We start from the raw sequence: 56,796 nt of genomic DNA on the forward strand, positions 1-56,796 counted from the left end.
CGCTCGCCCGCCGCCTTCCCGCCGGCACACCGACAGGCACGGCGCGGCCCCCGGTCGTGCTGGTCACGGACGCGGGCATGGACGTGAAGCGGTGGCCCGCCGGGCGCTGGCGGGAACTCGCCGCGCTGCTGGCCCGGCGCGGCCACCCCCTGCTCACGCCCGGCGCGCGGCCCGCACGCGGCGCGGTGGACGCGGCACCCGGCCCGGAGGTCGCCGTGCTGCCGCGGTGCGGCCTGCGGGGGCTCGCCGCGTGCTTCGCCGCCGTCGCGCGCCGGGGCGGCGTGGTCGTGGGCGGCGACACCGGGCCGCTGCGGCTGGCCGCGGCCGCCGGAGCGGCCACCGTCGGGCTGTTCGGGCCCACCTGGGCCGGCCGGTATGGCATCGGCCCTGGGGACCGAGGAGGCTTCCGGGACGCAGCGAGCTCCGCCGACCTGCAGGGGCTGCCGGGCTGCCCGCACCGCAGGCCCGCGGCCATCACCGAGCAGCCGTGCTGGTGGACGGCCTGCTGCCCGCTGTCCCCGGCGGGCCCCGCCTGCATGGCCGACATCCCCGTGGCGTCCGTCGTGCGCGCCGTGACCCGCCTGTGCGCCGGTTCCCCCGCGCGCCACCCGGCGGGCGACGGCTGACTCGCGGCGTGGCAGGCTGCGTACGGGAGAGAAGGCAGCCATGCCGCCGAGGAGGAGACAGATGGAATTGGACGGCGCGGCGCGGCCCACTGCCCGTCCGGGGCCCGTCACGCGGTCACGCGTCCGCAGGGTGTCCGGATCGGCCGTACGCGACCGGCGTGACGACCTCGCCACGGAGGAGCCGCTGGAGATCCGGCTCCTGGCCGGAGGCGAGAGCCGTACGGTGGCGATCACGATGCGGACGCCGGGCGCGGACTTCGAGCTCGCGGCGGGGTTCCTGCACGGTGAAGGGATCGCCGGCCCCGGCGACATCGCCGCGATCGGCTACTGCACGGACGAGGACCTGGACCCAGAGGCGCGCTACAACACGGTGACCGTGCGGCTCACCGCCTCCCGGCTCCCCGACCTCGGCGCCGCGGCGCGGAACTTCGTGACGTCGAGCGCGTGCGGCGTCTGCGGCACGGCGAGCCTCGACGCCCTGCGCGACCGCTGCGCCGTGCCGGCCGCGCGCACGCCGGTCGCCGTGTCCGCCACGACCGTGTACGGCCTGCCCGACCGGCTGCGGGAGGCCCAGGGGGTGTTCGGCAGGACGGGCGGGCTGCACGCCGCCGGGCTGTTCACACCCGACGGCACACCGCTGGCCGTGCGGGAGGACGTGGGACGGCACAACGCCGTCGACAAGCTGGTCGGCTGGGCGCTGCTCGGCGGCCGGACCCCCCTCGACCGGCACGTCCTGCTGGTCAGCGGCCGGGTCGGCTACGAGATCATGCAGAAGGCCGCGAGCGCCGGGATCCAGGTCGTGTGCGCCGTGTCCGCGCCCTCCTCGCTCGCCGTCGACCTGGCGCGCGAGTTCGGCGTCACGCTCGTGGGGTTCCTGCGGGAGGAGCGCTTCAACATCTACGCCTGCCCGGAGCGGATTGAGGTCGGGCGGATCGAGGTCGAGCAGGCCGAGACCGCCTGACCCCGCTCCCGCGCCACCGGCGGCAGGGTCCCGACCGGCCGGACCGGCGGGACCCTCCCGAGGTGGTCGCCGGAGCCGCGAGCAGGCTCGCGGCGCCGGCGGGCGTCGTCAGCCGGTGTTCTGCAGGCCGGCCGCGACGCCGTTCACGCTGAGCAGCAGCAGCGTGGACAGGCGCTCACGCTCCTCCTCCGACAGGTCGCCCGGCGCCCGCAGCGCCGACAGCGCCCGCAGCTGCAGGTGGCTGAGCGCGTCCACGTAGGGGTCGCGGAGCTGCACGGCCCGCGACAGCACGCGCCGGTTCTCCAGCAGGCGGGCGTGGCCGGTCACCTCCAGCACGAGCCGCCTCGTCAGGTCGTACTCCTCCAGGACCTGCTCGGCGAAGTCGCTCCGACCGCCCAGGGCCAGGTAGCGGGACGCGATCGAGCGGTCGGTCTTGGCCAGTGACATCTCCGCGTTGTCCAGCATCGCGGCGAACAGCGGCCACTCCTGGTAGGCCGAGCGCAGCTCGGCCATTCCGCCGTCGGTGACCACGGCGGCCAGGCCGCTGCCCAGGCCGTACCAGCCGGGGAGGTTGACCCGCGTCTGGGCCCACGAGAACACCCACGGGATGGCCCGCAGGTCGTCCAGCGAGCGGGGCGCGCCGAGGCCGCGCCGCGCGGGCCGGGAGCCGAGCCGCAGGGATCCGAGCTCCTCCAGCGGGCTGACCAGCGCGAACCACTCGGGGAAGCCGGACGCCTCGGTCAGCGACCGGTAGGCGCTCTCGGAAGCGGCGGCCACGGTGTCGGCCAGCCGGCGGAACTTCGCCGCCGCGGCGGCCGTGCTCGCCTCCACCGCGGAGGTGGACGCGAGCATCACGGCGTTGGTGACCTGCTCGATGTGCCGCTTGGCGATCGCCGAGTGGCCGTAGCGCGCGAAGATGACCTCGCCCTGCTCGGTGACCTTGAACCGGCCGGCCACCGATCCCGGGGCCTGGGCGAGCACGGCCCGGTTGGCCGGGCCGCCGCCACGGCCGAGCGCGCCGCCCCGGCCGTGGAAGAGCGTGAGCGTGACGTCGTTGGCCGCGGCCCAGGCGGTCAGCGCCGCCTGCGCGTCGTACAGGCGCAGGGTGGCCGCCGCCGGGCCGAGTTCCTTGGCCGAGTCGGAGTAGCCGAGCATGACCTCCATGCGCCGCCCGTTGTCGGCGAGCCGCCGGCGCACGGGCTCCAGCTTGACCATGCCCTCCAGCACGGCGCTGGAGTTGTCCAGGTCCTCGCCCGACTCGAACAGGGGGACCACGTCGAGCACCGGGGCGCGGTCGCCTAAGGCGTGCCTGGCCAGCTCGTAGACGGCCGCGATGTCGTCGGCGGAGCGGGTGAACGAGACGACGTAGCGGGAGCAGGCGGTCACGCCGAAGCGCTCCTGGATCCACCCGATCACCCGGATCGTGGCCAGGACCTCCTCGGTGCGCTCCGACACCGTGCCGGAGGCGATCTCCTTGAGCGCCGCCGCGTGCACCGCCGAGTGCTGGCGCACCTCCAGCTCCGCCAGGTGGAAGCCGAACGTCTCGACCTGCCAGATCAGGTGCTGCAGCTCGCCGTACGCCTGCCGTACGGCGCCGGCCCCGCGCAGGGAGTCCTGCATGAGCCGCAGGTCGGCCAGCAGCTCGGCGGGCGCGCGATAGGCGAGGTCGAGGTCGCGGCGCCGGGTCGCGGCGATCCTGGCCGCCACGAACATCAGCCACTGGCGGTGCGGCTCCCGCGGCGACCGGGTGGCCATCTCCGACACCAGGTCGGGGTGGTCGTCCTCGGCCTGCGCGAGCGCGGCCCGCAGCTCGGCGGACGGCGGCGTGAAGACACTGGCGAGGGTGAGCGACCTGCCGATCCGGGTGGCCGCGTTCTCCAGTGCGATCAGCACGTGCTCGGCCTGGATCTGGATGGCCTCCCTGGTCACCTTGGCGGTGACGTTAGGGTTGCCGTCGCGGTCGCCGCCGATCCAGCTTCCGTAGCGGATGTACGCCTTGGCCAGCGGCTCCCGCGTCCCGGTGCCGGACCCGAGCGCCGCGTCGAGCGAGCGGTAGATCAGCGGCACGGTGCGGAACAGCGTCTCGTCGAACGCCGCCATCGCCGTACGGACCTCGTCCAGCGGGTCGAGCTTGGTGTGGCGGAGCTGGGCGCTCCTCCACAGGATGTCGATCTCCTCAAGCAGCCGCCGGTGGGCCTCCTCCCGCTCGGCCGCGCCCCGTCCGGGGGCGTTGTAGGCGTCGAGCTGGGCGCTGATCCGCTGGATGGCGGTGACGATCGCCCGCCGCCGCGCCTCCGTGGGGTGGGCGGTCAGCACGGGCCGGAACTCCAGCCCGTCGATCAGGTCCTGGAGCCGGTCGTCCCCCCGCAGCCGCTGCACGGCCTCCGCGAGGGACTCGCGCAGCGGCACGTCGTCCTGGTCGCGCTGCCGCAGGGTGCGGATGCGGTAGTGCTCCTCGGCGAGGTTCGCGAGATGGAAGTAGCAGGTGAAGGCGCGGGCGATCTGCACGGCGCGGTCCACGGGCCATTCGGCCACCAGGGCCGCGACCTCGTCCGCCGTCGTCTCCTGACGGCGGGCCGCGATCACCGCCTTTCTGAGCCGTTCTACGTCGGCGAGGAGGTCGGGGCCGCCGTGCTCGGCGATCACCTGACCCAGTAGTCCACCCAATAGGCGCACGTCAGCGCGGAGTTCGTCCGGCATCTCCGCTACGGCGTTGTGTCGTTCGGCAGGAGCGATGGCGGCCATGTTTGGAAGGCTAGCGAATCCCGCTCGGTGGCTTGAGGGCGGTCTCACCAATTGGACTAGACCACTCGAACGCGCAGGTCAGACCGGGCGCGCGTCCGGGGTGCGGAGCGCCTCGGCCGGGGCGTGCGGGAGCGCCCTGAACCGGCGGGTGAGGTGCTGGGCGAGCCGCCCGTGCGCCACCACGATCGCGGCGAACGCCACGACCAGCATCGTGATCGGTGTCAGCTGATCGTCGTCGGCCAGGACGATGATCTTGGCGTCGCCGAGCCCCGTCCTCGCGGCCATCAGTCCCGTGAGCGCCGCGGTCACCCAGCGACCGGCATGCATGATCGCCGGACGTGCGGCCGCGGTCACCGCGGCAGGCAGGGCCAGCACGACGAAAGCGACGAGGATCGCGACCGTGCCCGCCAGGGACATGCCGGTCAGTCCGCCGACGGCCAGCGCGATGCCCCGCATCAGGAGGCGCGCCAGCCCCCCGATCACCAGCCCGCTCAGTGCCGCCGCGGCCACCGGCGCCCAGATCACACGGCCCAGCGGCCTGCCATCGCGCATTACTTCCTCCTTAGAACGGTCCAAACGGTTATAGAGGCGGGCCATATCGCCCGCAATACCGCAAGGACTTCGCGATCGCTCCGTTACACGAGGCGCGGCAGAACAACGCGGCGGAACAACGCGCGGAACAACACGGTCAGGTGGGACGGGAGACGGCGGCGAGGAGTTCGGGGAGGCGGGCGAAGCCGATGCCGGAGGCGATCCTGCGGCCCGCCCAGGCGGCCGCCACGCCGTACGGCACGGCGAGCACGGCCCACCAGGTCAGGCCGAACAGGACCGGCAGCACCACCGGCAGCGTGAGCACGCCGGTGACGAGCATCGTGGCGAAGGAGGCCGCGAACGCCTGCCCGCCCTGCCCAGGAGCGGCGCCGCTGAAGGCGTTCAGGCGAGCGGGATAGGTGTACGGCGCGGTCACGCTGGTGATCGCGCCGACGCCCATGGCGACTCCGAGCACGCCCCAGGCGATCGGGGCCGCGGCGAGGGCCCAGACCGCGTCGCCCGCCACCAGGGCGGCGAACAGCGACACCAGGGCCAGCAGGGGCACGCCGATGACCGCCATGGCCAGGTGCCGCCCGGCCAGGTCGGTGCGCACGTCGCGCGGGGTGGAGAACGCCACGGCGTTCATCCACAGCGACCCGCCGTCGATCCCGAAGGAGTTGCCCGCCTGCAGCCCGATCATGACGGCCGCCAGGCAGGCGGGTCCCAGCACCGATCCCAGCCCGGCCCCGCCGTCCTGTCCGTGCAGGGAAAGCGTGACGATCACGGTGACGAACAGCGCGACGATCCAGTTCACCCGGCCCCGCGGCTCGCGCCCGGCGTACTTCAGCTCCTTGGCGACGACGGCGCCGAGCATGCCGTCAGGCAGGAACCTGCCGATCGAAACCCGTCCGGACCGCCGGACGGAGCCGCCGCTCCCGGTGGAAGCGTCGGGCCGCACCAGCGCGTGCCGCAGCGCGACGATCCACAGCCACGCCAGTACGACGACCGCCATCGCGACGACGATCAGTTCGGCGACGCCGATGAGGCCGCCGTCGGCGATCGCGTGCGCGGCCAGCCCCGGCGGCGTCCACCGCAGGACGTCCCCCGCCGACGCCAGGATCCGCGTGGGGTCGCCCGACAGGCCGCGGTTGACCAGCAGGTTGGGCAACTGGACGAGCAGCACCACGAAGATGGCGGCGACCGCGAGCAGGTCACGCCCCCGGCGAGTGCGCAGCACGCCGGACAGCGCGGTGGTCACCAGGCGGGAGGCCGTGAGGCAGAAGGCGAACTGGAGGACCACCGCGGGCACCCCGAGCAGCACTCCGCCCGGCCCGTGGGAGAGCGCGACCACGCCGCCGAACAGCGCGGCCAGCGAGGCGACCGGCCACGCCCCGGTCGCCGACGCCGCCAGCATGCCGGTCGCGAGCTGCCGGGTGGTCAGCGGGAACACGGCCAGCCGGGCCGGGTCGAGCGTCTCGTCCAGCCCGAACGCCGTCAGCGGCACGACGATCCACCCGACGGCGAACACCGCGAACGCCACCGTCACCAGGTCGAGGGCGACGCCGGACGGCGCGAGCCGGATGAGGGACAGCAGCGCGAACCCCGCGACGGCGGCGAGAAGGGCGGCGGCCAGCGAGAAGACGAAACCCGCCTGCTTGCCGGCGTCGCCGCGCAGGCCCCCGCGCACCAGGCTGAGCTTCAGCCGGACGAACAGCCAGGTCATGCCGGCGACCCGAGCCACGACAGGCCCTCCTCCCCGTTGCCGCGCGCGCCGACGAGGTCGAGGAACGCCTCGTTGAGCGTGCGGCCCCGCCGAACGTCGTCGAGCGGGCCCTGCGCGACGACGAGGCCCCGGTTCATCACCGACACCCAGTCGCACAGCCGCTCGACCAGGTCCATCACATGGCTGGAGAAGACGACGGTGGAGCCCGAGGCGGTGTATCTGCGCAGCACCTCGATCAGCGTGTTGGCGGACACGGGGTCGACGCCCTCGAACGGCTCGTCGAGGAACAGCACGCCCGGGTTGTGCAGCAGCGCCGCAGCGAGGCCGATCTTCTTGCGCATGCCGGTGGAGTAGTCGACCACCAGCTTGTCCCGCGCCTCGACCAGGTCCATGACCCTGAGCAGCTCGTCGGCGCGCCTGCCGACCTCGTCGATGGGGATGCCGCGCAGCTGGCCGCCGTACATCAGCAGTTCGCGGCCGGACAGCCGTTCGAACAGCCGCAGGCCCTCGGGCAGCACGCCGATGCGCGCCTTGACGCTGACGGGGTCGGCCCACACGTCGTGGCCGTCGATCTCGATCCGCCCGCCGTCCGGCCGCAGCAGCCCGGTGATCATGCTCAGCGTGGTCGTCTTGCCCGCGCCGTTGGGACCGACCAGCCCGGTGAAGCTGCCCCTCGGCACGACCAGGTCGACCCCGCCGACCGCCACCTGGTGCCCGAAGCGCTTGTACAACCCCTGTGTGCGTACGGCATCCGTCATGGAGCCCCCACTCGTATAAAGCCGTCGTAAAGCCGAACGAACGGCATGCGAGCCGCGTTCCTCCGGGGAGTTCCCGCCCGGCCAAATGCGATCCCGGTGAGCGCGACCCGGAGCGACCGCGCGACGCCGGTCTGGTTACCCTGTCGGCCATGGATTCGACGCGACCCGGAGCGGCGTTCGGGACCCGAGGGCCGCTGAGCATACGAGGAACGGTGAGCGGGCGATGAGCGCCGAACACGCCCCCGAGATCGATATCCACACCACCGCCGGCAAGATCGCCGATCTGGAGCGCCGCCGGCGCGAGGCGGCCCACGCCGGCTCCCAGCGGTCGGTGGAGAAGCAGCACGCCAAGGGCAAGATGACGGCCCGCGAGCGGCTGGCGGCCTTCCTCGACGAGGGCTCCTTCGTCGAGTTCGACGAGCTGGCCAGGCACCGGGCCACCGCCTTCGGCCTCGACCGCGAGCGCCCGTACGGCGACGGGGTCGTCACCGGGTACGGCACGGTGGACGGGCGGCCGGTCGCGGTGTTCGCGCAGGACTTCACCGTGTTCGGCGGCTCACTCGGCGAGGTCTTCGGCGAGAAGATCGTCAAGGTCATGGACCACGCGCTCAAGACCGGCTGCCCGGTGATCGGCATCAACGACTCGGGTGGGGCGCGCATCCAGGAGGGCGTGGTCTCCCTCGGCCTGTACGCCGAGATCTTCAAGCGCAACGTGCACGCCTCCGGCGTGGTCCCGCAGATCTCGCTGATCATGGGGCCGTGCGCGGGCGGCGCCGTGTATTCCCCCGCGCTGACCGACTTCGTCCTGATGGTGCAGGAGAAGTCGCACATGTTCATCACCGGGCCGGACGTCATCAAGACCGTCACCGGCGAGGAGGTGACGTTCGAGGAGCTGGGCGGTGCGCACACGCACAACTCGCGCTCCGGCGTCGCCCACTACGAGGCCTCCGACGAGCAGGACTGCCTCGACTTCGCCAGGGCGCTGCTGTCGTATCTGCCGTCCAACAACATGGACGATCCGCCCGCCTTCGACGTCGAGGCGGACCTGGAGACGTCCGACGAGGACCGCGAGCTCGACACGCTCATCCCCGACTCGGCCAACCAGCCGTACGACATGCACACGGTCATCGAGCACGTCCTCGACGACGGCGAGTTCCTGGAGGTCCACGCGGGTTTCGCGCCGAACATCGTCGTCGGCTTCGGCCGGGTCGAGGGGCGTTCGGTGGGCGTCGTCGCCAACCAGCCGATGAGCTTCGCCGGCACGCTCGACATCGACGCCTCCGAGAAGGCCGCCCGGTTCGTGCGCACCTGCGACGCCTTCAACATCCCGGTGCTCACCTTCGTCGACGTGCCGGGCTTCCTTCCGGGCACCGGCCAGGAGTGGAACGGCATCATCCGGCGCGGCGCCAAGCTGCTCTACGCCTACGCCGAGGCGACCGTCCCGCTGGTCACCGTCATCACCCGCAAGGCGTACGGCGGGGCGTACGACGTCATGGGGTCCAAGCACCTCGGCGCGGACGTCAACCTGGCCTGGCCCACCGCCCAGATCGCCGTGATGGGAGCCCAGGGGGCGGTCAACATCCTCTATCGGCGCGAACTGGCCGCCGCCGACGAGCCGGACGCCGCGCGGGCCCGTTTCATCAGCGAGTATGAGGACACGCTGGCCAATCCGTATCTCGCCGCCGAGCGCGGCTATGTGGACGCGGTCATCCGGCCCTCGGACACCCGGGTCCAGGTCGTCCGCGCGCTGCGCGCCCTCCGTAACAAGCGGGCCTCGCTGCCCCCGAAAAAGCACGGGAACATTCCACTGTGAGCAGCCGAGAGCCGTTTCTCAGCATTGTCCGGGGGGACGCCACCCCTGAGGAGACCGCCGCGCTCGTCGCCGCGCTGGCGGCACGGGCGGCGGCGGGCGCCGCCCGGCCGGCGGCACCGCGATCAAGCCCGGGAAACTGGAGAAATCCGGCACATCGGCTGCGGGTGGGTCTCCCGCACGGCCCGGGAGCCTGGCGTGGGGCCTTCTTCCCCGGCGGGTGAGACGTCTTTCGACGCCATCGGCGACGACTACGGACCGATTACATCGCCGGAACAGGGTGTCAACTGGCTCAAGAGTTGGGACTATCTAGAAAGCGGGGGAATATAGTCAGCCGATCAACTAGTGACGAGTCCTGGAGGACACCATGGCCATCCCGGACTTCAGCGCACATGGCATTGCCGCAAAGTATGCCGTTCTCGTGGACGTCGGTTACCTTTACGCGGCCGCCGGTGAAGTTCTCTTAGCCGCCAAGGAGCGTAAGGAGTACCGCGTCGCTGCGGACGAGCTGATCCAGGCGCTCCAGAAGCACGCGCTCGAGCGCATCCCGGGTGAGCTGCTGCGCGTCTACTGGTACGACGCCGCCCGTGACCGCGTGCCCACGGTGGACCAGCGTGTGATCGCCCAGCTGCCCTGGGTCAAGGTCAGGCTGGGCAACCTGAACGCCCGTGGTCAGCAGAAGGGGGTGGACGCCCAGATCCGCAGCGACCTCGAGGCCCTCGCCCGCCATCACGCCGTGAGCGACACCGTGCTGATCGCCGGGGACGAGGACATGGTGCCCGCTGTGGAGGCCGCGCAGGCGTACGGTGTACGCATCCACCTGTGGGGGGTCGAGCCGCCGTTCGGGACCAACCAGGCCGAGCGGCTCGTCTGGGAGTCGGACACTGTCGAGATATTGAGCGCCGACTTCCTGCGTCCGTTCTTCACCCGCGCGCCGGTGCCCGTGCCCGTGCCGCCCACGCCGTCGCCCGCGCAGGTCTTCGCGGGCCGCACGGTCAAGCCGATGCCGCCGAAGTCGCCCGTCGGCCAGGTCGCCAAGCTGGGCCCGGGCCGGCCCCGCGTGGAGGAGGTCGGCGAGCACGTGGCGCAGAAGTGGATACTGACCCGCGGCCGGGACAACATCCGCGATCTGCTGCCGGGCCCGTTGCTGCCCACGGTGATCGACACCGAGCTGCTGATCGAGGCCGAAAAGGAGCTCGGCCACTCCCTGCGGCCCTACCCGGAGGCGCGCGTGTGGCTGCGCGACGGTTTCTGGGCCCGGGTCTACCGCGAGTTCGACCTCGGGGTCGGCATCTCCAGCAAGTGACGTCAGGCCTTCCGGTCCGGCGTCCGGCCTCGCGCGGGAGCACTCCCGGCACAGGACGCGCTCCCGTGCCCGGTCTCGCGCGAGCCCCCTCCGCGGTGTCGCGGCGCTCTGACGGCCGCGTCCGATTTCCGCCAGCCCGCACCGGTGGCCAGCGCATAACGTCGTGTGCGTGACCACACGACAGCTCGACTTCGACGCGTGCTACCTCGCCGTCTCCGCGCGGGACTCCCGCTTCGACGGGCGTTTCTACACGGCTGTCACCACCACCGGCATCTACTGCCGCCCGATCTGTCCCGCCCGCACCCCCGCACGGGGCAACGTCCGCTTCTACCGCCACGCCGCCGCGGCCGAGGCCGCCGGCTTCCGGCCCTGCCGCCGCTGCCGTCCGGAGCTCAGCCCCGGCGACCCCGGGTGGGACGTCCGCGCCGACCTGGTCGGACGCGCGCTACGGCTGATCGACGACGGGGTGGCCGACGAGTCCGGCGTCGCCGGGCTGGCCCGCCGCCTCCACGTGACCGAGCGGCACCTGCACCGCCTGTTCGCCGCCGAGCTCGGCACCGGGCCGCTCGCCGTCGCCCGCACCCGGCGGCTGCTGCTCGCCAAGCAACTGCTCACCGAGACCACCCTGCCGATCACCGATGTCGCGTTCGCCGCCGGGTTCGGCAGCGTACGCCAGTTCAACGCGGCCATGAAGGAGTCGTACGGCTTCGCGCCGGGAGAGCTGCGCAGGACCAACGGGCCGATGCACGAGAAGGGAAGCCCGGTCGCCCTCACGACCGGGCTGACCCTGCGGCTCGGTCACCGGGAGCCCTACGACGCGCAGTCGGTGCTGCGGTTCCTCGCCGCCCGGGCGATTCCCTCGGTGGAGGCGGTCTGCCGGTCGGGGGACGACGTGACGGCCTACACACGGGCCGTGCCGGGCGGCTCGATCACGCTGCGGCCCGCGACCGGTCACATCCGGCTCACGGTGCGGACCACAGAGACGCACCTGCTCTCCCGGCTGGTGGCCCGCTGCCGCCGCCTGCTCGACCTCGACGCCGACCCCGGCGCGGTGCGGGAGATCCTCGGTGCGACGTCGCTCGGGCCGCTGGTCGCGGCCCGTCCCGGGCTGCGCGTGCCGGGAGCGTACGACGGGTTCGAACTGGCGGTCCGGGCGGTCGTCGGGCAGCAGATCTCGGTGGCCGGGGCCCGCACCCTGCTCGGCCGCATCGCCGCCCGGGCCGGGCTGCCCGCCGTCCCCGACGGCTCCGTCGACGGGAACCTCGACGGAGCGGCCGGTCAGGTGCCGTCGCTGTTTCCCACGGCCGACCGGCTCGCCGCCGCGGACCTGGACGGCCTCGGGCTCACCACCCGCAGGGTCGCCACGATCAGGGCGCTGGCCGAGGCGGTGGCATCCGGCACGATCGACCTCGACGGCGCGGACGACCCGGCCGACACCACGGCCAGGCTGCTGGAGATCCCCGGCATCGGCCCGTGGACGGCCGGCTACATCGCGCTGCGCGCGCTGCGCGACCCGGACGCGTGGCCCGAGGGCGACCTCGTGCTGCGCAGGACGATGGAACGGCTCGGCATCGCCGCGGGCGAGGCCGAGCGATGGCGGCCCTGGCGGGCGTACGCCGCGCTCCACCTGTGGAGCCACACCTCCAGCGATCAAGACACCACACCACGAGGACGCAACAAATGATCATCATGCAGACCGTGCCCACCCCGGTTGGCCCCCTCGCTCTGCTCGCCCGCGACGGCGTGCTCGTCGCGGCCGGTTTCACCGCCGACCCCCTGGAGATGTTCGCCAGGCTCTCGCCGTCCCTGCGGACGCTTCCCCTGCGGGAGGGCGATCTCGGCGACGCGGCCGAGGCCGTGCGGGAGTACCTCGACGGGAAGGTCGGCGCGCTCGACCGGATCCCCGTCGAGCAGCCGGGCACCCCCACGAGGCAGCGCCTGTACGAGGCGCTGCGTGCCGTGCCCGCCGGGACCACCGTGTCGTACGGGCAGCTGGCGGAGAAGGCGGGACTGCCCAGGACGGCCGCGCGGGCCGCGGGGTCGGCCTGCGCGCAGAACCTGATCGCGCCGTTCGTGCCGTGCCACCGCGTGGTGCCCTCGACCGGCGGTTACGGCAGTTACTACTACGGCACGCCGGTCAAGGAATGGCTGGTCGCCCACGAGTCCCGCGCCTGACCTGCTCGCCGGGGCCGACGTCCGGGGCGGGTCCGGGGCGGGTCACTGCTTGACGATGCTCTGGACCTCGCCGACGGGCACGTCCCTGGTCGCCGAGACCTGGATCGGGTCGTACGCGAACGGGACGGCCTCGCCGCCCTGGTTGCCGTTGCCGGCGACGGTCCAGACGCTCGTCACGGTGAGCGTGTAGACCTTGCCCGGCAGGTCGACGGAGGAGTGCCGGTAGACGACGCCGCACTCCGGTTCCTTCGTCCCGTCCTCGTCGGCGCCCTTCACGTACGGCTTGCCGGTGGTGCCGCATCCCGCGGTGAACACGGTGGCGCGCTTGTCGTCCTTGGTGCCGGCATCGATCTCCAAGTGGTCCGGCGTCGCCGTGACGGTGGCGGACATGACGCCCGGCAGGGTGGCGGTGACGGACCGGGGGGCGGCCTCGGCTCCGTCCAGCCACACCCACGTCCCCAGATTGACGTAGCTCTTGGCGTCCGGGCTCAGCTTGATCTTCGGCTCCGGGACGGTCAGCGCGGCCCGGGCGATCTGCATGAGCTGCTCCAGCGTGATGCCTCCGGCGGGGACGGTCCCTTCCGGCACCCAGACGAGCGGCTCGAGTCCGGCGGCACACGAGGGTCCGTCCGGGTTGCCGGCGTCGTAGGCGACGCCCCACCACTGGCCCTTGTCGCCGATCTTGTCCCCGAACCTGTCGAGATCGACGTCGTAGTCCAGCCCCGCCTCCACCGCCTGCTTCTTCTGCTGCGCCTGGAGGTTGCGCATGTCGTCGGCCGACGAGTTCGGCTCGTACCAGCAGGGGCGGGGCATCCGGTAGCCGTCGCTCTTGCCGCCGAGCCCGTTGCCGGACAGCCCGATCTTGGAGTTTGTCAGCTTGACGCCGGCCGTGTTGCCCTTCTGGAACGCCTCGCCGTGCGCGCCGACGTCCGGGTCGGCGGCGGCGGGTGGCGCGCACAGCGCGAGCAGAACCCCCGCCAGCAGGGACGTCACAGCAATGGCCCTCATCGCAGGCACTCCTTCGCGCGCTCGTCCGGATAGTCCGCATGGCGGTAGAGCCGGATCCGCCAGACGCCGTCGTCGCCCTGCCCCAGGCCGGCGGTCTGCAGGAAGACCGCCCGCGGGCGCTTGAGCCAGGCGGGCTGACGGGCCAGCGGGGTGCCTTCCCGATCGGTCAGCCGCACGCCGGTCAGGTCGACGCAGCCGTCGGCCTCCGCCCCGCGCCCCATGACGGAAGGCACCCGCAGGGCGTAGAGCCTGGCCACGCCCCGGGCCGACTGCCCGTCCTTGAGGAACCCCTGCACCCAGGTGACGGACTCCATGTAGGCGGACGACTCGGCGTCGATCCCCTTCACGTACGAGCGGTCCCGGCCGGAGGTGCCGACGGCCCGCCACTGCGCCGTGAAGTCACCGGCGAACGCCTTGATCACGGCCGACCGCTTCGGGTCGGGTTCGAGCGGCCACTCGATCTCGATCGTCAGTCCCGGCGCCGCCGTGACCGTCTCGGTGCCCGGCTGCGGGCCCGGCGTCTCCGAGGCCGTCACCGCGGCCGGCTCCATGCCGCCGCCCGGAGTGAAGCCGCGGTCGGCGTCCGGCGCGGCGCACGCCGAGACGAGCAGTGCGCAGGCCGCCAGGAGCGGTGTGCAGGCCCAGCGCAGCGTGCGGGCCGAGGCGGGCGGTGCCGCCGGGGCGAGTCCTGGACGCATCACCGGGATCCTCCGCAGTACGCGATCTCCCGCCGCTGTCACCCCCGCCGCTGCCAACCTAGGAACGGCCGTCGGGGGTGAGCCAGCGCTATGCGTGGATCGGCATGATTCGGAGGTGGACGTCCCTGGCATTGGGCTCCGATCAGGCGAGACGTGAGGTTCTGAGGTCCGCCGGGTTTCCGGGGTCCGGATTCGTGAGGGCCGAGCTCCTGAGGCCGGGGTTCCCGAGGCCAGGGTTCCTGACGGCAGGATTCCTGAGGTCCGGGGAGACGGTCCTGCGCCAGTCGGGCAGCAGCTCGTCGATGAGCGCCTCCGTCTCCGGCGCCATCCCCCCGCCGTACGGGTGGGAGGTGGCGCGGCGCAGCAGGCCGTCGACGACCGCCCGCAGCCGGACGGGCTCCCCGGTGGCGTGCGCCGCCCGGAGCAGGTCGCGCCACAGCCCCTCGTCGTCGGCCGCGAGCAGCAGCCCGGCCCGGGCCGCCGCCACCGCGCCGTGCGGGTCGTGGCGGGCCAGCCGGATCTCGCACAGCGCGTGCGCGGCGTCCGCCACCCAGGCCGTCACGTCGTACTCCAGGGGGTCGGCCGCCAGCCAGGCGTACCGGTCGGGCGGCCTGCCGTTCAGCATCGGGCCGCGCACCAGCGCCAGCGCGCGCTCCAGCAGGTCGGCCTCCATGTCGCCGGACCTGCCGCCGGATCTGCCGCCGGATTTGCCGCCCGTGGGACCGGCGGTGTCGGCCCATTCGCCGGCCTGCCGCACGAGGTCCTGGAACAGCCGCCAGTCGGTACGGATCTCCGGCCCGAGCCGCAGGCGCCCGGACCGGTCGAGGAACAGGTGGGGGCGTCCCTCGGAGTCGCGCCCGAGCCACTCGGCGACCCTCGCGATCGTGGCGTCGCGCACCGCGAGTTGCACGCCGCGCGGCCACAGCACGCCGGTCAGCACGGCCGGGTGCACGCCGTCCGGATGGGTGGCCAGGTAGACGACGAGCTCGTGGGCGAGCGCCGCCCGGCCCTCTTCGAGCGGATTCACCGGGCTGATCTCGATCGGGCCCAGAATGCGCACCTCGATGGAGGGCGGCTCCTCGCTCAGCCGTTCCACCACGGGGGTGAGCGGCTCGCCCTCCTGCTGCCGGGCCGTGCGGAACAGGCCGATCACGGCGTCGTAGTGCCGACGCGGCAGCAGGTGGGCCTCGATGTCCAGGCCGAGGGCGTCCACCCGGGCCCGGCCGTCGTCGGTGACCTCCCACGTCCAGGTGGCGTGCGGCACCTCGCCCGCGATCACGAAGCCGCTCGCCGTACGCGTGCCCTTCCCGAGCAGTGCCAGGCGACGCGCCTCGTCCTCGTCGGGGCGGATGGCCGACAGGAGGTAGTGCGGGGTGTACGCGGGGTCGGCCACGCGGCTGTGGACCCGGCCGGTCAGCACGTCGCCGTCGTGGCGGGCGCGCTCCTCGAACTCCGGCAGCACCTCGGCCAGGCTGCCCGCCGTGCTGATCCGCTCGGGCGCGAGCAGGGTCAGTTCCTCGCCGAAGCCGACGAGCGTGATGCGCATCCGGTCGGACCACCGGTTGGTGGCCAGTTCGACGGCGAGCGCCGACAGCGCGGCGACGGTGTGCGCCCCGGTGATCGCGATCACGCCGTGGGCGGCCTCCAGGTCGACCAGGACCCGGCCGCCCTGCCCGGTGCCGATCGAGACCAGCCCGGGGTAGGGCGCGGGCACCCCGGCCAGCACGTGCTCGTCGATGCGGCGTCCCTCGTGGGCCGGAAGGCGCCACACCTGCCCGTCGTCGCAGGTCTCCCACGGCTCCGGCGCGTCCTGTTCGGCCGGGTGGATCCACAGGTCGAGGCCCCGGTTGGACAGGTGGACGGCGTAGATCGTCGGCGGGCGCCGGTCGGCGTCGGCCAGCAGGCGGCCGAGCAGGCGCAGGCCGATGTCGAGCATGCGGCTGCCGGGGGCGTCGGCGCCGAGGCGGATGGCGACCTCGGCCTCGGCGGCGTCGCCGCGCGGCCGGGCGATGCGCCGTCCGAAGGCCCGGCGCCACAGCTGCTCCCGCCGCCTGCGGCCGAGCAGGGCCAGCAGCCCGGCCGCCGCCAGCGACGAGGCCGCCAGGTAGTCGGCGAGGACCGGCCCGCCCTGCCGCTCGTCGGCGGTTTGGTGGCCCGCCTCGGCGGGCGCGATCGCGGGCTGGACGGTGGTGGTGATGACCGGGCGCGGGGAGGGCGTCGCGCGCGCGGTGGCGGGCGTGTCCTTCACCTCGCCCGTACGGCCTCCCGGCTTCGACGGGGTGTCCTGCGGCATCGCGGGCGGCGGCAGCACGATCCCCGGCTTGCCCGGCTCGGGCGTCACCCTGCCCCGCTCGTGGCCGGTGTCGCCGGACCGCCCGGCCTCGCCCGGCCTCTGGTCGCCGTTACCGTCGGGCCGTGTGGTGTCCCCCTCGGTTCCCGTCGTGCCTTCGGCGCCGGACCCGGTGCCGGACCCGGTGCCGGACCCGGTGCCGGACCCGGTGTGCGAACCGGCGGTGGGGCGCGGGTCGGGCGTCGTGCGCCGGTCTTCTGTGGTGTGCCGGTCGGTGTGGACGTCGCCGCCGGTCGCGTCTCCCCCGGCGTACCGGGTGTCGCCGTCGAGTTCGGCGGGCGCGTGGCGGTGCTCCTTCAGAGTCTCCGGCCGGTCCTCGTCCACCGGCACGATGTGGACGTTCCTGGCGTCGTCCGGCATGTCGAGCACCCAGCCGGGACGGATGAGGTCGGCCATGTGCAGCCGGCTGCCGTCAGGCTGCTCCTTGTGCTGGTTGAGCCGGTAGATCTCCGGATAGCGGCGCCCGTCGCCCAGGCACTTCTCCGCGATCTCCCACAGGCTCTCGTGGTGGCGCCCGTGCGGAGGCTGCACCACGTAGACCTTCTTGACCTCCCTGGCGTGCAGGGCCGGTCGCTCCGCCTCGGCCTGCGGCACCGGCGCCGACAGCGCCGCGACCTGGGGCCTGATCGCGGCGGGGGCGCCCGCACGGGCGATGGGCACCGCCACGGCGGCCGCGGTGAACAGCAGCAGCACGGCGGAGACCAGGCGGTTCGCGAGCGCCTGGGTGCCGCCCGACAGCGGCACCCGGGCCGGCATGCCGACCCGCCGCAGCGCCGCGTAGACCTCGACGACCACGCACAGGAACAGCTGCAGCCAGGCCAGCCACACCAGGAGGATCAGGATCGCGGTGATCGTCTCGGGTCCGACCTGGCTCGTGAACAGGTCCGCGTTCAGCAGGTCACCGGTGATCGGCGGACCGGCCAGCCGGAGCAGCGCGTACGGCACGCCGCCCACCAGGCCCACCAGCGCGACCAGCGCCCCGAGGCCCGCGAGGACGTCTCCGGCCGTACGCCGGGACCGCAGCCGCACGGGCCGGTGCCGGTCGTCGTGCCAGTGCTCGGGCGCCCGCTGCGGCCCCAGCACCGACGGCATTCCCTCGGGGCGCGGTCGCGGTCCCCGCCGGCTCTCGCGGTCGAACTCCTCCCGCCGGCCGCCCGGCGGCCGGGTCCCCGTCACGCCTCCCCCGCATCGGGAGCGGCCGTGGCCTCGGCCTCCATGTCGGAGCCGGCGAAGCCCAGCGCGGACAGGAAGAAGGCGTCCCAGTGAACCGACACCGCCACCGTCACGTCCGCCTGGCCGCCGCCCACGGTGCACTCGGTCATGCGCACGCCGTCGGCCCCCTGAGCCGCCGTGATCTTCTCGGCCTCGCCGCACACCGCGCCCTCGTCGGCGAGCAGCCGCACCTGGCCGGTGGCCCGCAGGGTCTCGACGTCGATCTGGTCGGCGGCGGCGCGGGCGGCCTGCTCGGCGATGTCGGCGGCCTTGAGGCGGGCGTTCATGGCGGCCCCGCCGTCCACCAGCAGTCCGGCCAGCAGGAACACCACCCCGGAGAAGAGGACCACGAACACCGACATGGAGCCCCGCTCCCGCACCCGCCCGTCTCCGGCGGGGGACGGCGCCCTCATGAGGGCGCGCGGCGCGGTCGACGGTCCCAGAGCGAGGCCCGGAGCGGGGCCTGGAGCGGGGCCTGGGGCGGGGCGTGGAGCGAGGCCTGGAGGGATGCCTGGGGCGATGCGCGGAGCGGTCCGGCGGTGGCGGACGCGCGAACCACGCCATCCGCGACACGGACGCGGCGGGGTCACTGCACCCTCCGATACCGTTCGAGCGGCACGACCGAGGTGCCCGACATCTGCTTGGCGGCGCCGAACCCGAGGAAGTCGAGGTTCAGCTCGCAGGTCACGGTCACCCGGACGGAGCCGTCCATCGTCCAATCGCTGCCGGACATGTCCACCTGGGGCGAGCAGTCTCCGGAGAGCGCGGCCTCGGCGGCCTCCTTCGCGGCCGACTCGGCCTCCGACTCGGTCCGCTGCACGGAGGCGGCACGGGCGGCGTCCCGCGCGGCCCCGTTGACCTCGCCCTGGGCCTCCACGATCCGGCCCGCGCCGACGAGGAACAGCAGGAAGAGCAGGAACAGCGGGGCCAGCATCACCGTCTCGGCCGTCATCGAGCCGCGCTCCGGCCGGGTCATTCGCAGCCGTCCGAGCCGTCGTCGGGGCGGAAGCACTCGATGGGCCCGCCGAAGCGTGACGTGATCGTGAAGGTCATCGCGGGCAGCAGCGGGACCACCTGGACGGCGCTGCCGGTCACCTCGACGCCGCGCTGGTCGCCCTGCTCCCACGCCTGCGCCTGGGCGTTCTTCAGCAACTGCGGCCCGATCGCCTGCACGATCTGCCGCGCCTTGCCCTCGGCCGACTCCTGCCAGCCGTCGGAGCCGCCCGCACGGGCGATCCGCGCGCCCTCCCGCGCAGCGGCGTCGGCGACCTGGCGGCCGTGGAACCAGAGCGTGACCTGGACGATCAGCAGCACGACGGCGAGCACGATCGGCATGAGCATGGCGAGCTCGATCACCGTGGCGCCCCGCTCGCCACGCCCGCCCCGCCCGCGTCGCTCGATCCACCGAGCCCGCTCGCGGCGCTCGACCCGCCCACTTTGCTCGCCGCGCTCGACCTGCCCGCCTTGCTCGCCGCGCTCGACCTGCCCAATTCGCTGGCCGCGCCCGACCTGCCTGCCACGCTCTCGGCGCGTGGCGGCCGGTGCGCGAGGGCCGGTCACGCCCTGCACGGTCACTCCCCGCTTCCCCCGCCGGCGCCGCCGCCCGCGCCGCCCCCGCTGAAGCTGTTCTGGATGTCCGACTGCTTCTGCTCGACCAACTGCTTGATCAGCGTGGCCAGGCCGAGCGCGACTCCGGCGATGATGGCGGTGATGATCACCCATTCGACCGCGGAGGCTCCCCTGGACGGGGCGTTCCTCGCGCGGTCCAGCCGTACGTGGAGCACGGCGATCAAATAGTGGAACCAGAGCATCAGGCCCCCAACATCTTCATGGCTGCGGGAAAACTGAGAAAGATGACGAAGCCCGCGCACAGCAGGAGCTGGGCGACGAGCATCGACTGGGACCGCTCACCCGCCTTGCCCTCGACCTCCGCGAGTTCGCGGCGGCGGAGGGTGGCGGCACGGGCCGTGAGGGAGGCGCGGACCTTGGCGCCGTCGTCGGCCACGAGCCCGAGCGCGGCCGACAGGTCCCGCAGCTCGTCCACGTTGATCTCGTCGCCGAGCTGGCCGAGGGCCTGCCAGGGGGTGATGCCGACGATCCGGGCGTTGGCGAGCGCCTCGCGGATGCGTTCCATCGCCCAGTTGGAGCCGGGAGCGGGACCCGCGCCGTTCGCCGTCGCGGCAGCGGACGCGGCGCCGTTCAGGGCACCGCTCGCCGCGCCGTTCACGGGGCTGTTCGCGGTGCCGTGAACAGCCCCGTGAACAGTGCCGCCCAGTGTGCCGTTCAGCGCCCCGGGCGTGGTGGCGGGGCTGCCCACCGCCACCGCCATCATCAGCGCCTCGGGCACGCCCCTGCCGCCCGCGAGGTTCATCGACACGAGGTCGAGGAAGGCGCCCACGGCGTGCCGGAAGTCCCTGCGCCGTACGGCGGCGTCCCGCCGGATCTGCGCGTCGGGCAGCAGGAAGAAGATCACGCAGACGACGAGCGCCGACCAGAGCGGCACCTGCACCGAGACGCCCCAACCCATCAGCGCGAGCCAGCCGACGAGGAGCGGGAACGCCAGCAGGCCCGAGACCCCGAGCAGCAGCTTGGTCGCGAGGAACCCCTCGAACGACTTGCCGAGCAGCGCGAGATCGGCCTTGACCGACCGCGCCTCCCACCCCCGCGCCGCGTAGAACCGGGCCAGCCGCAGGCCGAGCATGCGGCGAAACTCGCTGACCTCCTCCTCGGGCGCGATCAGCGGCGCCCGCGCCACGCCCTTGCCGTCGCGGGCCTGGTCGAGCGCGGCGAGCCGGGCGGTCAGGCCGGGCCGGGGCGGGAACAGCGCCCGCACCAGCAGGAAGAGCCCGAGACCGAGCACGGCTCCGCAGAGCACCGTCGCGATCACCTGATCACCTCCGCCGGCGGCTGCGCCTGCGCGGCCACCGCGGACCGCGGGCGGTGGTAGGGGGCGAGGATCCTGGCCGGCTTGTCGAAGCGGGCGAGCCGCCGCATCCAGGCGAACCCCGCGCCGAACAGGCCCGCCACCACGACGAGCACGGCCTGGCCCAGCACGGAGTTGTACTCCTCCACGTAGGAGCGGTTGAAGACGACCAGCGCGGCGGCGAAGGCGAGCGCGGTGCCGACCACGATCTGCACGCTCTTGCGTGTGGACCTGCGCTCGGCCTCCACGCGCCGGCGCATGTCCAGCTCCTCGCGCGCCGAGACCGCCAGGGCCGACAGCACGTCGCGCAGGCCCGGCCCGCGCAGCCGCGAGTTGAGGATCAGCGCCGCCACGACGAGGTCGGCCGAGGGGTCGTCCAGCTCGTCGGCGAACATCCGCAACGCGTCGGCGAGCGGCATCCGCGTGTGGAGCCGGTCGACCAGGGCCCGCAGGTGCGGCTGCAGCATGGGGGCCGCGGCCCGGATCGAGGAGGGGATGGCCTGTTCGAGGCCGGCCGCGCCCGCGATCGTGTCGCGCAGCGACTCCGTCCACGCCGCCAGGCCCTCCAGACGCCGCATGGCGGCCCGCTCCTCCGCCGCGCCGCCGGTGAAGCCCCGCCAGGCGAGGACCAGCAGCACGGCTCCCGCCGCGATGACCGGCCAGCCGGTCACCACGAGCACCACGACACCCGTCACCGCCGCGATCGCCGACCGCGTGGACAGGGTGCGCAGCAGACGCATCCGCTCGGCCCGGCCGTCGGGCGTGGCCGGTCGGGGGCGCAGGCCGTACACGGCCAGGGCGAGCAGGAAGAGCCCGCCGCCCGCCGCGGCCCCGGCCAGCAGCACCAGGGGGTCGAGGACGCCGGGGGGCAGCGCCGGCAGCAGGCCGCTCATCGCCACGCTCCCCGCGCCGGGTCGTACCCGTGGGCGGCCAGCTCGTCCGCGCAGGAGATCGGGGCGTGCGGCACCAGGTAGTCGCCCGCCATGGCGAACACCTCCGAGGACAGCACGCGCCCGTCGCAGCCGGTGACCTCCCGCACGCTGGACACGTAGCGCCGCAGGGTGCCTCCCCGGTGGTAGTCGTTGCGCTTCTCGATGAACACCACGAAGTCGATGGCCCCGGCGATGAGCATGTGGGTGGCCTCGATCGGCAGCCGCTCCACGGCCTGCAGCGCGTAGGTCGCGATGCGGTTGAACACCTCCATGCTGGAGTTGGCGTGGATCGTCGACAGCGACCCGTCGTTGCCCTGGGTCATCGCGTTGAGCATCGTGACGATCTCGTCGCCCAGCACCTCGCCGACGATCACCCGCGAGGGGTTCATCCGCAGCGACCGCCGCACCAGCTCGGCCATCGTGATCTCGCCCTGCCCCTCGGCGTTGGGCAGGCGGTGCTCGAAGGCCACCGCGTTGGGGTGCAGCTCGGGGAACTGGTCCAGCCCGAGCTCCAGCGCCCGCTCCACCGTGATCAACCGCTCGTGCGGCGGGATCTCGTTGGCCAGCGCCCGCAGCAGCGTGGTCTTCCCCGCGTTCGTCGATCCCGCGATCATGATGTTCTTCCGCGCGGCCACGGCGGCGGTGAGGAAGCGGCCCAGCTCGGGGGTGAGCGTGCCGTTCCCTACGAGGTCGCTGAGGAACACCTTGCCGAGGCGGGCCCGGCGGATCGACAGCGCCGGCCGCACGGTGACGTCCATGACGGCCGACAGCCGGGAGCCGTCCGGCAGGCGCAGGTCGAGTTGCGGGTTGGCGGTGTCGAACGGCCGCGACGACAGGCCGGAGTACGCCGCCAGGATCTGGATCAGCTCGATGAGCTCCTCGTCGGAGTCCGCGACGGGGTCGTGCATGAGCTCCTGGCCGTCGGCGTAGCCGACGAAGACCCGGTCGCAGCCGTTGATGTCGATGTTCTCGACCTCGGGGTCGTCGAGCAGCGGCTGGAGGCGGCCGACGCCGAACAGCGCGGCGTGGATGCCCGCCGCCAGCGCCTCCTCCTCCTCGGCCGTGGGCGGCGTGCGGCCGACGCCGATCTCACTGCGCGCGTGCTCCTCCAGCACCTGCGCGATCAGCGCCCGGGCGAACTGCCGCTCGTCCTCCCCCGACATCGGCGGCACGCCGCTCGCCTGGTCGATCCGCCGCTGGTGCGCCAGCCGGTCGCCGACCTCCTGCCGGAACCGCTTCACCAGGCCGTGGTCGATCGGCCGCCGCTGGGAGTTCACGACCGCACCTCCGGCTGCCGCTTCGCCCGCCCGGCGGCGGGCGGCGCGGCCGTCTCGCCGCCCGCGGCCAGCTGTGCGGCCAGGCGGGTGGCCAGCTCCCTGGCCGTACGGATGAGGAGGCTGCGGTCGAGCCGCCCGCCCCACTGGCCGCGCAGCAGTTCCGCGCCCTTCGGGTCGTACGCGAGACCGCCGACGAAGGCGACGTCCCAGCCGGAGACGATGCGCCGGATCTCCTCAAGCGACGACCGGTACGACCGGGGGTCGGCGATGACCACGACCCCGACCTTCCGCCCGATCAGCGACAGCCGTTCGCGCAGGTGGGCGACGTGGTCGAGGCTGGCCCTGGTGAACAGCACCACCTGGTCGGCCTCGGCCACCAGGTCGCCGATCTGGGGGTGCAGCCCGAGCCTGCCGCAGTCGGCGAGCACGTCGGCCTGCGGCAGGGCGGCGAACGCCCGGCCGAGCGGGCCCCACAGCCAGGTGAGGCCGGCCGCCTGCTCGCCGTTGGTCAGGCCGCCCAGCACGTCGAGGCCGCCGACGAGCCGCTGCGTGTGCTCGTAGATCAGCTCGGCGTGAAGCCCGCGCCGCGCGACCGCGCCGAGGCTGAGCAGGCCGCGCCCCGGGTTCAGCACGCTCCCGTCGTCGCCCGGCAGGCGGTAGGCGAGGTCGCCGCCGGAGGGATCGCACTCGGCCAGCAGCACCGGCCGGGGCCACACGGCGCCGAGGGCGGTCGCCGCGGTGGTCACGCCGGGCGCCCCCTTGTCGGCGGCGAGCACGATCAGCGCCACGTCACTTGACCCCCGGGAGCGTGACGAGGGCGATCTCCCCGCTGGAGGCGTACTGGGCGATGGCAGGCGCGATCGACGTGTCGACGACGACCGTGACCAGCCCGCCCCCGGACCGTCCCGAGGACGCGCTCTCGACGCGGGCGGCGGTCGCCAGCACCTTCTGCTGGGCGGTGCCCGACCCCCGGCCGGCCGCCGGCACGTAGATCACCTGGACGATGTCGCTCCATTTGAGGTCGGCAGGCATCTGACCGGCCTTGAGCGACAGGCCCACCTTGGCCTTGCCCGGCCCGACCTGGTCGGTCGTCTTGGCGGTCATCGGCTCGGTGAGCAGCGTGCCCGGCAGCAGCGTCACCCGGGCGTACGTCGTCGCCACCTGCTCCCTGAACCGCCAGGGGACGTAGTCGACGCCGGTGTCGGCGATCTGCACCTCCCGCATCGCGGACAGCGGGATGAGCTGCCCGGCCCCCACCTGCTGGGTGATCTGCACGGCCGAGACGCGGTCGCCGCTGCGCATGACCAGCAGCGTGGTGGCCAGCGCGCCGCCCAGGATGAGGAGGACGGCGAGCGCGGCGAGCGCGGGCTTGCGCTCCCTCGGCGGAACGGGCAGCTTGCGTGCCGCCGGCCCGGACAGGCCCGGCCGCGCGGGCGCCCGGCCGTCCTGCGACGTCTTCTCGCTGATCCTCATGGGTGGGGGACTCCCAGGGATGAGAGCGCCCTTCTGTTTTCGGGCCGCTCGAATGTGTTTATGGTCTTGCCGTTTGTTGCGAATTCACTCCATTATGGCCAGCTTGCGCCGCCATAAGTGGCCTGATGCGGCGACCCATGCTTATCCGTTAGGAATACGCCTGTCAACGGGAGTGGATCTATCGTCATATCGACACAAGGCTTTACTGGCGTGATATTTCGTGATAGTACGTTTGCACTTCTTTACCGGTTGTCACACCATTCACACTGTTCGCACTCCACGGGCGGCAGGCATATGCGGGAGGCATGTCACGACGGCGTCGTACGAAGGGCGCGATGACAGGCACCTTTACCTATTCGGGGAAACGCCCGGATGCGCGCGGACGGCACGGCTACCGTGTTCCCGCAGGCCGCCGGGCCCGCGCACCCGGAGATCTTCACGGGGACGCCCCGGGATGAAACGCTTTCCGCGAGGCCGCCGCACAACCGCCTTCTGGGAGTTCGCGCATGCGGATAACGCTCACCGTGGTCAGCGAGGACGGTCGCCGCGACGTGCTGGTCGAGGGCGACGAGAGCACGACGGTCGCCGGCCTCGCGACAGCGCTCGGCGGCGCCGCCGCCCGACCGGCCAACGTCGTACGGCTCCCGCACGCCCGCGCGCCCTACGACCTGGACCGGGGTGACCGGCAGACCCGGCCGTCCGGCGAGGTGAAGCTGTGGGTCGACGGCCGGCCCGTCGACCCGGACGCGCCCGTGTTCGGCCTGCTCAGGGATGGCGACCTGGTGGCCGTGGACGGCCACGCCGCCGCGGCGACGGTGACCGAGGAGCCCGGCGGGCCGGCGGAGCTGCGGGTCGTGGGCGGTCCGGGAGCGGGGACCGTCCACCGGATCGGGCTCGGCGCCCACACGATCGGCGCCGACCCCGCCTGCGCGATCTCCGTACCCGACCCGGGGATGCCGCCGGTCGCCCTGGTGGTGCGGCTGGCCCCGGGAACGGCCACCGTGGAGCCCGCCGTCTCCGGGGGCGACCCGGTGGCCCGGCTTGAGGGCGAGCCGCTCACGGAGGCGGTGGCGTGGCCTCCCGGGGGCATGCTCGCCTGCGGCGGCTCGGTGTTCGCCCTGGGGCCGGTCCTGCCGCCGGACGCCCACCTCGACGCGCTGCCGGACGGCGGGCTCGCCTACAACCGGCCGCCCCGCCTCCAGCGGCCCGAGCGGCAGCGGCGCTTCACCGTGCCCGCCGAGCCGAAACGGGGCGAGGGGATGCGGCTGCAGTTGCTGGCCGCGCTGCTGCCCGCCGTGCTCGGCGTGGTCATGGCCGCCGTCACCCACACGTGGTACTACCTGCTGATCGCGTTCATGACGCCGCTGATCATGATCGGCCAGTGGGTGAGCGACCGCAGGCACGGCAGGAAGAAGCATCGCCGGGCGGTGAAGGCCTACCGCGAGCGGATGGCCGCCTTCGAGGAGGAGGTGGCCCGCGCGGTGCGGCAGGACGAGGAGGCCAGGCGCGGCGGCGCGCCCGACCCGGCCGAGGTGCTGCTCACCGCGACCGGGCCGCGCCGCCGCCTCTGGGAGCGCCGCGTGCACGACCGCGACGCGCTGCGGCTGCGCGTGGGGCTGTCCGACCTGCCCGCCGACCTGGAGTTCGAGCCCGAGAGCGGTACGCCCCAGGACGGGCCCCGCCGTGAGCCGCCCACCTGCCACGACGTCCCCGTCGCGCTGGTCATGCGCCGTCTCGGCGTGGCCGGGCTCACCGGTCCCAGAGACGTGGCGCTCGGCTGCGCGCGCTGGCTCGTCGGCCAGGCCGCCGCCCTGCACAGCCCGCGTGACCTGGCCGTCGTGGTGCTGTCGGCCAACGCCGACGGCGCCGGGCAGTGGGGCTGGGTGCGCTGGCTGCCGCACTGCGCGCCCGACGCCGCCGCCCGCGGCGGCGCCCTGTCGTCCGACTGCGCCGCGCTCGTCGGCGCCGACCCCGAGGCCGCCGCCCGCCGGGTCGCCGAACTCGCCGCCCTGGTGACCGAACGGCTCGACGCCGAGAACGGCTCCGGGCCCTACCCGGGGGTGCCGCGCGGCGCCCGCCTGTCCGGCGGCCCGGCCGGCTGGGAGGACCTGGGGGGCGCGAGCGGCAAAAGGCCCCCCGAGCCGGCCTTCGCGACCTACGACGAGCGGCCGTTCGACGTGCTCGTCGTGCTCGACGGCGCGCAGGTGCTGCGCGGCCTGCCCGGCATGCCGCAGGTGCTGCGGCAGGGCCCGCGCGCGGGGGTCTACACGATCGCCATCGACGACGACGAGCGACTGCTGCCCGAGGAGTGCGCCACCGTCGTGTCCTGCGACCGCGAGGGCGGGGTGCGCCTCCACGGCGGCGGGCTCGACCCGATCACCGGCATCCGCGCCGACCGGGTCTCGCCGTTATGGGCCGAACGCCTGGCCCGCGCGCTGGCCCCGCTGCGCGACGTGAGCCGCGACGATCCCTCGGCCGCCCTGCCCGACGCGGTCCGCCTGCTCGACCTGCTGGAGGTGTCCCTCGACCCCGCCGCGCTCGCCGAGCGGCAGGGCCGTACGACCCGGGCCCTGATCGGCGTCGGACCGGAGGGCCCGTTCGAGGTCGATCTGAGCAGGGACGGGCCGCACGCCCTGGTCGCGGGCACGACCGGCGCGGGCAAGTCGGAGCTGCTTCAGACGCTGATCTGCTCGCTGGCGGTGGCCAACCGGCCCGACGAGATGACGTTCGTGCTCATCGACTACAAGGGCGGCGCGGCCTTCAAGGAGTGCGTACGGCTCCCGCACACGGTCGGCATGGTGAGCGACCTCGACGGCCACCTGACCCAGCGGGCCCTGTCGTCGCTGGCCGCCGAGATCCGGCGCAGGGAACGCCTGCTGCTGGACGCGGGGGCCAAGGACATCGAGGACTACCAGCGGGCGCGGGGCGCCACCTGGGTGCTCGGCGCGGGCGGCGTCCGGCGGGCGCGCGGCGGCGGCATCTTCGCCGCCCCGGTGCCGGAGACCGCCGGAAGCAAGAGGGACCTGCCGCCGCTGCCCCGGCTCGTGCTGATCATCGACGAGTTCGCCGCCCTGGTCGCGGAGCTGCCCGACTTCGTCGAGGGACTGGTCGACATCGCGCGCAGGGGCCGCTCGCTCGGCATCCACCTGATCCTCGCCACCCAGCGGCCCGGCGGCGTGGTGACCGCCGACATCCAGGCCAACACCTCGCTCAGGATCGCGCTGCGGGTGACCGACGCCGGCGAGTCCACCGACGTCATCGACGTGCCGGACGCCGCCCACATCTCGCGGACGACGCCCGGACGCTGCTATGTGCGGGCCGGCTCCGGGGCGCCCGTGGCCGTGCAGACAGCCAGGATCGGCGGCCGCACCCCTCATCCGCGGTCCGCGGTAGCGGCCGACGCGGGGGACGATCTCCGGGTGCTCGACCTGCCCTGGCAGGCGCTCGGCCACCCGCTGCCCCTCCCGCCCGCCCAGGCGGCGAGCGGCACCGACCTGGCCCTGCTCGTGGACGCGCTGCGCGAGGCCGGGAGCGAGATGCCCCGGCAGCCGAGCCCGTGGCTGCCCCCGCTGCCCGGCCAGGTCGTCCTCGACGCCGGGGCCGCGGGCACCTCCGGCGGCCTGCTCGCGGGCCCCGCGCCGTACCGGCCGGGGGCCGAGGAGGTGCCGCCGCTGCCGTTCGGCGTGACGGACCTGCCGTGGGAGCAGGGCCGGCGTCCGCTCGCGCTGGACATGCGGCACGGCGGCCACCTACTGATCGCGGGCGGCGCGCGCAGCGGACGGTCCAGCGCGCTGCGGACGATCGCGGGCTCGATCGCGGCCGGCGCCTCCCCCGAGGACGTGCACGTCCACGCCGTCGACTGCGGGTCGGGCGCGCTGCTGCCGCTGGTCGCGCTGCCGCACTGCGGGGCGGTCGTCACCCGCGACCAGCTCGACCGGGTGGAGCGTCTGCTGACCCGGCTGCGCGCGGAGGTCGGGCGCCGCCAGCACCTGCTGGCCGAGGCCGGGTACGCCTCGCTGGCCGAGGCACGCACCGCCGCCAGGTCCCGGGCCGCCCGCGACCGGGCGGGCGTGGGCGCGCTGCCCTGGCTGGTGCTGCTCGTGGACCGCTGGGAGGGGTACGTCGCCGCGTTCGAGAACTACGACTACGGACGGCTGGTCGACGCCCTGCTGCAACTGCTGCGGGAGGGTCCGGCCGTGGGGCTGCGGGCCGTCGTCACCTCCGACCGGTCGGGCCTGCTCGGGCAGATCTCCACCGTCTTCGAGGACCGGCTCGTGCTGCGGCTCGCCGATCCCGCCGACTACGGGCTCGCCGGGCTGCCGATGCGCGACCTGCCGAGCGTCATGCCCCCGGGCCGGGCCCTGGCCGTCGGCGAGCACGGCCTGGCGGAGAGCCAGATCGCGCTGCTGTGCGACGACCCCTCCGGCCCGGCGCAGGTGGCCGTCCTGCAGGAGCTCGCCCGTACGGCGGCGGCGCGGTTCGGCGGCACGGACACTCCCGGAACGTGGGCCTGGCCGTCGGAGCCGCCGCTGCGGGTGGACGCGCTGCCGATGCGGATCACGGCGAGCCAGGCGCTCGGCCTGGCGCCGTCGCACGAGCCGCCGTCGGCCTTGTGGGCGCTGCTCGGCGCGGGCGGCGACGCCCTCGTCCCGATGGGCGTGGACCTGCAGGGCCAGGGGCCGGCCGCCGTCATCGCCGGGCCGCCGCGCTCGGGACGGTCGTCCGCGCTGGTCACGGCGGCGCGCTCGCTGCTCGACCGGGGAACGCCCGTGCTCGTCGTGACCCCGCGCCGCAGCCCGCTGCGCGACCTCGCCGGGGCGCCGGGGGTGCTGGCCGTGCTCGACGGCAACGCCAGAAGCGTGACCGGAGGCGGCGCGGACGACTTCGGCGGCCTGCCGGGCGCGCTCGACCCGCTCGCTCTGGTCGTCGGGCACGAGCGCTACGTGGTGGCCGTGGACGACGCGGAGCTCATCTCCCCCGACTCCGCGCTCGGCCTGGCCCTGGACGAGATCCTGCGCACCGGGCGGGACGGCGAGCACGGCCTGCTCGTCGCGGGGGCCACCGGCGACCTGGCGACCGCCTACCGGGGATTCGCGGCCGAGGCCCGCAAGGGCAGGACCGGCCTGCTGCTCAACGTGCAGAGCCCCGCCGACGGGGACCTGTTCGCCGTACGGCTGCCGCGCGGCGCGGTGGGCGGGCCTCCCGGGCGGGGCCTGCTGGTCGTCTCGGGCGCGGTGACGCCGGTTCAGGCCGCGGTGCCGGATTGAGCGCAGGGGCTTGTTGGGAGCGCTCCCACCCTGTCAGCCTGCTCCGCATGACCGTGCGCATCAGGCCCTACCGGGACGCCGACAGGGACGCCCTCTACGACATCTGCGTCCGCACCGCCGACGCGGGCGAGGACTCCCGCCACCTCTACCCCGACCTCGATCTGATGCCCAGCATCTTCGCCGCGCCGTACGTCCGGCTGGAGCCGGACCTGGCCTTCGTCGCCGACGACGGCGAACGGGCGGTCGGCTACATCGTCGGCACCGCCGACACCCCGGCCTTCGTCACGGCGTACCGCGACGAGTGGCTGCCGGCGCTGGCCGGCCGCTATCCCGCGCCGCGGCGCCCTCCGGCCTCGCCCACGGAGGAGATGATCGCCCTGATGCACAACCCCGAGCGGATGGTGCTCCCCGAGCTGGCCGCCTACCCCGCCCACCTGCACATCGACCTGCTCCCCGGCCACCAGCGCGCCGGGCACGGCCGCGCCCTGATGACGGCCTTCCTGCACGCCCTCGCGGCGAAGGGCGTGCCCGCCGTGCACCTGAGCATGCTCACCGTCAACACCCGCGCCCGCGCCTTCTACGACCGGCTGGGCTTCCACGAGATCCCGGTGCCCGACCCCGGCCCCGTCACGTATCTCGGCCGCTCGACCGAGCCGCCGGTGGAGCCGCCGATCGCATGAGAAGGCCGCCGGACGCCATGGCACTCATGGCGGTCCGGCGGCCGGCGGTCTGCGGGCGGTCAGCGGGTGGCGGACTCGATGTTGCCGCGGTAGGTCGTGATGACGCGAGAGGCCTCGTTGAGTTCTTCCGCCATGCGCTGGAAGGCCGCCCGGTAGCTTTGCCAGGCGTCGTGGAAGCGCTGCGCGCCGGGGCCGGTCCAGGCGGTGCCGACCTTGGCCGCCTCGCGGTCGAGGTTGGCCATAGTGGTGCGAACCTGGTCCGCCTGCTGGCTGAACTGCGCGGCCATGCTCTGCATCTCCGCGGGGTCGCCGCCGAGCAAGCTGTTACTCATCCAGTCACTCCTTCATCGACAAAGGGGCCGCCCTCACCGTAAATCCTTTGTCAATCGTGTGAACCCCTTATGCCGAGCGGCTATATCGAGAGCAGGGAGAATCTGGCTTTTCCGCCACTCCATTCCCCTTTTTCCTAGCGCCCGGAAAGGCGGGCTAGCGGCCGTCCGTGGCCAGGCGCACCGCGAGCGCGGCGAAGACGGTGCCGGAGATCCGGTGGAGCCACCTCTGGACGGCAGGGCGCCCGCGGACGAGGTCGCCCAGGCGGCCGGCCAGCAACCCGGCAGAAGCGTCGACCGACAGGCCCACGACGATGAACAGCGCGCCGAGGAAGAAGAACTGCGCGGTCACGCTGCCCCGGGCCGGGTCGACGAACTGCGGGAAGAACGCCAGGTAGAAGGCGATCACCTTGGGGTTGGCGAGGTTCGTCAGCACGGCCTTGCCGTACACGCGTCCCAGCGGCGCCCGGGGCTCCTGTCCTGGGACGTCCTGGTCGCGGCGGGCGGCGAGGAACGACGTGACGGCCAGGTAGACCAGGTACGCGGCACCGGCGACGCGGATGACGTCAAAGACCGTGGGAAAGGCGTTCAGCAGCGCCCCCAGGCCCAGCGCCGCCAGCGTCGTGTGCACGGCCAATCCCGTGGACATGCCGACCGCCGCGAGCACCCCCGCCCGGGGCCCCGATGCCAGTCCGGTGGCGGCGATGAACAGCATGTCGGGGCCGGGCACGAGGGAGACGACGAGGGCTGCCAGGCAGAACGTGACGACGATATGGGGATCAACCATCATGGCGTCACCATAGTGCTCGGCTGCGTGAGCCCCCGGATCCGCCATAACCGGCGGCAAGCCATGTGGGCGGGGCCGTCGCCACCGAACCATCGCTGCACGGCTGCCCGAAGCGCTTCGATCTCCGTGGGATGTAACCTTACGAGTTACAAGGAGAGGGACGGGCGGATGAGTGCGAACAGCAGGCTGACGGTCGCGGTGCACGTCCTGACGTGGATGGTGCTCGACCGCCGGGAAGGGCACGAGGTGGCCACCTCCGAACGCATCGCGGGCAGCGTCAACACGAACCCTGTCGTGATCCGGCGATGCCTGGGCGACCTGCGTAAGGCGGGCCTCGTGGAGGCCAGACGGGGCACCGGAGCGGGCTGGGTCGTCACGCGCGACCCCGAGTCGATCACCTTGCTGGACGTGTACGAGGCCCTGGACGAGGGCGGCCTCTTCGGCATGCACAACGCGCAGCCGAACCAGTCGTGTCCGGTCGGCTCCGGAATCCAGCCGACGTTGCGGCAGGTGTACGACGGCCTGGAGGACGCCATGAGGAAGCAATTGGCGGGCACCACCATCGCCGACGTGCTGCGGGACGTACTGGCGCGACAGAGGGAGTAGGCAGCGGGCACCGAGCCCGCCCGGGGGGTGAGGGCGGATGGAGGAGCCCGGCCGGCTCGCGCCAGGAGCGGGAGACCGGCTCAGACCTGGTTCATGCCGCCGTCGGCGTAAAGCTCGGCGCCGTTGGTGAAGCTGCTCTGGTCCGAGGCCAGGAAGAGCACCGCGCTCGCGATCTCCTCCGGCCGCCCCATGCGGCCCAGCGGCACCTGGCTCGTCAGGGCGTCCTTGAGCTGTCCGGCCCGCTCCTCGTCCGGAGCCAGACCGGTGATTCCAGGGGTGTCGATCGGCCCGGGGACGATGACGTTGACCCGAATGCCACGCCCCTTGAGCTCGTTGGCCCACGTGCGGGCGAAGGACCGGATGGCGGCCTTGGTCGCGCTGTACACACCGAACGCCTCGGCTCCGGTGGTCGCGGCCGTGGACCCCGGCAAGATCACCGAAGCGCCCTCGTCGAGCAGCGGCAGCGCCTTCTGGACGGTGAAGAACAGCCCGCGGACGTTGACGGCGAAGGTCCGATCGAAGTGCTCCTCCGTGACCTCCTCCAACCGGGCGAACTCGCCCCCGCCCGCGTTGGCGAACAGCACGTCGATCCGCTGGCCGTGCCGGGCGACGGCCGCGTAGAGGCGGTCGAGGTCGGCGAGGTCGGCCACGTCCCCCTGAATCCCGATCACGTTCGAGCCGATCTCCTCGACGGCGCTGTCGAGTTCCGGCTTCCGGCGGCCGGTGATGTACACCTGTGCGCCCTCGGCCGCGAAGCGCTTGGCGGTGGCGAGGCCGATGCCCGTGGTGCCGCCGGTGACGATCGCGACCTTGCCCGAGAGCTGATCCATGTCGATCTCCCATCGATTCCGAACGCTGTAACTATTTGTGTTACAATGATAGCTGTAACCGTATAAGTTACAACTGCCTTCGTCAACGCGGGACCGCCGGGACACTGTGGAGATCACGGGGATGCCGCAGGATCAATATGCTGGCCTCCACGCCGTTTGACGCGGAGAGGTGACGTGCAGACCCGAAAGGACCTCTACCAGGCATACCGGCTGATGCAGCAGCGCCTGGGCCAGGCCCTGCTGCAGGGCGAGCCGGACGTCGCGGAGTCGCCGATGCGGCGGCACACCATCGCCACGTTCTGCGGGATCCTGCTGTCGGTGCTCCTGCTCGCCGTCTTCGGCATCTGGGGTGTGATCAAGCCGGGCGGCGCGACCAAGCTCACCGAGCCCGGCCAGCTCCTCGTCGAGCAGGACACCGGCGCGACCTACGTCTACAGCCAGCAGGAGCGCGTGCTGCTCCCCACGGCGAACTACGTCTCCGCCCGGCTGCTGCTCGACACCGCCGACGTGACGGTGCGCGACGTCTCCGCCGCCTCGCTGGCCGAACTGCCGCGCGGGCCGCTCGTGGGCATCCCCGGCGCGCCCGACTCGCTGCCGCCCAAGGACAAACTGGTCCGCGGACCGTGGTCGGTGTGCGTGGTGGACGGCCCGGACGCCACCGGTGCGCCCCGGCCGTACGTCACGCTGGTGGGCGGCCTGGACGTCGGCGGCAGGCCACTCGGCGGCGGCGCCATGGTCGTGGACGACGGCCGGCAGAAGTGGGTCGTCTGGGGCGACCGGCGGATGCGGGCGAGCTCCAGTGCGGTGAACGCCCTGAACGCCCAGCCCAGGAAGGTGCCCGCGACCTGGCTCAACGCCCTCCCCGAAGGCCCCGACTTCAGCGGCCCGAAGGTGCCGAATCTGGGCAGGAAGGTCCGGGGGCCCGACGGCGCGGTCACGGCGGCGGTCGGGCAGGTCTTCACGGTGCCCGGCATCGGGGGCGCCCCCGCCCGCTGGTACGTCCTGCTGTCCGACGGCCTCGCGCCGATCTCTCTCACCCAGGCCACGCTCCTGCTGTCCGACCCGGCCATCAAGGCGGCGTACGGCAGGCGTCCGCGCCAGCCGATCCAGATCGACGCGGCCACGGCCAACGCCTCGCTCTCCAAGCAGCCGAGCGTGCTGGGCGGCGGGATGCCCGAGACGATGCCCACGGTGGTCTCCCCCGCCTCCACCTCGCCGCTGTGCGCGGTCTACGCCGGCACCCGCGGCGGCTCGACCCGGGCGACCCTGACCGTCGGCGGCTCGATCACGATCCCCACGCCCAGGACTCCGGGCAGCCAGGAGACCTTCGACCAGGTGCTGCTCCCGCCGGGGTCGGCGGCGGTCGCGGGCCTGCTGCCCGGCGAGGGACAGCTGGGGTCGATCACGAACTACTTCCTGGTGACGGACCAGGGCCGCAGGTTCGCCGTCGCCTCGGCCGCCCTGCTGCCGAAGCTCGGCTACGACGCCTCCGACGCCACACCGGTGCCCGCGCACCTGCTGCATCTCATTCCGGAGGGCCCGGCACTCGACCCGGCCGCCGCCCGCGTGCCGGTGCCGCTCGGCAAGTAGGTCAGCCGCCGAAGCTGCGGAAGTCGTCCAGGTTCTGCTGGTAGAACGCGATGTCCTCGGCCAGCCGGTCGCGCAGGAAGCAGTCGGGCTCCGCCTCGCGGGCGGCCAGCCCCGCCTCGGTCCAGAACGCCTCGGCGGGCACCTCGTCCTCGCCGGGCGGGATGAACTTGAGCGCCTCCCCGAGCGCGTCCCTGGCCGTCTCCCAGCCGCTCACCACCCGCTGGAAGAGCCCCTCGTCCCCCGGCTCCTCGGCGTATTCGAGGTCGTCGGCGAGCGCGCGGCGCGCGTACGCGGCGCCGGCGAGCCGCCACTGACCGGGGTCGATCAGCTCGGACAGGCCGACGCCGAACCGCTCCCCCTCGTCCCTGGCCTCCACCTCGCTCGCGTACGGCACGAGCACCTCGACCCCGCCGGACCGGACCGTCCACGCCTCGGGCCCCTCGACCGGCGGCTCCTCGTGTGCGGCCTCGTGCGCGGTCAGCGCGAGATACAGCCGGGCCTCCGCGAGCGTCCGCGCGTACGGGATCGGCACTGCCTGCTCCATGCCTGCAACCTTATGCTCCGGCCAGCTCCCGGTAGGTGTCGCGTACGACGAGCAGCCGGTCGAGGTGGAACCGCCCCGGCTCGGCGGCGCGCACGGCGCGTCCCCGCTCCGACCAGAACGCGTCCTCGGGCACCTCGTCCTGCCCGGGCGGGACGAATTTCATTACTTCTTCGACCGCGGCCCGCGCGATGGACAGCGCCTGTCTGCGGTCTCCCTCGGGGACGTTGCCCGCCGTCAGGTCGGCCACCCACAGCCACTCGCCGGGGTCCAGCAGCTCGGACGGCTCCGCGCCGCCGAACGTCGGGAAGCCGGTGGGCGTCACCTCCCGTTCCGGAAGTCCGAACAGGTACTCCCGCTCGGCGCCGCACGCCGCGCACCGCCCGTCGTAAGAGGTGACCAGCTCCCCTTCGACGCTCGCCAGACCGCTGTCCCAGCCGGTGTCCACCGAGCCGCAGGCGCAGGGGTGCAGGTCGAGATAGAGCTGCGCCTCGTCCCTGCTCCTGGCGATCGAATAGGGCATCACGCGTTCCTCACCTGTCGCTGTCCTGCGTCCTCCGGCCGGGGGACGGTTTCGTCATCGTCGTCGGGCGGCTCCCAGCCCGAGATGTTGCTGAGCCTGCGCATCCGTTCCCACCGGTCGGGGACCGGCGCCTGGGGCGGCACGGTGACCCACGGCGGCGGAGGCGCCGCCTGGCCCCGTGCGCCGAGGTCGCGGGCGACCGCCTCGATCTCGTGCCGCAGCCGCGCCCGCTCCTCGGTCGAGGTCGCCGCCAGCCACTTGCGGGACAGGTAGGCGTGCTCGTTGCGCCGGGCGGTGGCACAGGCGTCGTAGCCGGGATCGACGGCGTTCAGGAACCGGCGCACCACCCCCTGCTCCAGCGCGGCCCGCTTCTGCAGGGTGTCGCTGATCTCGTGCAGCAGCACCCGGGCCACCACGTCGGGGGCCAGCCTCGGCGACAGCCGGATCACGTTCGGGTCCGTGCCCGCGCCGAGGTCCGTACGGGCCGGGCGGCCGCCGCCGGGGTTCTCGGGCAGCACGACGAAGCGTTCCGTGCCGGACCTGGCGGTCTCGACGGTGACGACCGTGCCGTCCGGCGTCGCGGTCACGGCGCGGACGCCCCGGCCGAAGTCCGCTGGGCGCAGGTCGGCGACGGCCGGGGGAACCTCGGCGTTCGACAGGTCGGGCAGGTGCGGGGCCCGGCCGTCGGCCACGAACGCGGTCTTCGGGATGGACTCGGCCGTCACGGAGCCCGGCGGAGAGGTGATGAGGGGGTTGCCGCCCCAGGTGCCGTCCGCGGCCGTCTCGGGCACCGGCCATCCCGGGTCGGCCGGCGCGGGCCGGGCGACGCCGAGGGCGTCGAGCCGTTCGCCGATCCGGTCGGCGAACCCAGCGGGCCGCCCGCCGTACAGGTCGCGCAGGTCGAGGCCGTGCCGATCGGCCAGCTCCACCAGGCCGGGCGGCACCGCGCCGAGCGCCTCGGCGAAGGGGTCGCCGGACAGTTCGCCCACGGGCGTGGCGTGAAAGCGCTCGACGGTGCCGTCGGGCCGCCGGAGATCGAGGTGGACGTCGGCGCCGAGGTCGCGGGCGAGCAGCCTGGCCTCCTCCACCAGAGCCGTCGAACCCGTGGGGCCTGCGTCGGCGACGATCCCCACGGGAAGCGTCCCGGTCCGCCCTCTGAGCACCTCGGCCATCGCCTTGGTGAGCGTGGCGGGCGCCGCCGGGTCGTACGACGGATGTCTCGCGGCCATCTCACGCACGCGGTCGTGGGAGAAGAAGACGCCGGGCGCCGCGGCGCGCTGCCGGTTGAAGTCCCACAGCGGCCGGGCGGCGCCGGCGTCGCGGCGCGCCAGCATCTCCTCCAGCGCGTGCTGGAACATGATCAGGTGCGCGGTGCCGGTCGCGCCGCGCGGGACGTCCACGGTCCGCAGCACCGTCTCCGCGCCGTCGCGCGCCGCCTGGCGCACCTCGAACCGGAGGTCGAAGTCGACCCGGAACCGCACCTTGGCCCCGGTGCCCTTCGCGAAGACGCTGGTCTCGTCGCGGTTGCCGCCGCTGCCCGAGCTCGACTGCGCGGTCTGGTCCCCGGCGCCGAGGTCGCTGCCGACACCCGCCGCGCTCCCCCCGCTGTACGTGCGGCCGGCCGGCGTCATCTGCCCCCGGTCGGTGGCCGTGCCGGCCGTGTTCTGCTCGCGGTCCACCTGCCCCAGCTCGGTGTCCTGCAGGCCCAGCGCCACCGGGTCGGGCTCGGACAGGTCGGCGTGGATCCGCACGTCCACCATCTGGCCCGGCCGGCCCGGCATGGGCAGCCGGACGAGCCGGTGTCCGTCGGGGCCGGTCATCCGCTCCAGCCGGGTCGTGAGGCCGTTCCCGGTGAGCGCCTTGGCCAGTGCGGCGTAGTTCTCCATGGCGGCGGCCCCGCCGAGCAGGTCCTTCTTGGAGAGCCGGTCGAACACGGCGCGCAGCAGCCCGTCGGCCCTGAGCCGCTCGGTCACGAAGACCTCGGGCGGCGCGACCCGCCGCACGTCGGGCCGGGCGGGCCGCCTCGCGGCGACCGTGCCCTCCTTCGCCACCATGCCGTCCGGCAGCACCCGGGCCATCGTGCCGTCCAGCGTGACGGCGCTGGTCCGGGGGACGCGGGTGGTCTTGGCCACGGCGCCGCGCAGGCGGCCCGATGCGCGTTCGACCTCGATCGTGATGGTCACCGGATGCTCGACGAGCTGCCCGCCGCGGAACGCCGCCGCACGCTGGATGCGGGTCCGCTGGGTGCCGGTGGAGGCCGTGCCGGTGTGCGAGCGGTCGGTGGCGGACGTGCGACCGCCGCTGCCGGCGGCCGGGCCCGCCCCGGCGTTCGCGTTGCCGCCGAACGTCTTGCCCGACGACTCGGTGCGGTCCTCCTGCGTGTACGTGTAGTCCTGGAGGATCTGGCCGAAGTTGTGGACGTTTCCGCCGTAGCTCGCTTCGTCGCCGTGGAGCACCGCCCTGATCCTGACCGTGACGTCCTCGGTGAGGTGGGGGCCGATCTTGAGCGAGTACGTCTTGACGAAGCCCGCCTCCCCGCTCATGTCGTCGATCTTGCCCCACCAGCGTTTGCCCGCGAAGTCGCCGAACAGGCTGCGCAGCAGGACCGGGTCACGCTTGAGCGCGCCGGGCGCCACCCTGCCGATCTGGTCGAGCACCTGGTCCAACACGTGGGTCGGCGTGCCGTCCGGGGCCTTGAGATCGGTCTTCTTCACGGTGCTCTCGCCGAGGGAGTCCCGATAGAGGTCGGGGACGTCCACGGGGCTGGCGAGGTCGGGCAGCCTGTCGTGCATCCGCTTGAGCCGGTTCCCCTCGGCGGCCAGGCGCATCGGGAAGTCCTTGGCGAGCCGTTCGGCGAGCATGGCGCGGGGGTGCTTCTGCTCCAGGTCGGACCGGGGGTGGCCGTCCCTTCGCGCCAGCGCTCGGTCCGCCAGATATCTGCGGACCAGCGGCACGGCCGTACGCGGGTCGAGCTGGAGGTTGTCGTCGAGCAGCCGCGTGACCGCGTCGGCCACCTGGTCGAGGGGCAGCTTGAGCTCGCCCCTGCCGTAGAGGTCGAGCGCGTCGCGCTCGGGGAGGGAGTAGACGACCGTCCTGTCCCGCAGCGGCTCCGCGTCGGCCCGCCGGTTGCCCGCCTCGTCCCCGGAAACCGTGATGTCCGTCTTCATCGCGAACACGTAGTGCTTGCCGGTGTCGATGGCCAGCCGTTCCCTGCCCCAGATCGCCGTGTCGGAGATCGAGGACGACCTGCTCCCCGCCGCGGACGCGCCGGCCCCCTCTCTGCCGCCGAACGCGCGGGGCAGGGCCTCGCTCACGCCGGTCGAGGCGTCCACGGACCGTCCGCCGCGCGTCTCCGTCCGCGCGGTGTATGCGCCCATCGTGAAGTTGATGTCGCCGATCACCAGGTCGGCCGCGGTCACGAACGCCGACTCACCCGGCCGGGCCGTGATCCACGCCGACGCCCGGTGCGTACGCAGGCCGCGCGGGCGCACGGCCAAGGCGGTGCTGTACGTCGTGGCGGGCGTGGCGGGGTCGGCGAGCAGCCACTCCGGGTGGGAGATGAGATTGCGCGTGTTGAACGCCTCGGCGAGGTGATGGAACGACACCGAACCCGGCCGCATCGCCTTCGGCAGCACCGATTGGAGTGCGTCGACCACGCCGGTGCCGTCCACGTGCAGCAGGGTGGCCAGGCTCAGCGCCTCCGGGGACGTCGGGTGGCTGGGCGACACCCCGGCCCGGTCCTCGGGCAGGAGGTCGGAGGGCAACAGCACCCGCATCCACACGTCGTCGCTCTGGGCCAGCGGCGTGACCGTCCCGTTCTCGATCAGGTCCACGGTGAGTGTGTGCGGAACCTCGAAGACCGCCGCCGGAGAGGTGCCCTCGATCAGCGTGACCAAGTTGCCCGTGTCGTTGAGGGTCATTCCGGCCGTACGGCCCTTGTTCCGGTGGAAGCCCCCCTCGCCGCCGGTCGAGCCGGCCTCGCCCGGCTTCGTCTCCAGGCCGAGGGAGGGGCCGACGTCCAAGGACCGGCCGCCCGACCTGCTGACCGTGCGGCCGGAGGTCTCCGACGAGATGTCGAGGTCGGCCGCGATGTCGGCGGCGCTGGTGCCCAGGAACTCCTCCTGGCCCGACTGGTTCAACCGGATTCGCATCGTGAGGTGCCGGCTGGCCCGGCCGATGCCCTGGCTCACCAGGTCGAGGAATATGCCGTCCTGCATGGCCTGGTCGTAGCCGGTCTGCAGGCGGGCCGGGGAGAACTGCTCGGCCACCTCGATCATGTTGGCGATCTGGCTCGCCCGGGTCAGCGGGTCGCGGGACAGCCGGCCGTTCTCGTCCGGCAGCAGGCCGAGGTCACGCAGCCGCCTCACGACGTCCGCCCGCACCTCGTCGAAGTTCCGGACGCTTTCGGGGCGCTCGCTCGTCTGGACGAGCCCCGGCCCGGCCCCGGTCTCGCGCGACCAGCCGGGCAGCCTGGGCAGGCGGCCCTTCGGCGTGCCGGGCTTCGGGTCGTCCCTGAGCCTGCCGTCCTTGAGTACGGCCGACCGGTCGACGGGCAGGCCATAGCGGTACGCCTGCGGCTCGGGCATGCGGAACAGGCCCGTGCTCCGGCCGCTCACGGGGGGAAGCGGGGAGTCGTCGGTGTTCAGCTGCACGGTCACCGTGTGCACGAGCTCCAGCGCGTACGCCTGGGTGTGGCCCGCCCAGCGCTGCACGCTCGGCCGGATGGCGGTCCCGCCCGCGCTCATCGACCGCGACCACGACCAGGAGCGGCCGAACCCCCCGGTCAGCCGCGGGATGGCGGTCTTGTAACCGCCGAGGCGGACGCGGCCGAGCAGACTCGGGCTGCCGATCGGAACCTGGACCCCCGTGGTGCCCTTGATCTCGACCGACCGGCCGGCCGAGCGCGAGCCCGACGCGCCCGAGAACCCCACGCGCAGCCGTTCCAGGCGGTGCTTGATGCTCGGGGTGCCGACCGGCCTCGCCGTCTTCATCACGACCCGGCTCTTGATCCGCACATAGCCGACCACCCGCCCGTTCACGGTGATCGGACGGTGCAGCCCCTCGGGATCGTTGATCGCCTCGCCGAGCCGGGCGGGCAGTTCCTTCGTCATGATCGTCAAGATCTGGTCGCGGGTCATACCGCCGATCTGGGAGCGGCCGGTCCGCTCGGCGGTGCGCTCGGCGAGGTCCTGCAGCCCGGTCAGCCCGGTGACCCCGTGCTCGGGGAACGGCGTGCGCTGCCGCTGTTTCTCGTCGAGCCGGGTGACCTCGGCCGGCCCCCGCTGCGCGTGCGTGTGCGGCAGATACACCTGCAGGCTCTGGGCGTCGCCGGCGGTGCCGCTGTCCACGCGCGCCCGCTCGGTGCCGTTCGCGGTGCGCAGCTCCGCCTCCACGGAGGCGAGCCCGTCGAGCACCAGCGCCTCGCCCGCGTTGTCCTGCACCGCGCCGGCCAGCGCGAAGTCCGACGCGTTGCCGTTGAACGACTCGCTTCCGCCGAAGGCGACGCCGCCCTTGAACACGCCGAACTTCATCAGCATCCCGACCCAGTGCACGTACTGCAGCGGCTTGCTCACGGCGTTCAGGTCGAAGTTCGGCGCCAGGCGCACCGAGCGGTTGGCGGTGGCGGAGGCCGAGCGGCCGCCCTGCGGCAACTGGCCGACCATCGACTGGGAGTGCCGCACCGGATGGCCGAAGACCTCGACCAGGTCCGTGACCTTCAGCCGCAGCCGCAGCTCGCCCCGCGTGCCGCGGCCCACCCGCAGCAGCGCGCCGTCCGGCGACACCAGCCACCTGAAGTTCGACCGCAGCACGTGCGACAGCTCGTCGGGCGAGTAGCGGTGGTCGACCCCGGCGCGTTCGAGCATGTCGTTGACGACCCGCGTGAGCCGTTCGAGGTGGGGCAGCCGGCCCGCGGGCGTCGCCTCCGGCAGCACCTCCGGCGACGGCAGGGCGTCCGCGTGCGCCTCCGTGTACGCGGTGTGGGCCGCCTCCGCCTCCCGGGCCAGCCGGGCGACATCCGCCGGCAGGGTGTTGTTCGCGCCCGACGGGAGGGCGTCGAGGGCCTTCTCCAGCGTCTCGTACTTGCTGCGCGCGGCGATCGCCCGCCGCACCGCCTCCGCGTACGCCTCCCTGCTCCGGCGGGCGCGCTCGGCACTCGCCCGGTGGAGGTCGCGGTCCGCCAGCGCCTTGCGGCGGCGCTCCTCCGCACTGCGGTCCTCTTCCCGCGACGCCTTCTCGGCGGCCTCCTCGGCCTTCTTCGCGTCTGCCGTGGCCGCTTGGGTGCTGTCGATCTTCTCCTTGACCGCGTTGAGCAGTTCGCGGGTGGCGTCCGTCAGCGTCTCCCGCTGGATGCGGGCCAGCCCGAGCAGCTCCGCCACCGGATCGGACGCCGTGGAGCCCTGTGTGGTCGAGCCCTGTGTAGTCGAGCCCTGCGTGGTCGAGCTCTGCGTGGTCGAGCTCTGGACGGGGGCGGTTTGTGCAGTGGTGGTTTGTGCAGTGGTGGTTTGTGACCAGGGGGGCGCGGGGGCGACGTGCCCGAGCCCCACGATCTCCCGCCCGAGCTGCTCGATCTCGTGCGCGACGGCGGGGCGCTCCGACGCCGGGGCCGCCTGCCACTGCCTGGCCAGAAGCGCGTGCTCGCGATAGCGGGCGGTCACGCAGGCCGTGGCGTCCCGCTCGGCCGTACGGCTCAGGAAGGAGCGGACCACGCCCTGCCGGGGGCCGGACATCCGCTGGAAGACGTCGCTGATCTCGTGCAGCCACACCCGGGGGAGGACGTCGTTCGCCAGGCGCGGCGACAGCCGTACGACGTGGGGCTTCGCGGCCGTGCCCGACCTGACCCTGGTCCTGGCGAGACGGCGGCCACGTACCCGGCCGATCTCGTACCGGAAGTGCTGCGCGCCGAACCGGCCCGTGTGCACGACGACCGTCCGCCCGCCGGCCGGGTCCAGCGCCGTCACGTCCGGACCCACGTCGGACGGGTGGAGCGACCTGAAGCCCTGCTCCGCCTCACTCGACGACAGGTCGGCCAGATGCGGCGCCCTGCCGTCGGCGACGAACAGGCTCCGCGTGATCGGCCGGGCGGTCACCTGGCCGTTCCCTCGGGTTGTACGCGGTCCGGGCCGCGTGTGACCCGTGGGGTTGGCCGTCTGGGCGGAGCTCGTCGCCGGAGCGGTCCCCGTGGTCGAGGGCGCCGTGGTCGAGGGCGCCGTGGACGGGATCCCGGCGAGGGCCTCGGCGCGGCGGACGATGTCCGCGGCGGTGCCGGAGGAGCGGCCGACGCGGAGGGCGTGACCGGGTCCGTGCGGCGAGACCGTCGCCTCCTCCACCAGCACGGCCCCCGCGTCGCTCAGCCGGCCGGGCCGCCAGCCGCGCGGGTTGTCCTCCAGCACCTCGCCCGCCACCTCGACGGCGGCGGCGCGGTTGTCCGGCGTCGCATCGGCGAGCCGGGCGAGCGCGTCGAGGGCCCCCTCGGCCGGGAAACCCAGGCTCTCCTCGGCGATCCTCGCCCCCAGCAGGGCGGCCGCCTCCGCGCGGAGCCGAGGCGTGTCCACGCCCTCGGCGGCACGCGCCGCCAGCCGATCCGTGAGGGTCGTGATGTCCTCGCCCGACAGCTGGATCGGCCTGCCGTCGGGGCCGGTCAGCGTCGCGCCCTGGTCGTCGGGCAGGAAGCGCGCGTCGGGCGCGATCGTGGACAGCACATCGGAGACCGCCGTAGCCGACGCCTTCGCCGCGGCGGTGCTCCCGGAAGCGCTCCCGGAAGCGCTGCTGCCGCTCGTTCCCGAGGACGCCGCCGGGGCCGGGGCGGCCGGTGACGCCGCGGCGGACGACGTGGCGGCACCGGAGGGAGCAGCGGACGGCGGTGTCGCCGTGGGGGTCGCGGGTGCGGCTGCGGCGGGCGTGCTCACGGGACCGGCGGCAGCGGACGCAGCGGCGCTGGCGGCGGCCGCCGAGTTGCTCGCACCGGCCGCGTTCGCCGGGTTGACCGCGTTGGCAGGACCAGACGCGTTCGCAGGACCAGCCGCGTTCGCAGGACCAGCCGCGTTCGCAGGACCAGCCGCGTTCGCAGGATTCGCTGCGTTGGCCGTGTTGCTTGAGCCGGCCGCAGCGGCGGTGGTCTGCGCGCCGGGCGCGCTCTGCGAGGCCCCCGGTGCCTGACCCGGATTCGCGGCGGTCGCACCCGCCGCGTTCGCGCCGTTCGCGTTCGTGGAGGCGCCCGCGTTCGTCGCGTTTGCCGTGTTCGTCGTGCCGGCGGAACCCGCCGTGCCGGGGTTGGCACCGCCCGCGTTGGCGGTAGTGGCTGTGCCGGGGTTCGTGGTGTTCGCGCCGGGCTGTGCGGAAGACGACCCGGTGGTGGGCTGGCCGGAGCCGCCGGGTGGCGCGGCCGTCACCTGCCCGGACGGCGCGGTGCTCGCCGCCTGGGCGGATCCGCCCGGCGTCGTGGCCGCCTGGCCGGCACCGGACGGAGCGGCCGGGCCGCCGGAGGGGTGCCCCACGACGGACGCGGTGCTCGTACCACCCGAGTTCGCGGGTCCGCCGCCGCTCGCGGTCTGGCCGCCGCCGGCCGTGTTCGTGTTCGCGGAACCCGGATCGCCGCCCGAAGGCTGTCCGGCCGTGGGATCCGGAGACATGGCGGACAAGGCGCGGATCAGGTCGGTGCGCACGCTGGTGTCGTACGCCGAGGCCAGGGCCGTACGCGGGCTGACGACCGCCTGGATCGCGTCCGGGTTGAACGGGCTGATCGTGTTCGTACGGCCCGCGCCCGACAGGGCGGCCCCGAGCAGCGACTCCCCGTCGGGCAGCTCCCACTGGCCGTACACGAGCCCGTTGGCCAGCAGGCTCCCGGCCGGGGAGGCGATCACGTTGGTCAGCCCGGTCGTCAGCGCCCTGCCGGGGAAGCGCTTGAACGCGTTGCCGAAGCCGGGGGCGTCGGTGTTCAGCCTTCTGAGCAGGGGCGTCCTGTTGACCAGCTTGCTGATCGGGTGCGCGGCCCGCATGCCGATGCCCGCGCCCCCCGCCGCGCCCAGGGCGGTGGCACTCGTCATCTTCCAGTCCCAGCCGTCGCGGGTGCCCGACTTCCGCTGGTGGGACTGGGCGAGAGCGTCGCCGGCGACCTCCTCGCCGATCTCCTCGACGAGTTCCCTGCCCAGGGGGTTGGCGAGGATGCGTCCGAGCAGGCCGGCCCGTACCGAGGCCAGCACGGTCCCTCTGGCGAGCGCCTGGGCCGCGGCGGGGCGCCCGGCGGCGAGGGCGAGCCGTTCGAGGATCTTCTCCGTCTCGGCCCGGGCGCGGGCGGCGATCGGCCCGATGAACCGGGTGGAGGCCCCGGCGGAGTAGAAGGCGGCGACGAGCGCGATGAACGTGGCGATCAGCGCGATCCAGAACACCACGTTGACCGACAGCTTCGAATACTGCGTCTCGCGAGCGAAGTTGTCGGCCTGCGCTCCGTAGGCGAAGTGGTTGTTCGCCACCTTGAGCAGGCCCGAGTCCTCCGAGTAGTGGTCGCCGAGCCGGTCCAGGAACGCCTGCATCGACGGACCCTGCATCCCGCTGAGCACGGCGACGGCGGCGGCTCCCACGGGATCGATGGACCGCACGACGCTCACGGTCGCGGACCGGTGGGCCCGGGCGAGCTGCCACAGCAGGCTCTCGCTCGCCTCCGGCCATGTCTGGCCCGCCGTGAGCAGGGCGATGAGATCGTCGGCCCAGGCGGGCAGCGACTCGCCCCAGGCGGGGGTGACGTCGACGACCGAGCCACCGCCGTCGGCGAACGCGGGCAGCCCGGTGCCGTCCGAGGTGACGTCGCCGTTCGTCGTGGACGGGTTGGCGCCGGAGCCCGTGCCGGTCGTGGAGGAGTGCGTCATCGTCAGACCCGCTTCAGGATCTCGCGCACCTCTCTGGCCCGTTCTCCGTCCATCCCGCGGGCGTTCTCGGCGCTGCGCCGTACGGTCGGGCCGAGCTCGACCACCTTCGCGGCGAGTTCCCCGCCCTGCTTCATCAGCGTGTCGGGCCCGTCGCCCTGCATGTAGGCGGAGCGGAAGGCGGCGCCGGCCATGTCGTGTCCCCACGGCTCGGCGGCGTTGAGCCGCTGGATCTCCCCTTGGGCGGCGGCGTAGCCGCTCTCCACGTCGGACGACGCGGCGTGCCACTGCGACAGGCCCTTCGCAAGCTGCTGCGGGCGGATGTCGACGTAGTTCACCTCGAACAGATCACTCATGCCAACCCCTCGCCTGGCGGCTCCGCTCGCTCATCGGCTCTCCGGTGTCCGCTTCGGCATCTGCCTGGACATCTGTTCGAGCACGGCGTCGAGGTCGCCATCGATGTGCGCCCTCATCTGCTCTTCGGGGACGAGCGGCGCGAAGATCTCGACGACCCGGTCCTGGGCCTTGGCCACGGCGGCCTGGATGGTCCGGGTGATGGCGTCGGCCAGGCCGCGCGCGTCCTGCCGGCGATAGATGCGCGGGTCGAGGTCGAGCCTGATCAGATCGCCGTTCGCACCGACGGTGGCCGCCACGAGCCCGTCACGCGACTTCTCCGTCACCTGCACGGCACGCGCCTTCTCGTGCAGCGCGGGCGCTTCCTCCTGCAGGCGCATGAACGTGGCCCGCAACTCCTCGGCGTACGCCCGCATTCCGGCGGCATCCGGAGTCTGTCCCCCGGCCATGTTCATCACCCCGATCGACCGCGTTCACCTGAATGATGATCAATGTCCAATATCCGGGATTATCACACCTTCGTTTGACATCCGGCTAGTGACGGGACGCCTGAGACGCCTGACGGGTACGCCTGCGTGACACGTTCTCACCGGCGGCATAGCGCGCGGGTGTGACGCCGACATGCCGGGTGAAGTGCCGGTTGAGGTGCGCCTGGTCATGGAATCCCACGCTTGTCGCCACACCGGCCGGCCGTTGACCGTCCAGCAGGAGCCCGCGCGCCAGCTCTATGCGCTTGCCCGTGAGGTAGGTGTGCGGCGGCAGGCCGTACGTCTGCGTGAAGCAGCGGATCAAGTGCGTCGGGTGAGAGTGGAGGACGGCGGCCGCCTCCCGCAGCGACAGACCCACCCGGACCCGGGCGTCCAGCAGTTCACGCAGCTCGACGGCCAACCGGTGCGCATCCCGGCCCGGTGCCCGATGCCGGAACGCCTCAAGATGGAAGCGCAGCCTCTCCGCGACGAGGAACAGGCGTGATTCGGCCTCGACCGCCTCTCCCGGGTGACCGACCGCGACATGCAGCCGATGGATCCGATCCCGCAGTAGTGGATCGGCCAGGATCGGGGCGTCCACCGCCTTGCCGACGAGGCGTTCCGGCAGCACGGTGGTGTCCAGGTAGAGCACGCGTTTGCGGAAGCCCGCGGTGGTGACGGTCCTGCCGTCATGCCGGACACCGGGAGGCAGGAGCAGTACGGCGGAGAGATCGGCGGCGGCGTGCCGGCGACGGTCCAGCCCGAAGTCGACCGCACCGTCATCGAGGATCATCAGGTCCCACGTGTCGTGAGTGTGAGCCGGGTAGGCGTGGTCGGTGAAGTGTGCGTGGAAGACCTCGGCGATGCCGGGCACCCGCGGCCGCCAGGCACTGACGGTCGGCGGGCGACGGTGAGCCATCACGCTAGAAACGTACAAGACGGGCGGCAGAGGGCCGGGCCACGCTCATCACATCCGCCATCGCCCTCCCGGGCGGTGCACCCGAAGTGAGAGGCGCCACACGATGTCCGTTTCCCTCGACCCCGTCAACATCGCCGACAAGCTCTCCCTGATCGACGAGCTGTGGACACAGAAGAAGATCGCCGGGCTCAACGACTACGAGATCAAGCTCGCCAAGCTGAAGGGAGAGTTCGTCTGGCACACCCACCCGGAGACCGACGAGCTGTTCGTGGTCGTCAGCGGCCGGCTCACCATCCGGCTGCGCGAAGGGGACGTGGTCCTCGGACCCGGCGAGCTCTACGTGGTGCCCCGCGGCGTCGAGCACTGCCCCGTGGCCGAGGAGGAGACGGCCGTCATGCTCGTGGAGCCGGTCGGCACGCTCAACACCGGTGACGCGGGAGGTCCGATGACCAGGGCCGCCGAACCCCTCTAGGAGATCGAGCAGGAGCAGATCGAGCAGCGCGCGCTCCCCTCGTCCCCCGGGCGAGGGCGGGGACGAGCCGGGCGTGGACCGCTTGGGCAACGGCGCGGCGAGGAGTCTCCCCGGCGTGCTTCAGGGAATCCCGAGACGGCCTCGGGTCATCCGCCCGCGAACCGCTGCGCGACGTCCCTGGCCCACTGGGCGGCCTTGGCCGCCTGCTCGCCGGTCACGGGCGCCCCGGGCATCCGGCTCAGACGCTCCACCTGCTCGGCGTAGCGCAGGTGTTCCCGGTGAGCGTGTTCCCGGCAGGCGAGGCAGGTGACGCTCTCCGGGCGGGTCGAGGTCATCGCGTAGGGCACCCGGAGCCCGCACCCGGCGGTGACGACATCCGGCGCGTCGGGCGCGCGCCCCAACGACGACGCGATCAGATTGCGGTAGGCGGCGCCGGCCTGCATCACCTTCTGCTCGACGTGGATGTGCTGATCGGTCTCGCTCATCTGCGTCCACCCCCTTCACCCGAGCCCAGGTCGAGGGGCTCGGCGTGCTCGCATGGCTCGCTCACCTCCTCGCGGCCCACCCACCGCCGGTGGACGCCCCGTTCGATACGCTCCATGCCCAGTGCCCGCGCCACCGGCAGCCGCCCGCCGGTGTATTCGAGCAGCAGCTCGCCCGCGCGCTCGTCGCGTACGAGGCAGGGGGCGCCGCGCCACTCGCACACCCGCGTGACGTGGAAGACCGCCTCGCACTCCTCGGCGGGCACCGGCCGCACGAAGCAGCCGGGGGCCCGCTCCTCGAACCCCTCGGCCGGCCCGTCGCTCAGCAGCCGGATCAGCAGCCCGTCGTGTCCCGCATCCGGATTCGCCGCGAACTCGGCTCCCCGCCAGCGCGCCCGGTAGGAGCTCGCCGGGGTCTGGGGCGGATGCTCACCGGGCAGCCAGCGGCCGAGGTCGCCGTCGTGGACCGCGCGTACGACCTCGGTCCCGGCCGCGGTCAGCTCGACGATCTCCGAGCCGTGCGGCAGCCGTACGGCGTCCACCTTGTATTCGCGGACCAGGGAGTCCACGTTCGGCGCGAGGCCCATGCCGACGAACGGCGGCTCCTCGATGACCCAGCCGGCGACCGCCGCCATGCCCGCCTCGTCGGTCCCGCCGTACGGCGTGCGGTAGAGGTTCAGCCCCACCGTGCGCCACCGCAGCAGGAACAGCGAGCCCTCGCCGCTGATCAGACCGTCGTCCGCGCCCCGGCCGAGGGCGTCGGCGAGCACGGCGGGCGTCGCCACGTGCGCGACGTCGAGCGCGTGGTGGCAGTAGCCGGAGACGCGCGACTCCCCCTCGCCGAGGAGGGTCCGCAGGTCGTGCGGCGTGAGCGGCTTCTGCACGACCGGCAGCGCGGGCTCGGGCTCCGCCCTGCGGTCCTGCGCGAGGGTGGGGACCGCGAGCCTGGCGACGGTCCCCGATTCGAGCAGGAAACGCACCGGCAGGCCGGGGTTGACGGCGAGACCCCACCGGGGATCGGGCCAGCCCGCGGCCAGCTCGGCCAGCGAGGTGATCCTGACCCGCGACAGTCCCGTGGCCGCCCGCATCGCCTCGACCGACGTGTAGGCGGGCAGCCACACCCGGTCGGGCGCGGTGATCGTCGGCCAGGCGGCGCCTCCCTCCGGGGGTGCGGGCAGCGCCAGCTCGGTGTCCCTGAGCATGCTCAGGCAGGCCGCCGTGTCCCCCGCGTCGTACGCCGCCCCGAGCCGTCGTTCGAACGCGCTGGTGGCCCACTCCATCAGAGGCTGAAGGGAGGCATGAAGGACGGCGGCTTCGGTATGTCGTCGGGGTTCGGGAGAGGATCGGTGAGGCCTCCGCTGGTCGGGTCGAAGGCCACCTTGGCCTTGGTGAAGTCGGGCGCCTGCATGGTGACGGCCTGCATGCCGGGGAACTTCTGCTGGGCGCCGCCGGCGAGGTAGGCGACTCCCGTGAAGATCGCGGCGACCTTCCAGTTCAACCTCGCCAGGACCGCGAACACCTTCTGCGCGGTTCTCGACATGGTGGCCAGGATGCCGGTGACGGTGGGCTGGATCGCGGCCATCGAGAGGGGGTTGGTCTTGGCCGCGACGCTGATGTTCGCCAGCGCCAACGCCGTCCCGCCCATCGCCAGCGAGATGTAGCTCGCCGCCGTGTAGAGCTGGGACGCGGAGTCGAGGCTGGCGCCGACGCCCTTCGTGCCCTGGTCCAGCCCGTCGAGCTGGTGGTCCAGCTCGGCGAACTTCTCCTTGACCGTGGTCAGCATCCGCCCCTTCAGATGCCCGTTCGACTCGAGTGCCGTGAGCTGCGCTTGGAGATCCTTACGCAGCTGCCCGATGCCGGGGGTCGCCTGCCCGTTCTCGCCTCCCTCGTTGCGCCACTCGCGCGCGCCCCGCGACATGGCGTCGGGGTCGGCGATCATCGTGGCCAGCAGCCCCGCCAGCGGCAGCGCGCTCGGCTCCAGGACGGCGGCCATGCCGGCCAGGCCGGCCCCGGAGATGAAATTGTTCCGCGCGTCCCAGATCTCGACGTTCCCGATGCTCACCATGGGCTAGACGTCCTCCTGCATCCCGAGGACGGAAGGCGCCACGTCCTCGTCGCCGAACCAGGTGCTCTCGTCCTCCGGCACCGCCGGACCCCGCGTGCGCTCCTTGCCGTCGTCGTTGCTCCCCGCGCCCGCGCCCATCGGGGCGTACGGCATTGCGGGTATCCCCCCGGCCCCGCCGCCGGCACGACCGGCGGAGCCCGGGCTCCCGCCCGAGCCGTACGCGCCGGAGCCGTACGTTCCCGAGCCGGAGCCGCCCGAGCCGTACCCGCCGCTCCCCGGCCGGTTCACGGAGTAGTCGCCCGGCCCGTAGCCGGTCGTGCCGAGGTCGGGGACCGGCGGCGGCGTCGGCAGGGACGGGTTCGGGGTGTACGACGAGAGGGCGGTGTCGCCCGGGTTGTTCAGTTTGGGCGTCTCCAGCGGGTTCACATTGTTCTGGCCGAGCCCGTCCAGGCCCGTACGGCCGAGGCCGTCCTGACCGAGGCCGCCGCCGTTCGGGTCGAGCCCGCTGCCGCCGAGGCCGTCGCCGTTCACGTCACCCGGGCCGGGCAGGCCGTCGCCGTTCCCGCCGGGGCCGGGCAGCGTGCTCCCGTCGGGCAGGTCCGGGTGCGACAGGCCGTCGTCGATGTCGGTGCCCAGCTTGTCCTTCGGAAGCGTGAAGTCGTTCCCGAGGCCGGAACCGGGGCCGGTCTTCGGCAACCCGCCGCCGAGTCCGAGCTTCTTGGGGTCGAACCCGGGGGCCTTCGGGCCGCCCGGCAGGCCGGGCTTACCGCCCTTCCCGTTGTCGCCGGAGCTCTGCTTCTCGGCTTCCTTGGCGTTCTTGACCGCCTGGTCGACGGCCGCCTTCCAGGACTCCAGGACCTCCTTGCCCTTCGCCACGGCATCGGCCGTCGTGTTCCGCACCTGGCTGTGCACGCCGTTCAGGCTGCCGCCGATCACGCCGAAGGTCAGCATCGGAAGGTGGATGTTCTTGATCCGCCCGCTCGTGTCCGCCAGGACCTGTCCCCGGCCGGCCACGTCGTTGCCGAACTTCGTGACCTCGGGGTAGTCCATCTTGAACTCGGGGTCCGTCAGACGGGGGTCCACCGCGCCGCCCGTGTACATCGTGTTCGCCAGGCCGGCGAAAGGATTCCCGCCGCCGCTCGTATCGGTCACAACACCCTCCAGCCGACTGCCGGCAGATTGCGTTTTCAACTACTTACGGCCGAGTCACCACAAAGCTCGCAAATCGTACAAAGCTCCTAACCGGCCGTCTGACAAAAGCGCAATAGACGTGACAAAATCTTAATCTCGGACAGCCCCGGCAAGTCCCCCGCTGATCCATTACTGTGACTTTTGGGTCATCACCCGACCCTCCTGGTCGGGGGAATTCGACAGGATCAGTGGAGGTGACCATGTCGCACTCTGGCGCAAGCCAGGCCCAAGTGAGCCGGCACGACCTGGATGAGGCGATCACCTGGATCGGCGACGCGGCCGAGAACATCCGCGGCATCCAGCGTTACCTGGACGGTGCCGGCGAGAACCTCAAGGTCCACTGGCAGGGTGAGTCGCACCACGCGTTCGACAAGGTGCACCTGCTGTGGCACGAGCGCATGGACGTCATCCTGGGCAGCCTGCAGACCCTCGCGGAGAGCATCAGGGCGAACAACAAGAACTACGCCGAGTTCAACGCGCACGCGACCGCCGAGATCAACAAGATCGAGGGGCTCATCAACCAGGCCCCGCCCGCCACGTACAGCCGCTGAGCCCGAGACGACCACCAGGAACGGACGGAGAGCGCGACGGTGGACTTCGACATCACAAAGGTCAACTTCAGCGGTCTCGACACCGGCGAGACCGAGTTCCAGAACGCCTTCAACAGGCTGGTCACGGAGCTGGAGAACCTGGAGAACAAGCTCAACACCAAGACCGCGATCTGGCAGGGCGGTGCCAAGGACGCCTACGACCAGACCAGGCGGATCTGGCAGCAGGAGGCCAAGGGCCTGGCGGACATCGTGTCCCTGCTGGCCAAGAACATCAACATCACGAACATGAACATGCAGGACGTCGAGCGGATCAACGCCGCCATGTTCGACGGCAAGTAGGACGGCAAGCAGAGCGAACGTCCGACGGTACGGCCGGCGGCGCCGGCGATCCCTCGCCGGAGCCGTCCTCGGCCGTGAACGGGAGGGTGACGCATGTCCGGAGGCGTGGAGGTCAGCCGCACGGCCCTCAGGAACGCCCGCAAGGACTTCGAGGAGGCGCTCGAACTGCTGGCGCCCGGAGCGTCCAAGCGCGAGGTGACTCCGGTCGCCTTCGCCGAGGGCGGCGCGGTGAAGAAGCTGATCGCGCAGCGTGACGCGATCGGCGGGTTCTGGGCCGCCGCCATCGGTTTCCACACGAGCCTGACCAGCGCGGAGGGCGCGGTCACCGCCGTCTACGCGGAGATCGCCGCGACCCTGGGCATCGCCGCCGAGCGCCTGGAGCTGGCGATCAGGAACCTCGACGCCGGAGAGCAGGCGGGCGTGCAGCAGGCCGGCACGGCGCAGGTCTAGCCGTACACGGGGAGCGGTTAAGGAGGCGTCTTGGCCGAGAGGAAGATGCCGATCAGGGCGGCGTTCGACGCGTCCGACCCGGGCGTCGTCATGTTGGACACCCTGCGCACCGCGCTCGGGAAGACCGACCCCGAGCTGATCAGGGCGGCCTCGGGTGAGTTCAAGGGTGTGCACGACAAGCTGAAGTCCGTGGTCGACACCCTCGACAGACATCTCGACGCGCTCGACAAGCACTGGACCACGGGTGACGACGCCAAGCAGGTGAAGGCGCAGCTCCACCGGCTCAGGACCTCCACAGTCGCGGTGATGAACGCGATCGTGGAGACCTCCCTCCCCGGCGGCCGCTCCGGACCGCCCTCCACACCCCGCGGCGTGGTTCCCGCGCTGGACGTGTACGCCAGCTCGCTCAACCAGTTCCGGGGCGAGAACGTCCCGAAGCCCACCGAGAGCGACATCGACTGGTACGACGCCGCCCTGGAGGCCGGGGCGGTCGGCGCCGCGGGCGGCGCGATCGCCGGATCTCCCTTCGCGGGCGTCGGGGCCATCCCCGGAGCCGTCATCGGCGGCGTCGGCGGGTTGATCGTCGGCGGCATCGTCGGCGGCATCGGCTCGATCTTCGGCGACGGCCCCTTCCTCAACCTCTTCGGGGAGTCGAAAGAGGAGAAGGACATGAAGGCCGCCGAGGAGCACCTCAAGAAGCTCACCCAGGCGACACAGGCCGCCAACGACATGTTCCCCGCCTCACTCGACACCGACGTGCCGAAGTTCGACATGACGCCACCCACGTTCACCCCGATCACCGCCCCCGGAGGGCCCCTCCCGAACGCGAACATCTCCACCGGTGTGGATGGCCCCGGAAATCTCGGGTCGCTCGGCGACCTCGGGACCGGCCTTCCGGGCGACGGGCTCGGCTTCGACCCCGCCGCGTACGGCGGCTACCCGCCGTACGGGCCGGGCGACGGGTCCGGATCGGCGCCGGGCGGCGGACAGTACGGGAACGGACTCGACGGCGGCGGGTCGAACGGGACGGGCCTGGACGGGCTCGACGGCTCGGGGTCGAACGGGACCGGGGTGAACGGAACTGGGCTCAACGGCGCCGGGCTGGACGGGAACGGCCTCGGCGGCGACGGCAACGGGCCGAACGGCGCGGGTCAGGGCACGAGCCTGGCCGCCCACACGCCGCGGTTCGACGCACCACCCGGCGGATCCGGCGGCGGGCCGGGCACGGGCTACGGCACAGGCTTCGGCGCCAACGGCTCTGGCGGGTACGGAGCCGGAGCGGGCGGCGGCGCCGGGGCCGGCGGCGTCACCGGCGTGAACGCGGCGGGTCTGCGGCCCTCCGCCGGAGGCTCGATGCTCCCGGTCGCGCCGCACGGCGCGGGCCGGGGCGAGGAACGCGAGGAACGCGAGCGGACCACCTGGTTGCTGGAGGACGAGGACTTCTTCATGAGCGACCAGCAGACCACCTCCCCCCGCATCGACAAGGCATGATCAAGGAAGGTGTGACGTGACCCTTGACTCCGGCGGCGGTTCGCCGCCACCGAAGCTGCGCCTGCCCGCGGGCTGGCCGGGTCTCGACGGGAGCCCGGACGGCGCGGCGGGCGGGCCGTACATCGAGCACACCCGGGTCCTTCAGGTCCTCAAGGGGCTGCGGGAGGAGCTCGGGAGCCTGCGCGGCCGCGCTCCGGCGAGCATGAGCGCCACCTGGAGCGGCCCGGGCACCGCGGGTGAGGTCCAGGGCCTGACCAACGTCGGTCCGGCCGAGGCCGGCCCGTGGGACACGGCCAGATACTTCGGACTCAACGCCGAACAGGCCCACGAGGTGCTCAGCGGCAAGTACCAACTGCTGATCGACCGGGTCGAGGCGCTGGTCACGGCCGTCGAGCAGGCGGTCGCCAACTACCAAAAGGGCCACGAGAGCAGCAGCGCGTGAGCCAGAGGGCAGGGAGATAGACCGCGATGGGATCCGACTCCGGCTGGGAGCTGATCAAGATCTACGAGACCCTGTACGGTCTCGACCAGGGCAACCTGACCCGGGAGCAGATCAAGCAGAAGCTCGACGCCGCCAAGCCGGACGACGTGGGCAGGGCCGGCCAGACGTTCCTCGACGCCGCCGACCTCGTGGGCGGGACGATCGGCGGCAACGGCCCGTCCGAGGCCGGCATCCAGGCCGCGCTGAGCAGAACGGCCAAGGAGCTCGCCCAGGTGTGGCGGGGCCCGGCCGCGGTCCAGGTGCAGTCGGCGCTCCGCGCGCTGTACGCCACGGCGGGCGCGCTGGGTGACGCCATGACGTCCAGCGGGGCCGCCATGTCCTGGTATGCGAGCGTGGTGAAGAACGCGCAGGCCAACTTCCCCGCCGCCACGGACACGAGCAACGAGGGCGCCGGGGGCGGCACCACGGGAAGCCCGCCCACCGATGCGGACGAGGCCGCGCGCAACCACTTCCGCAAGCTCAACGAGGACATCCAGCAGGCGAACAACGCCTTCGCCGAGGGGCTGGCCTTCGAACTGCCCGCGATCGAGCCGATGACCATCGACCTCACCCGGTCGCCGCGCGTCCACGTGGGCGGGACGGGGGCGCCCGTCACGAGCACCGGCGCGTGGCACGGCTCCACCGGTGACGGCACGTCCGGATCGGGCACCTCAAGCTCGGGCACCGCAGGCTCGGACACGTCCGGCACGGGCGGCTCGGGCACGGGCGGCTCGGGTTCCACCGGGTCCGGATCGAGCGGTTCCGGCTCAGGCGGGGACGGCAGCACGGGCGGTCCCGGCTCCGACGGCACCGGCTCGGGCGGTAGCGGCGCAGGCGACACCGGCGGCTCGTCGGACAGCACAGGGCAGGCAGGCACCGGCCAGTCAGACACGGGGCAGAACGCGGGCCAGCCGGGCGGCTCCGGCGACGGGTCGGGCACGGCTCCGGCCGTGATCGGCGGCTCCGACAGGACCGACCTGGCGAACGCCCATCCCCTGCCCGTCGGCACCAACCCCGCGGGCGCCACCCCCAACGCGCTCACCGGCTATCCGGACCCGCACCTCCCCGTCACGACGGCCGGGCCCACCGGCACGCTGCCGCCCGGCGGGGTGATCGGCACGTACGGCGGGCAGCGCGGCGGATTCGGGACCGCATTCGGCGTCGGCGGCGCCCAGGCGGGCGAATCCGTCCTCGGCGGCCTGCGGCCGGGCCAGACCGGCGCCGGCTCCTCCTTCATGCCCTACGGCCCGGGAGGCGCGGCCGGATCGGAGGGCCGGGAGGAACGCCAGCGGGAGATCTACGACCCCGAGCCGGACGTCTGGCGCGTGACGAGCACCATCAGCCCCGACCGCATCGGCTGACGCCGTCAGCCCGGCGCGGCGGCCGGCTTTGAGCCCCGGCCGCATCGGCCGCATCGGCTGTCGAAGGCCCGCCGCAGCGGAACAGGCGGCGGGTCAGAGGCCCAGCCTGCGGCTGATGCGGTCGAGCTCGCCCAGCACGTCCTCCGCGGTCCGGTCGAAGGCGGACTCCGCCTCCTTGACCTGGGCGAGCACGGCTTCCGGGTCGTCCAGGAACCTCGACTGGTCGCCCTCCTGCCCGAACGCCTCGGCCATGGCCCCGTTCATCTGCCGGTAGAGGTCGTCGGACGCGGCGCGCATCGTCTCCTTGATCCGCTCGGCCAGTTCGCCCGAGCTCAGCCGCATGGCCTTGGGGTGAAGCTCCAGCTCGCTCAGCCCCCGGGTGGAGAACTCCACGCTGACCAGGCCGTCCTCGTCCCGAGCCCGGCCGACCAGCGAGGACAGGGTGCTCTGGAGCCGTTCGACGGCCCCGATCCTGGCGTCCGTCCGCGCCTGGAACCGCTCCACGTCGAAGTCGTCGAACCCGCCGCCAGCCATTTGAGCCCCTTTTCCCCGCGATTTCCGGAACATCGGCAAGTTAACGCATTCAAACCGGGGCGTACGGGTTTTACGGGCTCACCCGTTACGCATCAGTGAACATCGCCCTAATTTACGC

The 56,796-nt window shown here is 73.1% G+C and carries 48 protein-coding genes (1 of these 48 running past the window's edge); 18 read left to right on the forward strand and 30 right to left on the reverse strand.

The window, feature by feature from the left end; translation table 11 throughout:
* Both ACIBK1_RS20685 and fdhD read left to right on the forward strand, forming a co-directional pair.
* Nucleotides 1-626, forward strand: the 3' portion of a protein-coding gene (locus ACIBK1_RS20685) for a glycosyltransferase family 9 protein (RefSeq protein WP_051761811.1). It extends 475 nt beyond the left edge of the window; only the last 626 of its 1,101 coding nucleotides appear in the window; the start codon falls outside the window, past its left edge; the stop codon is at nt 624-626.
* Between the two features lie 61 nt (nt 627-687).
* On the forward strand, nt 688-1,587 hold the full coding sequence (fdhD, locus tag ACIBK1_RS20690; RefSeq protein WP_030508559.1) for a formate dehydrogenase accessory sulfurtransferase FdhD: 900 nt from the start codon (nt 688-690) through the stop codon (nt 1,585-1,587).
* 108 nt (nt 1,588-1,695) lie between these two features.
* Here the strand turns inward: fdhD and ACIBK1_RS20695 are convergent, their stop codons facing one another.
* The 4 genes from ACIBK1_RS20695 to ACIBK1_RS20710 form a co-directional block, all read right to left on the reverse strand.
* Complete coding sequence (locus tag ACIBK1_RS20695) at nt 1,696-4,332, reverse strand: phosphoenolpyruvate carboxylase (RefSeq protein ID WP_030508558.1); 2,637 nt, start codon at nt 4,330-4,332, stop codon at nt 1,696-1,698.
* Between the two features lie 78 nt (nt 4,333-4,410).
* Nucleotides 4,411-4,884 (reverse strand): hypothetical protein, encoded by a 474-nt coding sequence (locus ACIBK1_RS20700; RefSeq protein ID WP_030508557.1) that lies wholly within the window; start codon nt 4,882-4,884, stop codon nt 4,411-4,413.
* A gap of 136 nt (nt 4,885-5,020) precedes the next feature.
* Complete coding sequence (locus tag ACIBK1_RS20705; RefSeq protein ID WP_396736974.1) at nt 5,021-6,604, reverse strand: hypothetical protein; 1,584 nt, start codon at nt 6,602-6,604, stop codon at nt 5,021-5,023.
* Complete coding sequence (locus ACIBK1_RS20710) at nt 6,583-7,344, reverse strand: ABC transporter ATP-binding protein (protein WP_396736977.1); 762 nt, start codon at nt 7,342-7,344, stop codon at nt 6,583-6,585. The genes ACIBK1_RS20705 and ACIBK1_RS20710 overlap by 22 nt, the downstream gene beginning before the upstream one ends.
* Nucleotides 7,345-7,567: 223 nt before the next feature.
* Between ACIBK1_RS20710 and ACIBK1_RS20715 the strand changes: the two genes are divergently transcribed.
* From ACIBK1_RS20715 to ACIBK1_RS20735, 5 genes are all read left to right on the forward strand, one after another.
* A complete protein-coding gene (locus ACIBK1_RS20715) occupies nt 7,568-9,157 on the forward strand; it encodes an acyl-CoA carboxylase subunit beta (protein WP_030508554.1) in 1,590 nt (529 codons plus the stop codon).
* Entirely contained in the window at nt 9,154-9,378 is a 225-nt protein-coding gene (locus ACIBK1_RS20720; RefSeq protein ID WP_081903592.1) for an acyl-CoA carboxylase epsilon subunit, read from the forward strand. Before ACIBK1_RS20715 ends, ACIBK1_RS20720 begins: the two co-directional genes overlap by 4 nt.
* Before the next feature lie 197 nt (nt 9,379-9,575).
* Nucleotides 9,576-10,460 carry an NYN domain-containing protein gene (locus ACIBK1_RS20725; protein WP_231513917.1) on the forward strand — a complete coding sequence of 295 codons (885 nt, stop codon included), beginning with the start codon at nt 9,576-9,578 and terminating at the stop codon, nt 10,458-10,460.
* Between the two features lie 169 nt (nt 10,461-10,629).
* The gene (locus tag ACIBK1_RS20730; protein ID WP_030508552.1) at nt 10,630-12,144 is read left to right on the forward strand and encodes a DNA-3-methyladenine glycosylase 2 family protein; all 1,515 of its coding nucleotides are present in this window, start codon (nt 10,630-10,632) and stop codon (nt 12,142-12,144) included.
* Nucleotides 12,141-12,635 carry a methylated-DNA--[protein]-cysteine S-methyltransferase gene (locus tag ACIBK1_RS20735; RefSeq protein WP_030508551.1) on the forward strand — a complete coding sequence of 165 codons (495 nt, stop codon included), beginning with the start codon at nt 12,141-12,143 and terminating at the stop codon, nt 12,633-12,635. The genes ACIBK1_RS20730 and ACIBK1_RS20735 overlap by 4 nt, the downstream gene beginning before the upstream one ends.
* A 42-nt stretch (nt 12,636-12,677) precedes the next feature.
* Here ACIBK1_RS20735 and ACIBK1_RS20740 read toward each other — a convergent pair whose 3' ends face one another.
* The 12 genes from ACIBK1_RS20740 to ACIBK1_RS20795 form a co-directional block, all read right to left on the reverse strand.
* On the reverse strand, nt 12,678-13,643 hold the full coding sequence (locus ACIBK1_RS20740; RefSeq protein ID WP_030508550.1) for a hypothetical protein: 966 nt from the start codon (nt 13,641-13,643) through the stop codon (nt 12,678-12,680).
* Nucleotides 13,640-14,341, reverse strand: a complete 702-nt coding sequence (locus ACIBK1_RS20745; RefSeq protein WP_030508549.1) for a hypothetical protein — start codon at nt 14,339-14,341, stop codon at nt 13,640-13,642. The genes ACIBK1_RS20740 and ACIBK1_RS20745 overlap by 4 nt, the downstream gene beginning before the upstream one ends.
* Nucleotides 14,342-14,483: 142 nt before the next feature.
* Nucleotides 14,484-17,867, reverse strand: a complete 3,384-nt coding sequence (locus ACIBK1_RS20750; RefSeq protein WP_396736982.1) for a hypothetical protein — start codon at nt 17,865-17,867, stop codon at nt 14,484-14,486.
* The gene (locus tag ACIBK1_RS20755) at nt 17,864-18,265 is read right to left on the reverse strand and encodes a pilus assembly protein TadG-related protein (protein ID WP_036406869.1); all 402 of its coding nucleotides are present in this window, start codon (nt 18,263-18,265) and stop codon (nt 17,864-17,866) included. The genes ACIBK1_RS20750 and ACIBK1_RS20755 overlap by 4 nt, the downstream gene beginning before the upstream one ends.
* Nucleotides 18,266-18,489: 224 nt before the next feature.
* The gene (locus ACIBK1_RS20760; protein ID WP_036406867.1) at nt 18,490-18,855 is read right to left on the reverse strand and encodes a TadE/TadG family type IV pilus assembly protein; all 366 of its coding nucleotides are present in this window, start codon (nt 18,853-18,855) and stop codon (nt 18,490-18,492) included.
* A gap of 20 nt (nt 18,856-18,875) precedes the next feature.
* Nucleotides 18,876-19,463 carry a TadE/TadG family type IV pilus assembly protein gene (locus ACIBK1_RS20765; protein WP_396736985.1) on the reverse strand — a complete coding sequence of 196 codons (588 nt, stop codon included), beginning with the start codon at nt 19,461-19,463 and terminating at the stop codon, nt 18,876-18,878.
* A gap of 11 nt (nt 19,464-19,474) precedes the next feature.
* Nucleotides 19,475-19,714, reverse strand: a complete 240-nt coding sequence (locus ACIBK1_RS20770; RefSeq protein WP_030508544.1) for a hypothetical protein — start codon at nt 19,712-19,714, stop codon at nt 19,475-19,477.
* Entirely contained in the window at nt 19,714-20,790 is a 1,077-nt protein-coding gene (locus ACIBK1_RS20775) for a type II secretion system protein (RefSeq protein ID WP_396736988.1), read from the reverse strand. Before ACIBK1_RS20775 ends, ACIBK1_RS20770 begins: the two co-directional genes overlap by 1 nt.
* Nucleotides 20,787-21,719 (reverse strand): type II secretion system F family protein, encoded by a 933-nt coding sequence (locus ACIBK1_RS20780; RefSeq protein ID WP_051761822.1) that lies wholly within the window; start codon nt 21,717-21,719, stop codon nt 20,787-20,789. The genes ACIBK1_RS20775 and ACIBK1_RS20780 overlap by 4 nt, the downstream gene beginning before the upstream one ends.
* Nucleotides 21,716-23,035, reverse strand: a complete 1,320-nt coding sequence (locus ACIBK1_RS20785; RefSeq protein ID WP_231513915.1) for a CpaF family protein — start codon at nt 23,033-23,035, stop codon at nt 21,716-21,718. The genes ACIBK1_RS20780 and ACIBK1_RS20785 overlap by 4 nt, the downstream gene beginning before the upstream one ends.
* Entirely contained in the window at nt 23,032-23,823 is a 792-nt protein-coding gene (locus ACIBK1_RS20790; protein WP_030508540.1) for a hypothetical protein, read from the reverse strand. The genes ACIBK1_RS20785 and ACIBK1_RS20790 overlap by 4 nt, the downstream gene beginning before the upstream one ends.
* Before the next feature lies 1 nt (nt 23,824).
* Nucleotides 23,825-24,508, reverse strand: a complete 684-nt coding sequence (locus ACIBK1_RS20795) for a hypothetical protein (RefSeq protein WP_030508539.1) — start codon at nt 24,506-24,508, stop codon at nt 23,825-23,827.
* A gap of 506 nt (nt 24,509-25,014) precedes the next feature.
* Between ACIBK1_RS20795 and ACIBK1_RS20800 the strand changes: the two genes are divergently transcribed.
* The gene (locus ACIBK1_RS20800; protein WP_396736992.1) at nt 25,015-29,775 is read left to right on the forward strand and encodes an FtsK/SpoIIIE domain-containing protein; all 4,761 of its coding nucleotides are present in this window, start codon (nt 25,015-25,017) and stop codon (nt 29,773-29,775) included.
* 47 nt (nt 29,776-29,822) lie between these two features.
* A complete protein-coding gene (locus ACIBK1_RS20805) occupies nt 29,823-30,455 on the forward strand; it encodes a GNAT family N-acetyltransferase (RefSeq protein WP_357316037.1) in 633 nt (210 codons plus the stop codon).
* A gap of 59 nt (nt 30,456-30,514) precedes the next feature.
* Here ACIBK1_RS20805 and ACIBK1_RS20810 read toward each other — a convergent pair whose 3' ends face one another.
* Nucleotides 30,515-30,787, reverse strand: a complete 273-nt coding sequence (locus ACIBK1_RS20810; RefSeq protein ID WP_030508536.1) for a WXG100 family type VII secretion target — start codon at nt 30,785-30,787, stop codon at nt 30,515-30,517.
* A 154-nt stretch (nt 30,788-30,941) separates the two neighbouring features.
* Nucleotides 30,942-31,574, reverse strand: coding sequence for a LysE family translocator (locus tag ACIBK1_RS20815; protein ID WP_231513914.1), 633 nt, complete (start codon nt 31,572-31,574; stop codon nt 30,942-30,944).
* 165 nt (nt 31,575-31,739) lie between these two features.
* Here ACIBK1_RS20815 and ACIBK1_RS20820 point away from each other — a divergent pair, with 165 nt between their 5' ends.
* On the forward strand, nt 31,740-32,177 hold the full coding sequence (locus ACIBK1_RS20820) for an Rrf2 family transcriptional regulator (RefSeq protein ID WP_030508534.1): 438 nt from the start codon (nt 31,740-31,742) through the stop codon (nt 32,175-32,177).
* Nucleotides 32,178-32,257: 80 nt separating this feature from the next.
* On the opposite strand, the gene ACIBK1_RS20825 is transcribed toward ACIBK1_RS20820, so the two are convergent.
* Nucleotides 32,258-33,007, reverse strand: coding sequence for an SDR family oxidoreductase (locus ACIBK1_RS20825; protein WP_396736996.1), 750 nt, complete (start codon nt 33,005-33,007; stop codon nt 32,258-32,260).
* 174 nt (nt 33,008-33,181) lie between these two features.
* On the opposite strand from ACIBK1_RS20825, the gene eccB reads away from it, so the two are divergent.
* Nucleotides 33,182-34,597 (forward strand): type VII secretion protein EccB, encoded by a 1,416-nt coding sequence (eccB, locus tag ACIBK1_RS20830; RefSeq protein WP_030508532.1) that lies wholly within the window; start codon nt 33,182-33,184, stop codon nt 34,595-34,597.
* Nucleotide 34,598: 1 nt separating this feature from the next.
* On the opposite strand, the gene ACIBK1_RS20835 is transcribed toward eccB, so the two are convergent.
* From ACIBK1_RS20835 to ACIBK1_RS20860, 6 genes are all read right to left on the reverse strand, one after another.
* Nucleotides 34,599-35,141 (reverse strand): hypothetical protein, encoded by a 543-nt coding sequence (locus ACIBK1_RS20835; RefSeq protein WP_030508531.1) that lies wholly within the window; start codon nt 35,139-35,141, stop codon nt 34,599-34,601.
* Nucleotides 35,142-35,151: 10 nt separating this feature from the next.
* On the reverse strand, nt 35,152-35,661 hold the full coding sequence (locus tag ACIBK1_RS20840) for a hypothetical protein (RefSeq protein WP_030508530.1): 510 nt from the start codon (nt 35,659-35,661) through the stop codon (nt 35,152-35,154).
* Nucleotides 35,661-45,524, reverse strand: coding sequence for a WXG100-like domain-containing protein (locus ACIBK1_RS20845; RefSeq protein WP_396737000.1), 9,864 nt, complete (start codon nt 45,522-45,524; stop codon nt 35,661-35,663). Before ACIBK1_RS20845 ends, ACIBK1_RS20840 begins: the two co-directional genes overlap by 1 nt.
* A 2-nt stretch (nt 45,525-45,526) precedes the next feature.
* Entirely contained in the window at nt 45,527-45,877 is a 351-nt protein-coding gene (locus ACIBK1_RS20850; protein WP_396737003.1) for a hypothetical protein, read from the reverse strand.
* Between the two features lie 30 nt (nt 45,878-45,907).
* Nucleotides 45,908-46,324 carry a YbaB/EbfC family nucleoid-associated protein gene (locus tag ACIBK1_RS20855; protein ID WP_030508527.1) on the reverse strand — a complete coding sequence of 139 codons (417 nt, stop codon included), beginning with the start codon at nt 46,322-46,324 and terminating at the stop codon, nt 45,908-45,910.
* A gap of 85 nt (nt 46,325-46,409) precedes the next feature.
* Nucleotides 46,410-47,261, reverse strand: coding sequence for an AraC family transcriptional regulator (locus tag ACIBK1_RS20860; RefSeq protein WP_396737270.1), 852 nt, complete (start codon nt 47,259-47,261; stop codon nt 46,410-46,412).
* 103 nt (nt 47,262-47,364) lie between these two features.
* On the opposite strand from ACIBK1_RS20860, the gene ACIBK1_RS20865 reads away from it, so the two are divergent.
* Nucleotides 47,365-47,733, forward strand: coding sequence for a cupin domain-containing protein (locus ACIBK1_RS20865; protein ID WP_030508525.1), 369 nt, complete (start codon nt 47,365-47,367; stop codon nt 47,731-47,733).
* A 146-nt stretch (nt 47,734-47,879) separates the two neighbouring features.
* Here the strand turns inward: ACIBK1_RS20865 and ACIBK1_RS20870 are convergent, their stop codons facing one another.
* From ACIBK1_RS20870 to ACIBK1_RS20885, 4 genes are read right to left on the reverse strand one after another with little or no spacing between them, the layout of a single operon-like run.
* Nucleotides 47,880-48,218 carry a hypothetical protein gene (locus tag ACIBK1_RS20870; RefSeq protein WP_030508524.1) on the reverse strand — a complete coding sequence of 113 codons (339 nt, stop codon included), beginning with the start codon at nt 48,216-48,218 and terminating at the stop codon, nt 47,880-47,882.
* Entirely contained in the window at nt 48,215-49,495 is a 1,281-nt protein-coding gene (locus ACIBK1_RS20875) for an SseB family protein (RefSeq protein ID WP_396737006.1), read from the reverse strand. The genes ACIBK1_RS20870 and ACIBK1_RS20875 overlap by 4 nt, the downstream gene beginning before the upstream one ends.
* The gene (locus tag ACIBK1_RS20880; protein WP_396737009.1) at nt 49,495-50,280 is read right to left on the reverse strand and encodes a hypothetical protein; all 786 of its coding nucleotides are present in this window, start codon (nt 50,278-50,280) and stop codon (nt 49,495-49,497) included. Before ACIBK1_RS20880 ends, ACIBK1_RS20875 begins: the two co-directional genes overlap by 1 nt.
* Before the next feature lie 3 nt (nt 50,281-50,283).
* Nucleotides 50,284-51,432, reverse strand: coding sequence for a hypothetical protein (locus ACIBK1_RS20885; protein WP_396737012.1), 1,149 nt, complete (start codon nt 51,430-51,432; stop codon nt 50,284-50,286).
* A gap of 269 nt (nt 51,433-51,701) precedes the next feature.
* On the opposite strand from ACIBK1_RS20885, the gene ACIBK1_RS20890 reads away from it, so the two are divergent.
* The 6 genes from ACIBK1_RS20890 (at nt 51,702) to ACIBK1_RS20915 (ending at nt 56,144) form a co-directional block, all read left to right on the forward strand.
* On the forward strand, nt 51,702-52,022 hold the full coding sequence (locus tag ACIBK1_RS20890; RefSeq protein ID WP_030508520.1) for a WXG100 family type VII secretion target: 321 nt from the start codon (nt 51,702-51,704) through the stop codon (nt 52,020-52,022).
* Between the two features lie 39 nt (nt 52,023-52,061).
* On the forward strand, nt 52,062-52,361 hold the full coding sequence (locus ACIBK1_RS20895) for a WXG100 family type VII secretion target (protein WP_030508519.1): 300 nt from the start codon (nt 52,062-52,064) through the stop codon (nt 52,359-52,361).
* Between the two features lie 93 nt (nt 52,362-52,454).
* On the forward strand, nt 52,455-52,811 hold the full coding sequence (locus tag ACIBK1_RS20900) for a hypothetical protein (RefSeq protein ID WP_030508518.1): 357 nt from the start codon (nt 52,455-52,457) through the stop codon (nt 52,809-52,811).
* A gap of 30 nt (nt 52,812-52,841) precedes the next feature.
* A complete protein-coding gene (locus tag ACIBK1_RS20905; protein WP_051761810.1) occupies nt 52,842-54,302 on the forward strand; it encodes a WXG100 family type VII secretion target in 1,461 nt (486 codons plus the stop codon).
* A gap of 16 nt (nt 54,303-54,318) precedes the next feature.
* Nucleotides 54,319-54,744, forward strand: a complete 426-nt coding sequence (locus ACIBK1_RS20910) for a hypothetical protein (protein WP_030508516.1) — start codon at nt 54,319-54,321, stop codon at nt 54,742-54,744.
* 26 nt (nt 54,745-54,770) lie between these two features.
* Entirely contained in the window at nt 54,771-56,144 is a 1,374-nt protein-coding gene (locus ACIBK1_RS20915) for a hypothetical protein (protein ID WP_396737015.1), read from the forward strand.
* A 93-nt stretch (nt 56,145-56,237) separates the two neighbouring features.
* Here the strand turns inward: ACIBK1_RS20915 and ACIBK1_RS20920 are convergent, their stop codons facing one another.
* A complete protein-coding gene (locus tag ACIBK1_RS20920; RefSeq protein WP_030508514.1) occupies nt 56,238-56,678 on the reverse strand; it encodes a hypothetical protein in 441 nt (146 codons plus the stop codon).
* Nucleotides 56,679-56,796 lie beyond the last annotated feature (118 nt).

The organism is Microbispora rosea, assembly GCF_044460045.1.
Lineage (GTDB): Bacteria > Actinomycetota > Actinomycetes > Streptosporangiales > Streptosporangiaceae > Microbispora > Microbispora rosea.

Excerpts from the sequence above, each read along its gene's own strand:
- fdhD (WP_030508559.1), top strand. The coding sequence starts at position 688 with ATGGAATTGGACGGCGCGGCGCGGCCCACTGCCCGTCCGGGGCCCGTC.
- ACIBK1_RS20695 (WP_030508558.1), bottom strand. The coding sequence starts at position 4,332 with ATGGCCGCCATCGCTCCTGCCGAACGACACAACGCCGTAGCGGAGATG.
- ACIBK1_RS20700 (WP_030508557.1), bottom strand. The coding sequence starts at position 4,884 with ATGCGCGATGGCAGGCCGCTGGGCCGTGTGATCTGGGCGCCGGTGGCC.
- ACIBK1_RS20710 (WP_396736977.1), bottom strand. The coding sequence starts at position 7,344 with ATGACGGATGCCGTACGCACACAGGGGTTGTACAAGCGCTTCGGGCAC.
- ACIBK1_RS20715 (WP_030508554.1), top strand. The coding sequence starts at position 7,568 with ATGAGCGCCGAACACGCCCCCGAGATCGATATCCACACCACCGCCGGC.
- ACIBK1_RS20735 (WP_030508551.1), top strand. The coding sequence starts at position 12,141 with ATGATCATCATGCAGACCGTGCCCACCCCGGTTGGCCCCCTCGCTCTG.
- ACIBK1_RS20740 (WP_030508550.1), bottom strand. The coding sequence starts at position 13,643 with ATGAGGGCCATTGCTGTGACGTCCCTGCTGGCGGGGGTTCTGCTCGCG.
- ACIBK1_RS20745 (WP_030508549.1), bottom strand. The coding sequence starts at position 14,341 with ATGCGTCCAGGACTCGCCCCGGCGGCACCGCCCGCCTCGGCCCGCACG.
- ACIBK1_RS20755 (WP_036406869.1), bottom strand. The coding sequence starts at position 18,265 with ATGTCGGTGTTCGTGGTCCTCTTCTCCGGGGTGGTGTTCCTGCTGGCC.
- ACIBK1_RS20760 (WP_036406867.1), bottom strand. The coding sequence starts at position 18,855 with ATGACGGCCGAGACGGTGATGCTGGCCCCGCTGTTCCTGCTCTTCCTG.
- ACIBK1_RS20770 (WP_030508544.1), bottom strand. The coding sequence starts at position 19,714 with ATGCTCTGGTTCCACTATTTGATCGCCGTGCTCCACGTACGGCTGGAC.
- ACIBK1_RS20780 (WP_051761822.1), bottom strand. The coding sequence starts at position 21,719 with ATGAGCGGCCTGCTGCCGGCGCTGCCCCCCGGCGTCCTCGACCCCCTG.
- ACIBK1_RS20795 (WP_030508539.1), bottom strand. The coding sequence starts at position 24,508 with ATGAGGATCAGCGAGAAGACGTCGCAGGACGGCCGGGCGCCCGCGCGG.
- ACIBK1_RS20800 (WP_396736992.1), top strand. The coding sequence starts at position 25,015 with ATGCGGATAACGCTCACCGTGGTCAGCGAGGACGGTCGCCGCGACGTG.
- ACIBK1_RS20805 (WP_357316037.1), top strand. The coding sequence starts at position 29,823 with ATGACCGTGCGCATCAGGCCCTACCGGGACGCCGACAGGGACGCCCTC.
- ACIBK1_RS20810 (WP_030508536.1), bottom strand. The coding sequence starts at position 30,787 with ATGAGTAACAGCTTGCTCGGCGGCGACCCCGCGGAGATGCAGAGCATG.
- ACIBK1_RS20815 (WP_231513914.1), bottom strand. The coding sequence starts at position 31,574 with ATGATGGTTGATCCCCATATCGTCGTCACGTTCTGCCTGGCAGCCCTC.
- ACIBK1_RS20820 (WP_030508534.1), top strand. The coding sequence starts at position 31,740 with ATGAGTGCGAACAGCAGGCTGACGGTCGCGGTGCACGTCCTGACGTGG.
- ACIBK1_RS20825 (WP_396736996.1), bottom strand. The coding sequence starts at position 33,007 with ATGGATCAGCTCTCGGGCAAGGTCGCGATCGTCACCGGCGGCACCACG.
- ACIBK1_RS20835 (WP_030508531.1), bottom strand. The coding sequence starts at position 35,141 with ATGGAGCAGGCAGTGCCGATCCCGTACGCGCGGACGCTCGCGGAGGCC.
- ACIBK1_RS20840 (WP_030508530.1), bottom strand. The coding sequence starts at position 35,661 with ATGCCCTATTCGATCGCCAGGAGCAGGGACGAGGCGCAGCTCTATCTC.
- ACIBK1_RS20845 (WP_396737000.1), bottom strand. The coding sequence starts at position 45,524 with ATGACGCACTCCTCCACGACCGGCACGGGCTCCGGCGCCAACCCGTCC.
- ACIBK1_RS20850 (WP_396737003.1), bottom strand. The coding sequence starts at position 45,877 with ATGAGTGATCTGTTCGAGGTGAACTACGTCGACATCCGCCCGCAGCAG.
- ACIBK1_RS20855 (WP_030508527.1), bottom strand. The coding sequence starts at position 46,324 with ATGGCCGGGGGACAGACTCCGGATGCCGCCGGAATGCGGGCGTACGCC.
- ACIBK1_RS20860 (WP_396737270.1), bottom strand. The coding sequence starts at position 47,261 with ATGGCTCACCGTCGCCCGCCGACCGTCAGTGCCTGGCGGCCGCGGGTG.
- ACIBK1_RS20865 (WP_030508525.1), top strand. The coding sequence starts at position 47,365 with ATGTCCGTTTCCCTCGACCCCGTCAACATCGCCGACAAGCTCTCCCTG.
- ACIBK1_RS20870 (WP_030508524.1), bottom strand. The coding sequence starts at position 48,218 with ATGAGCGAGACCGATCAGCACATCCACGTCGAGCAGAAGGTGATGCAG.
- ACIBK1_RS20875 (WP_396737006.1), bottom strand. The coding sequence starts at position 49,495 with ATGGAGTGGGCCACCAGCGCGTTCGAACGACGGCTCGGGGCGGCGTAC.
- ACIBK1_RS20880 (WP_396737009.1), bottom strand. The coding sequence starts at position 50,280 with ATGGTGAGCATCGGGAACGTCGAGATCTGGGACGCGCGGAACAATTTC.
- ACIBK1_RS20900 (WP_030508518.1), top strand. The coding sequence starts at position 52,455 with ATGTCCGGAGGCGTGGAGGTCAGCCGCACGGCCCTCAGGAACGCCCGC.
- ACIBK1_RS20915 (WP_396737015.1), top strand. The coding sequence starts at position 54,771 with ATGGGATCCGACTCCGGCTGGGAGCTGATCAAGATCTACGAGACCCTG.
- ACIBK1_RS20920 (WP_030508514.1), bottom strand. The coding sequence starts at position 56,678 with ATGGCTGGCGGCGGGTTCGACGACTTCGACGTGGAGCGGTTCCAGGCG.